A 52,856-nucleotide genomic window follows, 5' to 3' on the forward strand; every position below is an offset into this window, starting at 1 on the left:
TGGTCGATCAGCTCTTGGGGAATGGATGGAAGGTCTCGCGGGGCCTCACGGCCCGGTTTCTTTTTGGTCGGCATACATGCACCTCTATCAACATGTTATGCCCGAACACAAAATTTATGACAGTCCCGCGCTGGCGGCATCGGACCAGCCCGCTCTCAATCACACGCTACCCTCGCGCTCAATGACAAGTACTCGAGCCTCACCAAGAGGGTGGGCAACGTGCTCACAACCGATACCCGCAAAAAACACATCCCCCGCCGACAGCACAGCAACGTGTTCAATACCTAGCTCGCGATAGTGCATTTCGACGACGCCGTCCAGAACCGCAAACACTTCCTCGCCATCGTTCACATGCCACTTGTAGGGCTGATCCGTCCAATGAAGACGCACTGTCGTGCCGTGCATGTTTGCAATATCCAGTGCACCCCATGCGCGAGTAGCGGTGAACTCTTTACTCCGGATTACCTTCAATTGTTTTCTCCCTGGTGGCTGAGTTGAAGTTGCCTATCACGCATTCTTTGGCTTGAAGAGACCGTAGCATTTCCGGCCTCAAAATCTCTTAAGGAATAACGTTGTTAAAATGCATCGTCGGTGCTGAAAACTAACGCTTCAGAGGATCGCATTGAGCACGTAGATCCCTGTCGGAGATCGAGTTTCAGCTACCATTGCCTTGCTTGGCTGTGCAGTGAGCGCGCTGGTCCGAGTCTCCAATGCTGTCGCAGCCGGCAAAGGCATGGGCGCTAATCATCATCAGCAGTACAAAAATCACCCTCATCGCTTTCTTCCTTGTTTATCCAGGAAGCTGCCCGGTATTTTCGGCACTCTGGGCGCGCTGTGCAGATGGCTGTGAATTCCCTCGCGATCAGGCTGACCTGCCTCGAAGCGCCTTAAACATCAGGCTTGGCGCTTTACCAGGCACATCATCCAGTTGCCCAAAGGGTTGCATGCCGATCTTCTCCAACACACGTATAGAGGCTTTATGATCTGGCCTGACTAGACCGTAAACTTCTGGCAAACAAAGCTTTTCAAATGCGTACGTCAACGCATCTCTTCCTAGCTGGGTTGCATAGCCCTGACCCCAAGCCTCGACAGCGAAGCGATAACCTAGGTTGACACGCTGTTCAGCCAAGTAATCGTGGGCGGAAATGCCACCAAACCCTATAACGTATTCCGGAGCATCACTTCTTGCGATAGCCCACGCACCGTATAAATGCTTTTCCCAATGCTCGATCCAGCGACTCAATAAGCCCTGCGCTTCGACAAGGTCATTCATGGGCCCTGCCGGGTTGAAAAGATTGGTGTTGGGATCGCTATAAATAGCGAAAAGCCGCTGTGCGTCACAGGCTTGGGGCATTCTATAGATCAGGCGGTCCATTATGCTGAAACTCTCCCATACCGAACAAAATCTGCGCAGTATTTATACACGAGAGCGGCTTCAGGGAGAGAAATCACTCTGGCAGCACACCGCCATCAACCTACGCATGTGGCTCCCTCTTCTGTTTGGAGGGAATATAAGATTGAGGCTTTAGTGCTAACTGTCCGCACCATCATTCGGCTTTAAAAAGGGTCACAGGGAATGAGATCAGCAGAAAAGAATATTTCACAGCCCACTCGGATACCTATGGCAGCAATAGGTATCGCGCTGAGCCCAGCCGTTGCAGTCTTAATATCTCCAAAAAATGAGTATTTCTTAGCCAATTTTGCGGGCTACTGGTTACCACAAGCGATAATTCTTTGCGTAGCTCTTCTTTGCAAAGCACCACAAGGGATGCTGAGCGGAATCGCCGCAGCAATGGCGCTGTACTTGTACCTTTTTGACATATGGGTCACAGAGTCTATGGGTTGGCTGATTTACTTCTTCAGCTTCCCAGGCGTTCTAATCGGAGCGTTGCTCGCCATTTTCTTTACTCCTTCACGAAAGCCGTTCGAGGCACCGAAAGCTTTTGGCTTCGTTGCTCTAGGCATAGCGTTGAATCTGGCGCCCTTCTGGTTCAAGATTTTTTTCTGAGGTCTACGAACACAAGATGCAAGAAGCGCCGCGCTGGGCTGTCAGATCTGACATCGACTTTCTCAGAAGCCCGCTACTTCAAAGTCTCATAAAAAACCCGTAATGGCGCCATGTTGAAAAGCGGCCCTGGCTGGAAAGCGTGCCTATGATATCGATGCTTGAGGAAAAGAAGTCGAGCCGCAAGCCCTGCCCGACATTCTGGGAAGAGCAGGCTCTGTTGTTCCCGAAGTTACCCAATCACGTGCAACAAGCGTGACGGGGAAAGGTGGGAAAACGTTGTTGGGGCATAAGAACGGCAGTATTACGAGCCACTATTCTGCCTCGAATTTTTCAGCACTTGATTGAGACTGCCAACAAAGTGTCGGCAACTCTAGCGGACCAGCGCTGACCATCTTGAGAAGGAAAGCGGATGACGGGTTATTCGTCACTTACTACGGCTTCGGCTGACTTCTGCATGCTCATCCCGTCACCTCGCGGCGCTCGGTAGCACAGTGGCAAACGTGCAGATCTCCCAGGGTAATTCGCGCGACCTTCCTGCTTATGCCTGTCGGATCTACGTCACAGCGTTCCGTGCAAGTATTGGGCTTTAGTGATCATGGCCACCTTACCCCGCTGCGCCGCCTCTATCCGCTTGCTGTTCGTCAGGCCAGCATTTTGCCTCTGGCTTCCTTCAGATTCGCAGTCACCCGCGACACCCTTGCCTCCGGCTAACACTTCCCCTTGCCGGGTGTGTAGAGGACTTTCACCTCCAAGTCACCAGCGTGGCCACCACAGCAAAGCTGATTGCGCTTGCGCGCAACGCGCCATGAAAAAGCCCGCTCAGGGCTGGCTTGGGTTTTTGGCTAATCTAGAATTGCGCTGCGTTACAGTTTTTCACATAATGTGATTGGATCTAGGCATGCGACGTCGCTTGAACAAATTTCAGGGAATAATAAAGTTAGACCAGAGAGGGAATTGCAATGTATACGGCCGGAATTATCCTATCATTTAAGATTGCCCTGTTTATAACTACAATTAGCATATTTCTAGAGCTGAGAAAAACCGCTAAATCATTCAGAAAACTGGGGCTTAGCGAATACGCAATTAAACGTTTTTACAGGGAAAACATTGCATCATCCTGTACATCCACCGCCCAGATAACCTTGGTGCTAGGCAGTGTATTTTCTGTTCTCACGGCTGCGCTAATTTGGATCGCGGAATAAGTTGAATCTGCGCCCGCCTTCAATCGCATTCAATCCGCCAGACTGCTTCAGCGTGAGGCATCACAACGCCTTCCTCCACCGGAACTTGCCCGACCAGGGCAATGAACGCCGCTGCACGCTCGGCGCCCAAGATGACATAGTGATTTGCCGCCAAGCTGGCCGTCGCCCGCATCACGCTATGGGCAGAGATCGTCTCAGAGCCTCAAGATTTTGTGTAGGCATCTTGAAGCTTTGCAAAAACAACATGTTACCGTTTGAAAGCTGCCATTCGTAAAAATCTGAAAAATCCCCTTTGGCCAATGCTCTGGCTACTTTCGCAACAAAGCCGTGGGCTACAAGCAAAACAGTTTTAGAGGGGTATTTGGATTTCAGCTCAGCTAAACCGTCTTGCACGCGTTTCACAACGTCAGAAATAGATTCACCACCGGTGGGCCCGGCATCCCAAAGTCGGGTGATATTCTGCGACCAGAGTTGCGGATAGCGCTTCTTGGCATCGTCTTGAGTCAACCCCTCGAAAACGCCGACATCCCGCTCTCTGAAGCAGTCCATTATTTCAGGAAAGAGCTTCAAGCGTTCATTCAGGATACTCGCGGTTTGTACTGCCCTGAGGCGTGGAGAAACCACTAGTACATCAAGGCTTGCGGGCAATTGCTCGCAAAGCGTTTGAGCTTGCTGACGGCCCAGCGCTGTAAGTTCTGGATCAAAAGACCCAAGGTATCGATGTTCGGCGTTAGCCCAGGTTTCACCATGCCTCACGATATATAAATGCATGAAAACCATCTCAGCGAAATAATGAGGGATAGATTGTACCTCTCCGTCGCCGGTGAACGTACCAAGACCGAGTTCTGCATAGATGTCTTATCCAAACGCTTACGCGACCAAGGCGATAGCGTCCGCTCAAAATATGCCGATGTCGCCAGTAGCGAGACCTGGGTTTCACCGATAGGCCTTGGCGTATTTTCCGATGACAGCCTGGCCGCCTGCATCCACGAGGCGAACAGGCTCAATACTGAGCATGGATACACCAGCGGCATTCGCGTCGTTGAATGCGAAGACGGTCATCGAATAACGGCGGCGGATTGTAAGACTGCTGCACGTCCCTCTTTGTGAGAACCCACCGGCGCGTAATCCAAACCGCCAGAAAACTTTAACGTTTTGCAAATGCTGTTCAGATATTCCCGTCTAGAGAGTAGATAAGAGGAGCAGTGATCGTAATCGGGCCATCTTTCATTAAATCGCCGGGTGGTTTTGGCAATGGCTGGGCGCGACGGATTAATCCTAGAGTGGCCGCGTCCAAGTCCGCATTGCCTGAACTTTGTACCAGCTCATAAGAAACGACATTTCCGTCGCCATCTATTGTAAAACGCAGTTGATTTGTGCCTTCAATCCCGGCCAATTGTGAGGCGATCGGGTAACTCTTGAATTTATTCAAATGCGTTACGAGCTCGGCGCTCAATGTTCTTTCTTGTTCGGCAGTGGAAGAGCAACCGGAGATGGCGCCGAGAAATACAAAGGCAAAAACAGTGGCCGGGAAAAATCTGAACATTCGAATGTCTCGCTATTTGGCGGTGCGATTCTCGCACATGGCTATTTTTAGCCTATCAGTACACTCAACTGCCCAGCAATAAAAGCACAGTTTCAACGAAATTTGATGACCTGCCCGTCCTTGCCCGCCTCTACCCGTGAAGAAGCATTCAACGCCTACGCCGAACTTATGAATCAGCCTGTCGCCGCCTGACCGGGTGAATCAACGGGTGGAGACAGTCATGGAAACGAAGCATACGCCTGGGCCCTGGGTCGTTGATCCGGATAACCGAGGAAAATCTCAAGGCCCTAGTTGGGCACAAGAACGGGAGCATCACCAGTCACTACTCGGGCGCGGAGCTCGGGCATCTGATTGAAGCTGCGAACATGGTTCAGCAACCGATTCTCGCGAACCGGTCCTGACAATTTGAAGAGGAAGCAGGCGTGAAAAAACGACAAGTCACGCAAATGTCACGCACATGAAAAAGGCCAATGCTGTGAACATTGGCCTAAGTCATTGAATAATATGGTCGGGACGGAGTGATTCGAACACTCGACCCCTAGCACCCCATGCAAGCGGACACCTCTACAGCCCGCTAAACACAAGGCTTCGCGCCTGGCGCTCGCTGCAACGATGCCTGACAGTGCGTAACCGTAATTTACGAAGTCACTCGTAAAGTCACTGAGCCTTTTTAGGCCGCCCTCCTCGGCGTCCTGCCGACGAGCACCACTTCCAAATCTGACGTATCTCGACTACTGTACGCGTATACAGTATTTTGCTGGCAACCTCAGACGCTTGTAAGCATTCTCTTACGCGCCCGATGGCGAAAAGCGTTCAGCATTCATTCATGCGAAGCTAAGGATCTTGGATTAGACTCAACGCAATTGCAGCAGAACTACCTAAAAGTCACATTGGACGTGACTTTTCCGAGGAAGCTAAGTCTAACGGTATGGCTATACGATGGCGTCGCTGATACTCTCGCGCCCCTATCAAAGCCAAGGTAAAGGATTACTGCATGACCACAAACGTCATCTGTCGTACAGCGAAGCTCTTGACGAGCGATTCTCGCTGGTCCATCGAAAGCTTTGATGGGCAGGCCAATCTCGTCGCTTACGTTGACGACACGGGCTTTGACAAGCTGGCAGTGAGCTCAAAGTTCGCTATGGTTTTTGCTGGAAATGCCCACCTCATCGAATTGTGGAAGGGTTGGTTTTTGAAGCCGACTCTCGACTTCAACAGTCCACCGCCCGTGGTGACCACTCTCAAAGGGGCGACGACTCCTGTTTCTGTAACGATTGGAATCGTGGAAAAGGCTTCAGCGAATGTCTTTTTTTCCGCCGGAATGTTCATGGCGCATGGTGAGCTGGCTAGATTCTCCGGAAGCGGGGCTCAGTTCGCTAAAGACTGCTATGCAGTCAATCTGTGTGGACGTACGGCGGTCGGAAGCGCCGCCAGGCAAGACCACTTCACTGGTGGCGAAACAAAGTTTGTGGAACTTGAAACAGGCAAAATGAATCTCAGCATCATGCCAGGCACAGGGCAAGACATGATCAACGCATTGCATCAACGAGGGTTCGTAATGGATACGAAGGCGAAAACGGTAACTGCGATCAGCGATTGGAAGTCCCCTGACACGGATGCCCAGCGAGCTATTTCTGCGGGCATCGATACCTTGTCTGCTCCGACCGGACTTCCGCCGCACCAATGGTCCCAGCAAGAGCAAAACGATCTTTTTGCGGCGTTGCGACATGTTGCAGAGCAGGAAGGCCGTCTAGGCTGAGTACGCTCGCGCGAATTAAGCCCCTTCATCAAGTATGGCAGGGGCTTTTTTATGCCTTTAATTCCCCCCCTTATCTCAGTACGGCTCTGACATACGCCTGGCATGCCCGCAGCGCGATCAGTCCTTGGTCGCCGGCGTCGGTGATGGCGATAATTCGTTGAGCATGCGCTGGGTCAAGTTGGGCTCGACGGGCTGCATGAACCACGCCGACGGCGCCGGCGGCGGAAGGCACGTTGCAGCCACTGGCTGAATCCTCGGCAAGGAGGACTGACAGCCGCAGATCAGAAGTGGCAAGGCGATCGCGCAAAGCAGCCTGGTTACGTTGGGCATCGGATAATTCCTTGATGTGTTGTTGGTCCTGGGTGGCGATTTGTTTCTCGATGGCCAGCCGCTTGTCCTGCTCAGCTCGAACCTGGGCAGCGGCGGCATTGCTGATCGCGGCCAGGTCATCCTTGTGCAGGCCGGCCTGCTCGGAGAGCTTATTGCCCAAGCGCCAGTCCTGAACCTGCCAGGTTACGCCGGCGGCGGTCGCCATCAGCGCCAGGGCCAGCACGATCAGGCCGGCCAGCTTCTGCACCGGCGTCATGCCAGCACCTTCAGCGCCTTTTCGTACAGCGCCTGGCGGTCGGCCAACCCGTTCACGCCCTCGTTGATGCGCCGAGTGATCTTCACGAACTCCCCTTGATCCGCAAGCGTGTTCAGTCCGCGCGTCGACCAGAACCAGGCAGCCGACATGGCCGCGTGCTGCGGCAACTCCAGCAGCTCCGGCTTGTTGATCAGGTCCAGGCCAAGGGCCTCGCCGCACGCGTTGTAGTTCGCCCGGCCAGTGACCTGGATCAGACCCCGCCCACGGTACTTGGAGCCATCACCCTTCTCGGTATTGCCCAGGTCGGCACGGCCTTCGTACGTGAGCTGCTGCGCGGTGGGGCCCCAGATCTCGCGCACCCAGCGCAACTGCCCGGACTCATGACCGATCTGCGCAATGAACGCCGCGCCGCGGGAGGCGCCCACGATGCCATAGTGGTTCATGGCCGTATTCAGGGCAGGAACAAAAACGCCAGCATTGCGGCCGGCGTTCGGGAGGATCTGCAGCAGTTGCTGCTCAGTGATGGGCATGGCTTTCTCCGGGCACAAAAAAACCCACTCAGTGGCGGGCTTGGGTCTTTAGCTAATCTTGAATTGCGCTGCGTTACAGTTTTTTACATAATGTGCTGGCTAGGCATGCTACGCCGCTCGAGCGAATTCCAGGGAATAATAAAGCTAGAATAGAGAGGGAATTGCAATGTATACGGCCGGAATTATCCTATCATTTAAGATTGCCCTGTTCATAACTGCAATTAGCATAGTTCTAGAACTGAGAAAAACCGCTAAATCATTCAGAAAACTTGGGCTTAGCGAATACCAAATTAAACGCTTTTACAGGGAAAACCTTGCATCATCTTGTACATCTACCGCCCAGATAACCTTGGTGCTAGGTAGTGTATTTTCTGTTCTCACGGCTGCGCTAATTTGGATCGCGGAATAAATTAAATCTGCGCCCGGCGTCAATCGCACTCAACCCGCCAGACTGCTTCTGCGTGAGGCATCACAATTCCTGCCTCCACCGGACGCCCGACCAGGGCAATGAACGACGCGACCCGCGCGGTACCCACGACACCGCAGTGGTTCATGGCCGTATGCACAGGACAGGAACAAAAACGCCGACATTGCACCCGCCTTTCGGGAAGATCAGCAACTGCTACTCAGTGGTGGCGTCCTTCTCTCTATGCGAAAAAATCCAACAGAACCGCTGGTCATTTGGTTAAACAGTCTTTAACTGAAACATTCAACACTCCCTTTTAGAATCGCCGCGATATTAATTTGCCCACTGCGCAGCCAAACAAATTAATTTAATGCACAGCAAAATATAACCAGCCGACCTGATACTTACGGACTGGAAGCGCTTATCTAATATACTCAGATATGGCACATATTTTTTGCTTCACGAGACTCAGCAAGAAATATACACCACTCTAAAAAACCCATTAACAGTAAGTAAAAATAATGGCGCCTAGATGGCGCCATCTATCTTACACAGCCATGTAAGTAATGCTTATTTTTATCGTATCCCCAGCCGCCCATGCGAACGGAAAGCTATCCCTTACACCGGAACCGTTTTTGGATAGCGTCAATGTATTAGAGCCTGCGCCAATCTGACCGTTAACAAGAAATTCAGTACCCGCGGAAATGTCAAAACATTGACCGGCAATGAAATCTTGAGGGCTGTTCTGCGTACCCGATATGGGCAAGGAAAACGACCAAGCACTTGTCGAGTTGCCAAACGTCGTCGTAGATCCAACTGTAAGCGTCATCTCAAATTTCACGAGGTACCCCTGGCGGCAGTATTTACCTGTCAATGATCCGTTGCCTATCGATGGTTGAGGGCTCGTTGATTGACTCCAAGTAGGGGCAAATGTTTTGACTTGGTCGCTATAGGAGTTAAAACGAGAGGTTGAGGTTTCAGTAATACCGGCGCCAAACGTACATGCCTCAGCTTTGAATGCTTGCATGTTATCTAAAATAACCGCACCACTAAAGGCGACACTTGCCATAGTGATATCCGAACCGGACAAAACAGTGGTGTCGTTGATGGACGCTACCCGCCCGTTTGCAAAGTGACAAAGAGCCGTACCGCCCACAGCAGGCCCGATAGTTTTTATGTTCCTGATGTAGAAATTACTGAAACTACACCCATTACCAGCCCCTGGTCCCGACAGGTCCAAAATGCCGCCAGACAGCCAGATGCCGTTAAATAGCCTCGGATGTGGACCGGTATCGCCAGCGATCCTTATACCGCCAACGGTAAGTTGATCAATCGTATCACCTTCGAAGGCAACTACGTTGCAGCCCCCTCCCGCATCCTGGGCGAACTCTAAACTGGGCCCCTTAGACCGAACAGAGCGAACGCGAGTTAGGTTTTGGGAAAAGCCCGAAGGTATGTAAATGCCGCGCCCTGTGAAGTTATCCCCATTGTTATTAAGAGTGAGGTCTGAGATTGACGATAGGTTCCCCATTCGCACAAGGTCTCCGTTAGACCCCTTTTTAAGTCGCGCTGAGCGTTGACCTCCTTCGCCTATCCACTGTTGCCCGGTAAGCTGGACAACAACGCCGCCTGAAACAAGAAACTCAGAGTTACGATCAAACACGACTACTCCGTTTTCACCGGCGTCCGCAATCGCTGCAAGAACCGCCGCTGTGTCATCGGTAGTGCCATCTCCCACAGCGCCGAAGCTTTTCACAGTTTTGCGTGCGGCGGATTTCAGAGCCAGCCCCACGGTACCGGGCGGGTAGGCTTCAGCCTCGCTAAACCCGCTCATTCCAGCGCCTGAAGGCTGCGACAACTCTTGCCGGAGAATATCGTCGGAGTTCATCAGGCTGAACTTGGTTTGCTCAAGCGCCCAATTGCCCGTGGTGGTATATGGCAGCGTGGTGGAGTCAGCCAATCGGTACGCGTAACCGTTTCGCACCGTGTATTGGCTGCGACTGGTAAATGTGATTCCGGCACCGTAGTCGCCAAGCCAAACAAAAGCCGAACCTGCCAAGAACTGATCGAATTGAGTGGCGCGACCCTCCTGCGCGTTTTTGAAGTCTTCCTCCATTCCCATCCAGGTTCGGCGTTGCTTGCCAAGTCGATCAGCTACAAAAGGCTGATCTCCATTCACGTACTTGTCCGTGATGGCGGCGGTGTCATACAGGTCTCGAGGATCGGTAGACGGGACTGGGTTCAGGGTGTCGTATGGCATTCTTTTCTCCGGGCACAAAAAAGCCCGCTCAATGGCGGGCCTGTGTGGGCTTAGTTATTTAGTCTGGCGCTGATGCGTTGTCGTACAGGTAAACCCTGTCGTCGTAGTTGAATCCTTGAACAGAAACGCTTTCGCTTCCTTTGGGGGTTACCTTGCTGATCAGAACGCGGTGGCATTCTCGGGTTACAGGGCCGAACAGCAGGTGCGGCGGCTCCCGGCCCCAGCTTGTATCGGGTGTGAAGTCGAGAGTCGGGATGCTCAGGTGGTACTCATCTATCCTTGTGGCCTTCCATGGGCCGCTGAGCGTGCCGTCCTGACGCCTGATGCCAACCGTGTGGTCTACGCCTGTTTCCCATATAAAAGGCTCTGAGCTTTCGAGGATGTAGCTGCCCGCACCGAGCGAACTGCCAAGCAGAAGAGCGCTCTGCCCTCTTCCTGGCGTGTCATCCGATACGCCAGCAAGCCCCATGTAATCGCTGTTGTTGCCGTCCAGTTCCGTTTCGAACGAATAGCTCCAGCGTCGATACCTGGTCTCGCTTGCGCGGCGCATCCCTAAACGGTAGGCGCGTTCACGGTCGCCTATGCCCAGGGCCTGGACCTTCTCGGCTTTCAGGCCAAGCTGGCCAGGAAGGCGGCATTTAACCGTCTCGGTTTGGCGCGTACGACGATCCTTGTACTCAACATCCACGCCGTCATGCTCCGACCCAGGGTCTGGCGACTTGAAGCTGATGCGCAGCGGCCCCTTCATGTTCTGGGCAGAGTAACCTTGCGTGCCGGGCGGGAAATACTCCGTATCGAAGCCCTCCCGCTTCTGGTCGCGCACAGGACGCAATCGTCCCCGGCTGATGGTGAACTCCGCAAAGCCCGGCGCAAGCGCGGTGTTCAGTGCCTCCTTGACCGTCATGAGCGAATCAATCGACAAGTTGAAGGTGTCGCCCCTGGCCTTGCACACCGCGTCAAACGCTGCCAGCTCATCCGTATCAATGTCGGCGTCCTGGTAGCCTGGCGCCTTCGCGATGTAGTTGAACGCTGGAGCAATATCACGCGTTACTCGGCTGTCAGGTGTCCATGACCCATTTACCAAGATCGGCAGCTTTCGGGTGGCCACCACCGATACTTTGTTTTCGCTTTGGCTTGAAAGCTTGCCACCGCCGGCAGCGGATAGCGCCATGATCGTCCAGCCCGGATAGCTTTTTGGGCTTGGAAGGAGTGCGCGAACGTCATACCACTGAATGCTGTCCTGAACGTTTGTCAGGGTGGACTTTGCACCTATGCGGCGCATGCGGCCCTCTGGCTCTATTGCGGAAGCCGTTGTGAGCTCACGGGTGAAGCCGATCTGGTCCAGGGTTCGATCGCTTATCGTTTCGCTGAATGAAACCCAAGCCCCTGCCGTTGTTCTGTCGCGATACTGAAACTCGTAGGTGACACTCCACGGTTCGAGGTCTCCCTTGCTATTCACCCCAGCCAAGCCGCTTGGAAACAAAACGGTGAAGGAAAGTTTGGTAGCCTTCATTCCTGCCGGGCATAGCGCAAAAGGACCGGCCCAGTCGCCCTCAAGGTTTGAGTTGTCCAGCCTGAGGATGGCTGAGTTGCTTTCGATGAAGTCAAACCCTGGCCAGTCGTTATCTGTAACGCCAGAGTCAGTCAGGCGGTCTACGGCAATCTGAGACGTGCTTGTCGCCGTGAGACGATACCTCAGGCCTGCATAGCCAATGCACGCCCAGCCAATCCCGGCCAGAAGTCCGGAGACTGGTGCGCCATTGGTGGTGTTGAGCGTCAGGTGGGCCGGGTCACCACCGGCAGCCGGCGTGAAATCGTTGACGATGTAGCGACCGGCGTTCGCCCCAACTACCTCGATCTGCATTCCTGGAAAAGCGCCAAGCTGCTCCAGCGGGCCGGAAATCACATCACGACCACCAGCACCGCCGCCAGCCGTGACCATGTACTGATACATGACCTCGATGCGCAGGATCATGCCGACAGCCCAGCCAGCAGGGAAAGACCCGGCTCCAGCTGGGACGGCGACCAAATCACCGTTGAACTGATATGCCTGGGCGCCGGGCACCGCTGGAACCGTGACGGTAGTCTTGAGCTCGATACCTGACGTGCCAGTTGCGGTCACCCCGACCTCTGGCGCCTGATACCACCACTGGGCGGCCGGCTCATTGCTGAGGTCCGCTCCTGGCTCGTACACCCTGGCTGTCGCGTTTGCGCCCAGCGATATGACTGCCGTGTTCCCGATCTTGATATCGCTCGGGTTTACCTGGCACTCGCCGCGGGTAATGCATAACAGCATGTGCTGCCATTCATCCCGCGGGCCTTTGAAATATCGGCGCGGCTCAACAATGTAATCGGGGAATATCTCGTCTTCACCGAACAGCTCGCGCACAGGGTCGCCGTAGCGGACCTGGTTGGCCTTGGCGTTGGCGCTCGCCAGCGTGCTGCCTTGTTGCGGCGATCCTGTCTTTGGCAGCTTTACGCGCGGCGTGATGAGTTTCATCACCGCTTGCACGCCTTTGATGGCCGCGATGGTGATGGAGATCGGGTCTGTGCCTTTTGGCTCGATCCATATTTGAACTCGATCACCACTGTCAAAGCGTGCTACCGCCCAGGCTGACGGACTTGTCATGCATCCATTGATTGCAATGCTCATGGGCGGAACGTCGCGGCGCTCATACCCCTTCACATTGTCGATCAGCCACTGCTCAACGGTGGTTTCTGCGCTCACGCGGTACTCGCGCAATACATCCTGATCAAGCTTGTTTGCATAGATCTCGATCACGATAGAACACCACCGTCATGTAGTTATCTTTGAATTCCTGAAGCCGGATGATCCTGGCCCCGCTGCCGGGGTTGATCTCCAGCACCTGCAGGCGGTCGTCTTTGAGCACTACGAGAGCAACGTGCGCGCAGATGTCGCCCTTCATTGCTGCGGCGATTGCCCCAGGGAAAGGCTCGCAACGCTCGAGGGCCCTGCCAACCTCAGCCCTGTAGGAGCGCTGGAAGGCGTGAATGCCCAGGCGCGTCACCTCTCCAAACTTGGATAGACCAGGCAGGCCGTACAGCTCCGACCTGGCTATCGTCGTCAGGCCCCAGCAATCTACGGACGGCAGTTCGCGACCGCCGTCTTGGTAGATGGCAGTTAGGTATCGTGATGGCATGGTTATAGGTACTTAATGCAGGGGGCGTTGAGGGCGTTGAAGGTTTCGCGGTTGAAGTTCGTGTCGATGAGGTTGAAGTAACCGCCATCGACACGGATTGTTGCACCTTCGAAGCTCCCGCCGCTCACGACCAGGTAATAGGGCCTTTGGGATGGCTGGCTGAGGTCCGTGCTCAGATAAAGGCGAAGAGTGGCGCGGATGATTGCATCGGCGTCCATTGCCTGACGAATCAGCCTTTGCGCCTGACCTGTGACGCCATCAATCGCAAACGTAACTGTCTGGCTGCCGGTGTTGTCCTTGGTCGGGTACGAAACGTCCAACCCTCCGGCGAGGAACGTCACGGCGCGCCCGTCCTCGGTACCGCACGCCTGATTTTCGAAGCCCGCGCAAATCAGGACCGATTCGCTCCAGCCTGAGCTGGATATTTCAAATGTCGGTATCAATACCTCGGTACCTGGCGATGCGTAGCAAACGTCGAGTGGGTTCATACCTCGGGCCACTCCTCGTTTACGCCAGAGTCAAATGCCCCCATGTGCGTCTGATATGGGCTGAGCGGCCACTCTCTGTTAATGGCCAGGTCAATAATTTCCTTGTTGAACCAGTATTCAGGGAATCCTTCCCAACCTGGCGCTATCAGTGGTCGGTCGCGCAGAAGTAGCGTGGCCGATATCTCGTATCTACTCACCTGGACCAGCTCCGGGCCGTCATACATGCCTTTGATTTTGCAGATGTAATCCTTGAAGCCCGCTGGGGTTTTAAGCGTTGCCTCAAACCATAGAGTGCCGTCCACAAGTGTCCTGGCAAACCATGATTCGAAGAACGCCATCTGCGCCTCATCCATGTTCCAGCGAGCGCGTATGGTCGTCGGAACATAGGTGAACTTGCGGCGCTCCCTGTATCGCCCTGACTCTAACTGAGTCTCCATCTTTGGGTTTTCAGTGCTGAGCTTGTATCCGTCCTGGAGTGGCAACGGCAGTTCTTTCGGGTACTTAATCATGAGCCCACCGTAGATAATCCGTATTTTTCAACAAGCAGCTGGTGTGCAGAGCCGTCATTGCTGACGTTGGCCACCCACACATCGACATCAACCTGATTACCTTCACGGCGGCTCTCGGACCGACCAGCCTTTGAGGCGTCCTCATGGATATGCACGGCGACACTAATCTGAGAGCTATTAGCCCCCGATGAGGATGAAGACGACCTTGCGGGCATGTTGTCGCCCGCATTGATAGACTCAAGTAACCCACGATTCCTGGCGGTAGCCGAAGCGTTTACGATGAACTCGCCGTCGCTTATGCGTGCCAGGTTGCTATCGGACTTCGCTGTACCTGCGCCAGTAAAGTAGCCACCGGTGGCGAACCCTGGAATCACTGCCAAGGTCGATGCAAGCGCAGTGGTTGAGGTCAGTGCTGCGGCCGCCGGAATGGAGTTACCACCGAAGCTCGCCAGGGAAGCCAATGCCGCCGCCGGAGCCCAAGCGGCAGCGGTAGTGCCAGCCAGCGCAGCTGTTGCTGCTGTGCTCGCCGCCCCAAGAGTTGCGCTCAGCGCGGCGTTAACCACCATCTGGACGCCCATCTTGACGAAGCCGGCGATGATCTCGCGCAGTACGTTCTTACCGATATCGCCGAGCGCGCTGAACGACAAGGTGCCGCTCATGATCGCTGAGGTGATATCCGTGGAGATCGTGTTAAAGGCTGCGGAAAAGATCGATTGCGTCTGACCTGCGATGTCCGTTGCTTGGGTGCCGAAGTTCTGCACCGCAGCCGTCCAACCGTTTATAGGGTTGAGCATGGCCTGGTCCATCTGAGACCAGCCGGCTTGCATATCTGCTATGCGTAGAGGAAGGAACTCGCGCTGCAGGTCAATTTGCCCTTGCAGGTCCTGACGCTGCTTCTCTGTGGTGGCATTCGACAACTCCGTTTGCAGGGCAATGATCGTGTCATTTGTCTGCTTCTCCAGTTCGATGCGTTTTCGCATCCGCTCGGATTGCTGATCGCCCATTCCTACAGAGGCCGCGTCGAGCGCATACCCTTCACTCTCGGTACTGCGCTTTTTCTCCAGCGCCGCCCGGTATTGCTCGGCCTGGGTCAGGCCCTGGGCACCCTTGATGGCCGCGGCGTAGTTGACGGATACCTGGGCCAGGGCCTGGTTGTATTCGTCTTGAGTGATTTTCCCTTTCGACAGCAGAAGAGCCAACTGCCCCTGCTTCTCTACGTACTCCTGAAGCGCAAACTTGGCTGGCTGTGCTGCCTTATACAGCCCATCAAACGCCGTTTGAGCGGCGCTTAGTTTGCTGGCAAGGCCACTTTCAGCCTTTGGCTTTTTGGTCTTTGTGTCTGTGTTGCCGTCGATCTGGTCCAGAACATCCTGGACCATCTGCGCGACAGTTTTGGTCTGCGCTTTTGCTTCCTGCTTCGGTGGCTGAGCCTGGCCGAAGGTAAGCAGCGAAGAGCCCTGAAGGTTTTGCTTGGGCTGATAGGTCTCTACGAGCGATAGACCCTTGGCATAGCGAACCGTCTGGTCAATAACCGTCTGGATTGCGTCAACCTGGCGCTTCGCGCTCGACTCTGCCTGCTCTGCCATCTTCTTCATGGACTGTGCTTGGCTTTCGGTCTGAGCCTTTATCGCCTCCGAAGCAGTTATAGAAGCTGTCAGCTGGACCTTGAGGCGCGACTGCTCCTCGGCTTTGCCGTCCTTGACTGCCTGCTCATACTTCTTCAGAAGGTCAGTCTGCTGTCCAATCAGGCGTGCATATTCGATCTGCTGAGTATTGAAGCCGGCCTTCGTAGCACTGTACGCGGCCTCCTGGGCGGCGTTCGCCCCGATCAGATCTCTGGTCTGGGTAAGTTGCGAAATGTACTTATCCCAAGCCTGCGCCCCGCCCGATACCGCAGCAGAGGATGCAGACTGAGAATCAGCTAGAGCTCGCGCACCCGCCGCCGCCTTATCAAGAGGCTCCTTGCTCTTCCCAAGCAAGGCCTGGAAATCGGCTGCCTTCTGGCTGCTGCTTGAGTACGAAGCAGCAAGCCTGACCAACTCTTCACGGTAAACGGCGGATACCTGCGTGTTGCTGCTAATCCACCCTGTAAGCGAGTCAAGAGAGCGTTGTCCAGATTTAACCTCATCGAACATCCGCTGAAATTCGCCGACAGACTCGACGCCGGATGCCCCAACTGAAGACAGGCCAGCCTGTGCGCGATTGAAATAGTCGTTAAGTGCACTGGTGGCCGACTCCAGAGCCTTACGCTCCGACTCCATCCAAGCTGCGGACTGGTAACGCTGCTGCTCGGCTGTCAGCTTGCGATACTTATCAATCGAATCGTCAAGCGTGAGGTTTTGGTCGATTAGCGATTGTGTCGCGCTATCACTGCTAGTGGCGAAGTACAGTGCAGCGCCGGCGGCGACGGTGATGGCCGTGGTCAGCAAGCCAATAGGCCCGCCTGCCAGACCGAGCAATGCGGAAGAGGCGCGGGCACCCGTGCTTTGTGCTGCATTAAGGCGTAATTGTGCTGCACTTTGTGCCGCGACTGCAGCAGTGTCAGCTTCTCGCGAGGCGACCAATGCCACGTTTGCGGCAGTCACTCGAGATTGAGCGATGGTCTCGGCGCTCAAGGATTGGTTATGTGCAGACTGAGCTGCTGTTTGCTGAGTGGTTACTGCCGCCTCCGCCAAACGGATTTCAGCCAGGCGAGCCAAGGATTGCTGACGACCAACATCGGTAATCTGCGCACGCAGGCGATGCTGCTCAAGAGTTCGATCAGCGACAAGCTGGGCCTGAACCGCCTGGATCTGCGCCAGCGCATTTGCCTGGAATGCTCTTGCCGCCGCTGTTTCCCCCAGTGTCCGCTGCGCAGTCGCCAGCGCCGCGGCCTGATCGGCGACAGCGCTTCGGCTTGCCTGTGCGGCTGCATCTGCTGCCGAGAGTGTTGCTTGACGCTCCGCAACGATCTGCGCTTGCGTGGCAACTATCGAGTCATAGCGGGCCTTTGCTGATGCTGCCAAAGATATGACCAGCCCCGTACCAACCCGGGCGGCGTAGGCGCCGGTAACTGCAATCAGGGCGTCAATGTTCGACACCAGGCCCTGAAACCCTTGAACCCCAATGCTTGCGATGCTCGACAGGGAGGTAGAAAGGGTCTTGATGTTGCTGATGATCTCCGGAGAGGCAAACGCCTCTCCAAGTGATTTCACGGAATCAATGGCCGGCTGGGTATCAACCTGACCAATTGCGGCGAGAAAGTTGTTTTTCAGCACCTGCGACGCGCGCTCGAACAAGGGCGGCATGGTGGCCACTTCCTTGTTCAGGGATGAAAGCGAGCGCAGCAGGGAGTTCATCACGATTTCGGATGTGATCTTGCCCTCGGCAGCCATAGCGCGGATCTGTCCATTGGACGCGCCCAGGTACTCGGACAGAGCGCGAGTGATACGCGGCGCCTGTTCCATTACGCTGTTCAGCTCTTCTCCGCGAAGTACGCCGGATGCCATTGCCTGGGAAAGCTGGATACTTGCCGCTGTTGCTTCCTGCTGCGTTGCGCTCGATACCAGAAACGCCTTGTTGACCGCGTCCGTCGCCTTGAGCAGCTGCTCTTGGGAGAAGCCTGCACCACGGGTGGCGTTCGACATCCGGGTGAACAGCGTTACGGTGCTTTCCAAGCTTGAGCCTGTGGAGTTCGCCATCGCCTTCAGTGTTTCGAAAGTGCGGGCTGCCTCGGCGGTCGAGGTGCTGACCAGGTTGATTTGGCCGGACATGGTCTTGAATCGATCAGTCATCTCCAGCAGGCTGCTGGATAGGCGACCAACACCGATCCCAGCCAATGCGCCTGCCGCAGCCTTTGCAGCCGACCCAAGCCCGCGAACACTGACCGTAGCCTGGGAACCAGAGTTTTGCAGGCTGTTCAGGCTGCCTCTGAGCGCGTCGACCTGCTGTTGAGCGCTTCGCGAGTCGATGACTATCGATAGCCGGGATTCCTGCGCCATAACTTTCTCCAGGCGTTAAAAAACCCGCTGAGCGGGTTACGGTTTTTTCGGTGTCTTTGGCTTGTCCCTTTCCTGCTGCTCTTCCCAGCTCTTCCGGAAGTCATCGTCAAGGGCGAAAATAGCGGAGTCGAACTCCTCACGACTTATCGCGGAGGGATACCTACTCAAGTAATCGCCGATGGCAGCTGGACCGATTGGAGCGGGCGCCCCCATCATTCCCACGTACTGCCGAGAGCGGCCTATGATTGCGTAGGCCTGAAGTATTTCGGCGGTCACGCCATCAATTACAGGCGCTTCTGGAACACCACCCCCTAAGCGCTCTTCTTTCCAGCGCTTTTTCTCGTTGGATTGGCCTGCCCAGTCGCGCCCCCACTGGTACGCCGCGAGGGCTTTCCCACGGTTCCGGCTACCTTCTCTTCGGCACGCGTGGCGATGTCGCTGGCAACCTTGAGGGCGATGAAATACACGTCAGGGCGCACAGCGATGAGAAGCTTGCCGCGCTCCTGAGTGTATGGAGTGTCGACACCTGGCGCTTCGGCCTCCTCCACTCCCTCCCAATCAAGAATCAGGTGCTTGCAAACTAGATCGACCAGCATGTCATCCATGCTCTCAATCTCGGAAATTTCAGTGTTCGCTGGATCAAAACCATCCGTGCCGACACCGTAGCGAGAATCCACCACAGCCTGGTGCCGCTGGATCAGCGCGTGGTGAGATTTAAACTTTGGGTTGCCGGCTGACCCGATCTTGATCTTCACACCCTTGTCGATATCGACCCAGCGCGTGCCTTCAAGGTCCAGCTTTGGAGCCTGAGTAATGACGAGAGCCATAAATTCCTCTGCGGTAAAAGGCCCGGCGCGCACCGCAGGGCGCACCAGGCAAAGGGGTTAGGCGGTGATGGTGATTGTTGCAGTGTCTGTTTTGGTGACATCCGCTTTACTGGTGGCGGTGATGGTTGCGGTACCAACGGCCACACCTTTGACTAGGCCGGTAGCGCTGACGCTTGCCTTGGTTGCGTCGGAAGTAGTCCAGGTAACCAGCTGGCTTGCGCCCACAGGAGTTACGGCAGCCTCCAGGTCCACTGTGGCGCCCACGGCAACGCTGGCGGTGCCAGGGCTGATATCTACGGCGGCGATGACGATTGGCGCTGGCAGACGGGTGATGGTCGGCGGCACGCGGCGACCGGTGTAGCTCAGTTCAACCTGGATGATGTCGGTCGAGCCACCGTCCGGCCAATCACCGCTCACTTCCATTTCCGGCAGGAGGAAGGTGTAGCCGCCGTCGGCATTGTTCAGCGTGAACTCGAAGCTCAGTGCGTCGCCGGTCTGCTGCGACTTCCAGTAGTTGTAGGCGGCTTTCGACCAGCTCATGGTGATAGAGCCAGACGGAGTGAAGGTGGTCGGGATGATGTTGCCCGGGAACGGGTTGCCGTTACCGATGCAGCGCTGAGTCTGGACGCTGTTGTCGAACTGCAGGTTGAAGCTGTCGACGCAGGCATTGTCCTCGCCCAGCTGCACGCCGTTGATCTTCAGACCAGTCACGTCCTTGAAACCGTAGCGCCGCTAGCTGACTTCCGACAGTGGGTTGACAATGAAAGACGTGTTATCAGCCTTGTCGTCCCAGGCGATCGCTGCAAAGGTGGTGGTGACGTTGATCTCGTTGTCGTTCGGGATCTCGAAGTTCATCGTCGCCACTTGAGCGCCGCGGGCGATTGCAGCAATACCTACATCGCTTGCATACGAGCCAATAGAGAACGAAATACGGTCATTGCCCATGGTCAGGACGTTGCCGACCCAATCCTTGCCGAAGCAGGAGGCCATGAAGTCGTCCAGCGCGCCGAAACGCAGCTTGGTCTCAACGTCGCCACCCACGTCCACGGTGGTCTGGGCTGTGCCCTGGGCCATCCGGTCAGCGCCGATTTCGTTATTCTCTTCCGAGTTGTAAGTCGGCAACAGGCCGAAGCTGACCCGGGTCAGGACATTCCAGTCGCCGGGTGGGGTGATTCCTGGGGTGATCTCGCGCTTCCACGCGGTTGAGACCTTGGCACCACTGGACATGGGGTGTTTCTCCTATCAATAGGCGTAAAAAAACCGCCATGTGGCGGTGAGTGTGGCGGGCTCAATAAGCCCTGTATGGGATTTGCAAGTTGACCTGGTACCAGCCAAGGCCGTCGTCGCCTACAACCTGTGCAGAGGCGGCGAAACAATCAAAAGGACCAGATGGATCACTGTAATACTCAAAGTGCTGAACAAGCGTGTCAGCGGCTCGCGTGATGGCAAGCGTGCCCTTGTACGTCGGAACAAATAGCTGAATGACGATTATCCCGGTTCGACGAACGCTAGGGCCTAACCCTACCTCTGGGGAACTGGATAGGCCCGGTACATCTGCGAGTCTTGCCCAGATCGTTTTACCCGCCGGGTCAAAAGGCTGAGGGGCGTTCGGATAATCGACGGAACTTGCTGGAATTCCTGCCCACGCTGTCATTCGGCCTATGACAATGCCGCGAATCTGTTCAAAGGTCATCAGCTGTACGCCTGCGAAACGCCATGGAAAGCCACCCTGTAGATACCAGCGGGCGCTTGTTTGGAATGACCATCCTCGAGCTTTTGGGCATAAGGCAGATTGGTCTGGATGAATACCTGGGTGAATGGCTCAAGCCCAGTTAAGGCAGATAACCCAGCACTGGTGGTGCTCCCGCCGCTGCGGTCCAGTCGCCCGGAATCTGAATAAACCGGACTGCCGATGCTGATTGTGTGGCTACCGCGGAAGCGTCCGGTGTCCACTGGTGACCGCAGAACCACTTCGCCCAGCATGTCCATGGCGATGATCCGCACTCGCTTGACGATACTCTGCTCGACCACATCAGCGAATAATGCAGGTGACGTACTCCATCCGCCAGCCATGTCTATTTCCTCAGCTGAATTTCGTAGTGCGCTTTTGCTGGATCGATGCCAGGGCTAACCACCTGGTAAGCGACCTGCGCGCCGGTGAGCAAGTCGGGAGCCGTTATCTTGTGGCCGACAGCAGGAATATCAGTCGTTTCGTTTGCCAGGCAGATCAGCAGCACATCGCCGACCTTGATGTTGATGTTGTCGATGCGCCGGCTGTCGTAGCTGTCAAGAACCCCGCGCCCTGTGTAGGTAACAGGCTGGGAGGTCGTCTCCTCGGTCAATGGGTCGTAAACGCCTTGGCCCAGGTATTCACCGGTGAATGGCTGAACAGCATCTGCGAGGTCAGTATCGAAAGCCTCAGCTAGGTCCGCCTGGATCTCTTCACGTAGGCCCATGGGTCACCTGTACACGTTGAAGCTGAAGGCACTGGTACGCCAGGGGCCGAGAAGGCCCAGGGCGAACTGCACGCCGTCGGGCAGCGAACTGGACTTGGTTGTGTCGATAGACGCGAAGGTCTTGCTGGTGGTTACCGATCCGGCCTTGACCGTCTTGGCCTCCAGCGACCCCTCGGTATGCTGCTGGTACAGCTTGCCCTGGGAGGCGACCACCGCCAGTTCGGCGCCGGCCTGCTTCACCTCTTCAGGAATAGCCGACATATCGACGCCGGCCAGATTGAGCGAGGTCAGATAGGCATTCGCCTGCAGCACTGCGCGGGCCTTCTTGTCATCTGGTGCCCATGCCGAGCCTAGGATGGCGTCAACGTCCGCCACAGTGATGTAGGTAGCCATCTGGCCTCCGCTTGAATGAGTGGGGCCTAGGCCCCGGGTGTTACTTGCCTTTGGTGGCCTTCGCTGCTTCGGTATTTTCACCGCCGCCGTTGTTGCGCGCCGCCTTTTCATCCGACTCGGTACGCGCCGAGTCAACCCCACCGGTCTGGCCCACGGTTTGTGGGCCTACGGTTACGGCGCCTTCAGTTCCACCGAAACCCCAGCGGGCTTTGATGTTCGGGTCGATGTGATTGTCTTTTTGAACGGTCATGATTTTCTCCTGGATCAGTGCTGTGCGGCGGGCAACTCACCCGCCGCACGCCCGTTTACGCTGCTGGAGCGGTAACGAGGGAGGTGATGAACGCCATAGGCACCTGCTTGCGAGCGAACTTGCGGCTCCAGTTGGTAGCCAGGGCCAGGTCAGCCCAGTTCGCCGAGATTGGGCGAGTGGTGGTCGGCGTGCCAGTGATGGTCACGCTGTCGAACGAGAAGCCCAGCGGATGCACAACGAAGTTGCGACGAGTCCACAGGGTTTCAGTACCACCACCGTTGCCACGATCTGGCGCGCGGTCGTATTCCAGGCCGTCTTCACCGGGCGGGGTTTCTTCGGCAAAGCCGATTGCACCAGGGCCAAAGATGATGGACAGGTACTTGGCGCTGGCACCGGTGCCGATTACTGGCAGGCCGTCATCCAGCACAACACGCATGCCCTGGAAACGCCCGAACTCAGGGATCTGGTCGGCGATCGGAGTGAAGTCGATCTGGTTCTGGATCGAGAGCTCGGTGTGCACCGCCGAGTGCATGGCGATCACGCTCAGGCCGCCCAGTTGGCCGCTGTAGTCGCCCATGGTGCCCTTGGCGCGAATCACCGCAGCCGGGCCGATGATGCCGCCGGCGTCCACGACCATGTCGCCGCCGTTGGAGGCGATGTTGTCGTTGTAGATGCCCACCGCCGTGGCGATGGTGCGGCGCTGGGCCACCCGCTGCCAGTAGGAGATCAGTCGACCGGCGACGAACTCCAGCGGATCCTGGTTGGTGATGTTCTTCACCAGGTTCATGCAGTTCCAGCCTTCGTTGAGGTACGCGGCGCGCGCCTGCATGGAAGCGCTGGTGACCGACAGCGGCACCGCGATGTCGGTGTACACGTCGTTCGAGTAGTTCGACTCGATGGACGCATCCAGGTCAACCCACCACGGAATGGTGAAAGTGTTGGATGGGCTGGCCAGCAGCGTGGTCATGTCGCTGTTGCTGGTCAGGATGCCCGACTGGAAGAACGCAGTGCGTTCAACGCTGTTGACGGTGATGTAGTCGCGCAGTTCGTCGCGGAAGATCACGTCCGAGAGAATGGTTGGCATTGCTGAATTTCCTTTTACTTGGCCTCAGCAGCGGCTTTCATGCGCGCATGCTCGGCGGGGTTGGTTCGGCGGAGCTCAACACGCTCCATACCGCTCATTTGGTCCCACGTTTTGGTGGCCCCGCCACCCTTACCCCCGGCAGCCCCGCCGCCGTTCGCTTGCGTGCCGCGCACCAATGCTGCGTAGCGCGGCGCTTGCTGGAATTCTTTTGCCAGGTCATCGAGTGTTGCGATGGTCAGGTTGCCTGCGGCGTCCGTGACCTTGACCTGGCCTTCTACGATCTTCAGGCGGCGCTGAACGAACTCGGCAAGGATCTCAGCGTTCTCGCCGTCAGCAATGCCGGTGGCGATCTTGCTGGCTGCCGATGTCAGGTCGCGCCGCTCAATGCTGGTGGTCAGCTCGGCAAGGCGTGTACGTTCGGCCGCAAGGGCCTGCTCGCTGCTGGCGTACAGCTGTTCGAAGTCGCCACGCGCCTTGGCTGCGTCCCGCTCCTGCTGCGTGCGGGCCTCTTCAGCCTCACGGCGCAGGCGCTTTGCCTCCTTGGCCTCATCCAGCAGCGTCTGATTCTGGCGCTTCAGGCCTTCCAGATCCTCACCACCGGTGGGCAAGCCCTCAACGACGAGAACGAAGTCATCGCCCATCGCCTTGTAGAGCGCCTGCATGGCTGCATCGAGTGCTTCGTATTCGGCCTTGCTGATCTTGTACTTCATGTCATCCCCCGGATGATTTGCCGTTGGCTCAGCCGCGGGCGTAAAAAACCGGCTCATGGCCGGCTGTTCATAGTCCCGCTCGCTCGAAGGCCAGCGGTTCAAGGTCTTTCAGTTGCTTCAGAGTCAGGGTTTTGCCGTTGTCGTCGACGAACTTGTCGAGGGTCAGCTCACCCTTGCTGAATAGCGCGTAGCGGTTCGGTCCAAGGATGTCCCGCTGGAAGGCGGCAGGTTGGCGCGACAGCCAGTCCTGATAGCTCGTCTTGCTGGATACCAGCGTCACGCCGTCAGGGCCGATTGAGGGCCTGGTAGACCCGGGAATTTCGCGAGCAAACTCATCTTTCAGCACGGGCAGCGCGCTTGACCTGCAATTCCAGTGGCCTGGCGGCTTGGGGTCATCCCAGCCGTACAGGTGCTGGTCTCTGGCCTGGCACATGTGTGACGTCTTGCTGTCCAGGGTGGATATCCAACGCCATCCCTGCAGGATGTCGTCGTTGGCCTTGAGCGTCTCCATGCGCGCCGTGCTGGCGACATGGTTGGTCATGGTACGAACGAGAGATGAGGCTTGGTCCTGATGCAACTGGTGAATGCTGGTGAGTCGCCGGCCGATCTGCTGGCTGGTCTCGCCAAGGCTTGAACCAATCTGGATCTCGCCGATGATCTCGGCCGCCTTCTTGGTGCCGAACTGGTCGAGCGCTCCGCCGATGCTGATCCGCTGGGCACCCTTTCGCGCCTCGAGGATCAACGGGTCAGCCAATGCCGCAGCGCTCACCATCTCGGCCGAAGGTACGTTGAGCTGAACAACCAGCTTTACGACCTTGCCCAGCATCGTGGCATTGAATTCAGCCTCATATGCGGCGAACTCTCCCAGGTCTAGCTGAGCCCGGCCCTTCAAATCGTCGTAGATACCCCGCAAATCGCCCTGGAGCGCTTCTATCTGCGAGGTGTAGCGTCTGGTGCCGTAATCGCTCAGCCCTGCTGACACGCGGTCCTTTGCCGTCTTGATGGCCTTGCTGATGAAGGCCGTCACCCGCTTCAGGTTGCCGCCGGCATAACGCTGGACGTAGACCTGGTGCCGGGTGGTGGCGTCCGTCAGGTAGCCTTCACTACTCATCGTTCACCCCTGGAGGCTGATTGGCTGGCGGCTCATCGGTCGCAGGCTCGCCGCCCACCACCGGAGCCTCTTCCTCTCGGTCAGCGTCGATATCTTCGTCCGTGCGGTCCGAATCCAGCACGCCGGACTGGCGCAGGTTGGTGCGCAAGTCCTTCTTGGCGATGATGCCCTGTTGCCAGAGCTGCATCTGGGCCAGGATCGCCTGGGCGTCCATGACCTCGTCGAAGAACTCCTGGTTGAGCCAGAAGACGGTGCCTTCCTCGTCCACATCCCCAACCATGAAGCGCTGGGCGTCGAACAGGGATAGGCGAACGGCCTCGCTCACGTTGCCGGCGATGGTGCCCAGCACTGAGTTGTCGGAGCTATAACGAATGCGCACGGCCTCTGCCGTCTCTGCGCCGCTGCCCTGCTGGACAATGCGGGCGCCGATCATGAGCATCTGCTGTTCTTTGTCCTTCATCAGCTCGCGGGCCAACTGGCTTTCATCGGCCTGAAGAAACGTGGCACTGCCAGTTTTACCCAGGTTGTGACCCCTGCGCGAGCCGATCTGCATGCCGTTCGGGTTGAGCTTGATGAAGCTGTCCGGATCAATGTCAGTGGTGATGAACAGAGTGGGCTGCGATGCGATGAAGCCCGACTCTTCCACAGTGGCGCTGTTGCCATAGTGGAGAATGTTCACCTCGGCCAGGTCTTCCAGCGGCGCCTTGTCGATGCTTGCGTCGTTGTTCTCGGCACCGAAGAAATGGAACGGGATGTGATAGAACGGCAGGCCGGCCTTGTCCTTTGGCTCTGTCTCTTCGCCTTCTGGATCATCAGCGCTGTGCACGCTCTGCACGTACTTGCCGTCACGCAGCATCAGTGCCCGGTATTGGTCCTTGGCGGTGAACTCGAAGCCATCGGGCGTTGGCTCATTGATCTTTTCGTGCAGCACCACCAGCGTCAGCCGGCGCACGCCGTCGATCACGTCTTCACGCCAGTTGATGATGCTCTCGGCGCAGTAGAAGTGGATGAAGGCGCGTGAGTTTGCAGCCTGAGCCACGGTCAGCGCGACCTGGCCTTCTGGCAGATGAACCTTCGGAAAGTCCACCAGCAAGCCGCCGCGCCCAGTATCAAGGCATTCGCCGGTCGACTCCTTGCTCAGCTGCTCCAGGCTCGCACCGTCGCCGCTGGCGTTCTCTTTCAGGTACTCAATGGCTGTGGGCAGGCTGATCTCGGCAGTCTTGCGGAACACGGCGCCCAGCAGGCCGGTGCGAGTGCGGCCCACCACGTTCAGGAACATGGCGCGCTTCTTCAGCTGCTCGTACCGCGCCCGATTCTCGTCCGACAGGTTGAGCGGGTCAGGCATCGGCAGATATTCGTCGTACTTGCGGACCTCTCTCGGCCCCTTTACGCAACGCTTGACCAGCTGCCAACCGGGCAAGGCATCGCTGTACTCTTGCCTGATGGCGCTGTAGTTGGGCATATCGGCCTCAGAAGGTGAAGGTGACAGGGATGTGGGTCATGACGGCGCGCTTGGTCTTGGCCACTGCGAAGTAGCGGAAGGCGTCAGCCGGGTGGGATGCCCAGTCATGAAGCGGCCGGTCTTTCCAGCAGCCCTTCTTGTCGTCCCACTCTTTGCGGTAGTTCTCAAGGGCGGTGATGCCCTCTTCGCACTTGGATTCGTCGAATGCGCAGTGGCCCAGGATCTCTCGCGTCTGGTCGATGCCGTCGTCTACGCCGATCTTGGGCACGACCTGAAACGTCATGCGGTAGTGCTGGCCGTCGATCTCGTAGCCCTCGCGCGCCATTTCTCGCCGGGTCTTGGCATCACTGCTGAACTCGCGGTTGTCGATGTCGTGCGGCCCCCAGTGCTCGGAGTACACGTAGCCGCGATCCTTCAGCATCTTCATGTAGTGCCGCAGGCCTTCCCCGCTGTTCTGGTAGAAGTCGATGACGTGGAACTCGGTGCCGACCTGACGCACGAACCAGATGGCCGTGGAGTCGCCGACGCCGATATCCCAGAAGGTCATCACGGGCTGGTGACTGTTGTCCGGCAGCACGCCGATACGCTGGGCTGCGTAAAGCTTGGTGAACTGCCTGGCGTAGTAGGCGCCTTCGATTGACTGCTGGAAGGCTTCGGCGGGGATCGACGGATACTCCCGCTTCATGTCGTCGCCGAGGGTCTTCTCCTTGGCGGCGTACCAGGCGCGCTGGCCAGGGCTTGTCGCGATACCGCGCTTTGCTTCCAGCTCATCGAAGTACGCGGTCAGGCGGTCAGGGATGATGGCTGTAGCCGGTTCGAGCCAGTAGGCCTTGTTGTTCCACCAGCTGAAGAAAAAGAACTTCCAGTCCAGCAGGCCCAGGGCCACTCCGGATAGTTGCTGCTTCTCAGCGCTCTGCGAGTAATCGAAGAAGTAACCGGCCCGACCCTCTGCCGTTGATTCGATGGTGACGAAACAATCGGTGGCCACGGCCTCGAAGGCGCCAGTGACGATTTCGCGGGCCTTGTGAGGGAACTTGGCGCAGATCTTCCCGAACTCGGATACGTGCAGGTAGCGCAGCGTGCCACCCCGAAACGAGGTACTGACGTAGATCGAGCCGCCCTTGCTGAACACCAACTCGCCGGCGGCATCGTTGCTCGCAGGGTTGGCGGCGCGGATCTCTTTCGGCAGGTTGTCGTAGGCGTACTTCACTTTCTCCCGGAACAAGCGCTTGGCGTCGTTCAGGGTGTGAGCGATCAACGCGCACTTGGCCGACTCGAACAGAGCGGCGTCCAGCTGGATGATGCAGCACTCAGTCGTGAAGCCAAGCTGCCGAGCCTTCAAAATCAGGTTCCGCGTGTGCATCCCCTGGAAGTACTTGACCTGCTCGTCCGTCATCCGGAAGCGGACCTTCTTGCCCTGCTTGTCCGTGATGAAGTACAGATTGTTCAGGCGCCAGAACTTTTCCCGCAGCAGCTTCATGTGCTCGGGCTTCATGGTCAGGCGTCCTTCGATAGATCGTCCATCAGTTTCGAGAGCTCGTCGGCGTCGTTGCCGCCAGATTTGGTGTCGAGGTCGTAGGCCTGACGCTCCAGGGAAACCAGAGTCTTCAGTGTCTCGGCCAGCTCCTTCATGGTCTTGGTGCGAGATGGAAGCGCGCCCATCTTGTGGGCAAGGGACAGAACGTCCGACATTGCATCGCCGTCGTCGTCCGCCTCCTTGAGCTGAGCAATCAACTCCTTGATGGTGCCCTGCTCATCGGTGAGCGCTTCCAGCTCATCCAGCAACTTGTTGGCGAGTCTGCGTGACCGGCCAATGTCTGTGCGGTGCGCCATCCTGATGTCAGCAATGACCTCCGCATTGGCCTCTACGATTCCACGCTCGGTTGCCAGTGTTTCCGTGGAAACCTTTGTGGAAACCTCTCGTTTGGAAACCAGTGAATCGGCTTTGGCCTTGATCTTGGCATTCAGGTCACGATCCCAGCCTTCAGCCTTCGACCTCTTGTTGATCGCTGTATGGGAGACACCGCAGGCAGCGGCTATCTCACGCACTGAGAGCAAGCCAGCCCGGAAGAGCTGTTCAATGCGCTCCCAGTCGGGTTGCTTGGTTGTCATGGGGAATCCTTAGTCTTGGCTGTCCAGCAGCACATCAATCAGCTTCTGCTCACCCAAGCGCATGGCACCGAGGCACTGCAGGTCATCGCACTTGGGACCGATACCGAACACGGTCACCTCTCCCTTGGCACCGATCAGCGTCAAAGCGCCTACGGTGCACTCGGGATGCTCACCAGCATCGAGGTCATCGGCGATCTTGCGCAGGGTCTTGGCGGCATCGCGCCAGTCTTCCCGCTTGAACTCCAGTACCTTGACGGTCATTCGGTCACCATTTGGTGTGTCTGTGCGTGAGCGTGCCCATGGAGCAAGCCAACGATCAGGCCCTGAGGCAGCCCGGCTTCCTTGGCGGCGTCCACGGCATCGGCAATGGCCTTGTCGAGAGCACCTACCGCAGCATTGATGTCTGGATTCATTGGCAGGACGTGCCGCAGACGGGTGACGTTGCTCATTGGATCGGACCCTCTCCCATGCGGAATGTCTTATTGGAGTCGGTGTAGCCACCACAGTAGATGACCCTGATCTCACCCCATATAGGGTGGAAGTCGACATGCTCGCCGTCGGAGGACTTGAGCGGAGCATCCAGCACAACGGCAATGCCCGCCTTGGTGTCGCAGTAGGTCACACCGTCTACGCGCTGGCCGTCGATGATTACTTCCCGTCGGCCGCGACCATCGTCCCAGTAGTGGACGTGTTCACCTGATTGGTCGCTCATGCCCTACTCCCGTCTCGCGCCACGATTTGGCGCATTCGAAATCGTGGCGCGGATTACGGCGCCTGCCGCTCTACCGCTTCACTGACCTTCTCGGCCGCCTTGCTCGCCGTGTCAGCCGCCTGGACTGCCGAGTGCGATGCCTCTTGCACCTTCACTGCGGCGTCCTGGGTCTTCTCGGCCAGGTTGGTCAGGCGCAGGTCACGCTTGCCCAGAGCGGCGTCATAGGCGGCGCGCACCTCGGCAAGCTGCTTAGTCTGCTCGCTACTGGCAGACCAGACGCCGGCTTGGTAGCCAAGGATCGATCCGCCGGCTACCAGCAGGAGAGCGATGACCCATACCTCGGCGCGCCTCCACCAGTGGCGGGCGATGAAGTTGATTGCGCATCTGTCCATCAGTTGATGCCTCCCAGCTTGGTTCGCAGGCGGGCGATCTCGTCACTCTGCGAGGTAACCGTTGCAGTGAGCTGCGCGACCTGGCTTGAAAGGGCTTCGATCTTCCCCTCCATACGGCCAACCGCTGCAGCAAGCTCGTTGCGCTCCTTGGCAAACTGGTCAGCGCGCGCCTCGGCGGCGTTGGCACGGGCACGCTCAGTGTCGAGCAATTCATTGAGCCGGCGGACGGTGCCGATGTCGGCGTTGTCCATGGCCCGGTCGGTCGCGTCCTTAGAGAGGAATTTCCTCAGCCACAACAGACCGCCGAGCAGCACGGTGCCGGTGCCGCCAAGCCACGCAAACGTGCCAGGGCCCAGGTCGTTAGGATCCATCGCCACTCCATAGAGAAAGGTGGCCGAGGTACGACCTGTACAAATAAGTCAGCTCCAGCAGCACTCCCAGCTCGGAGCAATGGGCGTGGTGGAGCCGAAAACGAAATCCCCGCGAGATGGCGAGTATTTGAATTGGTGCCGCCCGATGGAATCGAACCACTTAGCACTCGGCGCAGGATTTACAGTCCCGTGTGCGTCCCAGCGCACATTCAGTCGGCGTTTTGGCAGCAGGTGAAGGAATCGAACCCTTACCGTTTCCAGTAGCACGGTTTTCAAGACCGTTTGCCGTCCGTACGGCGCTACCTGCTTTGAAATTGGAGCGGATACAGGGAATCGAACCCTGATCGAAAGCCTGGAAGGCTGTCTAGCGACCTGCGCTACCCGCAAATGCGTGTCTCTTCCCACGCTGCCCGCCAAAGACGATCCCATCGTCGACACCCTAATGCATCGATCGCGCCAATCTGGTCTCGCGCCACCCAGGAAGCACAGTGAGGTCAGGGTGCGCGGGCTGCCAGTGTTTTTCCGCACGTCGCACTACCGGCTATCGACGTCCAGGCCGCCCCGAAGGCTGCCCTGGCTACAAGTGAACTCGAGAGATAAAAAATCCCGCGCTTGGCGAGATCTGAACTAAATTACAATTTCTCCTCATTGGTCAGGCGTCAAACAAGGAATGTGTCATGCCAGAGTTGCGCACTTTTGAAATCAGCTACACCAAAGACGGGGAAAGAAAAACGTTCGTTGAGAAAGTCGACCACTTCTACGAAAATGATGAGTGGCGATTGGTAGCTATGCGATTCCACATCACCGTCAAAGACCAGTACAGAGACGATAAAACACCACAAACCTTTAAATCGATGTGCATCGCTGAAGGCTTTACCGACGTCACTTTCATCGAAAAACCATAACGAAAAAACCCGGCAAAATGGCCGGGTTTTTCATGTGAGGTCTTGCCTCATATCAAACGGGGATCTTTCCGTTGGCCATGCATCCACACCAAATGGCGACAATCATTGTGGCTACTGGCTGTACATATTGCATCATGGTTTCTTTCATCATCAGACTACCCTCATTCGCAAATTGGACTGTTGCGATCAGCAATTCAGGCGTGGTGTAAAGAACGGCCATCAAGACCGTAAGTACGAACAGAATTGCCATTTGAGCAGCCGACATGGCCGGATTTGAACCTTTCGATCCCCAGAAACTGGGCGCCAGTAGCCTAAGCCCTGGCTGTGTGGTGATTTTACACAGTTAAGGCGCGTAACTAAACATTGAAATGAAAATACCCGGCGTTTGGCCGGGCTTTCGATGTAGTGTCGCGCTTGAAAAGCTGAACACAGTGCCATGAAAACAAGGCTATTCCGCGTGTGCAAGTATTTTTACGCGGCTTCGATGAATCTCTCCAATGAGCAGTCTATCCATCCGACGCCGGTCTTGATGATTTCCCTGGCCTTGGCTTCGCTCATGTCGTACTTGTTGCCAACCCGCTTGGCTGGCCACTTGGCCGCATAGTACAACCAAACGAAGTCGCCCATTTCAGGCGCCCGCTTGCAAAGCCTGGCAACGGCGCCATCAACGACAATAGCCAGTTCATCCGTTATGACATAGGACCTACTTGTCGATGGAATCATATCTCTCATGATCGCCCAGGACGGCGACACATAGCTCGGCACGCCCATACCATCCATGCGCCAGAAGCCCCACTGTTCAAGCATGTATTCGGTATCGCCCAAAGGGAGACGTGCAGGTTTTCTGGTATTCATGCGGCTTTCCTCGGATCTGGATCACTCAAGCCAAACAGGTCACGCAGCAACCGGTCAGCGGGTTTGTTCTTTGCATTGCCCTCGATCAGCCAGCGCTGCCCGAAGTCATGGAACCCGATCTGAGCCCGGCTGCCATGCCAACTGGCGACCATATCCAGCAGGTAAGCCAGCGCACTCGGCCCGCCGACTTTGACCTTGGCAAGCTCCTCACCGGCGATTTTCAGAAAGCGCCGCTCAAGGTCGCTCATGCTTTTGCGCGGCAATGCCGCTGTGACGTTACTCATGGTCTTTTCTCTCCTTTGCGCGGCCGGTGAATTTCAATACGCGTCCCATCTCCACCTCTTCGGTGCTTGGTGCTTTACCTCCGAAGTCAACAAACCTGACGTACTTACCCTGCTGCTGCACAAGGCACGAGCCAACCTTGGCGTGCCTGACCTTGCCAACGATGAGTTCGGTTACTCCGTTCTGCCCCTCTTCGCTTTCCATGTCGCGATGCACCAGGATCACCACGTCGGCGTCCTGTTCGATCTGTCCGGAGTCACGGATGTCGCTCGGGCGAGGACGTTTGTCTGGTCGGTTGGTTGAGCCACGGTTAAGCTGGGCCAGCACGATTACGGGGATCTTCAGTTCCTTGGCTAAGTTCTTGAGGGCCGTGGAAATCTTGCCGACCTCGATAGAGCGGTTGGCGCTACCCTCGGCGCTGATCAGTTGGACGTAATCGACCAGCAGCACGTTGAGCCCTTCCCTGCGCTGGCACTGCCGGGCGATTGAGCGGATGCGGGGCATCGTCATGCCGGCCTGATCGTTGACGAACAGCTTGGCTTCGTTGAGTACGCTGACCGCGCTGGTTAGCTTTGGCCAGTCATGGTCTTCAAGATCGCCACTGTCCAACTTGCTCAGATTGACGCTACCGATCGATGCAAGGCCGCGAGTGATCAATTCCTCCTTGGTCATTTCCATGGAGAAAGCCAAGCCGACGCCATCAAGGTTGCAGGTGACGTGCTGAGCTATCTGCAGGCCGAGGATGGTCTTGCCCGACCCTGTGAGCCCTCCAACAACGATCATGTTGCCAGGGCGTAACCCTCGCACCAGTTCATCAAGATCCTTCAGCCCGGTCGAAAGCCCTGTAGGCATCGTCTTGTTGAACTTCGAGTCGATGGTGTCGATCACCGCGGGCAGAATTTCGCTGGCCTTGTAGTAATCCTGCTGCCCATCGTCGTCCAGGTCGCGCAGATCCGCCGTGGCTTGCTGGGCCATGGCGATAACCTCGGAAAGTGGGCGCTCTTCATTGGCCGTGTCGTTGATCACATACGCGGCATTCACAATCTGACGCAACACTGCCCGCTCCCGAACAATGCGAGCATAGGCCTTCCAGTTGGCGGCGCTGGGCACACTCATGGCGACCTCGCCCGCATGGGCCAGGGTCGACTTGCCACTGGGCAGGCGGTGGCGGCAATCGCTCAAGGTGACAACGTCGATGGGAACACCGGCGGTGTGGCAATCAATCATCACCTGGTAAAGCGCGGCGCTCTCCAAATCATGGAAATCGGAAACGTCCACCTTACTGCTGATCTCGTCGAACAACTCGGGCTTGAGCAGTACCGCCCCAAGAATGCCGAACTCGGCCTCATCACTGAATAGTTCGCGGCTCATACGTCACCCCGGGCTGAAGGCCAGTTGAACAGCACTGCAGGACCACCGGCATCGCTAAGACGATCAACTGCTCGATCTCCCAGACATTTACGCAAACCGAGAATGCCCAGGTTGGAAATTACGATGGTGGGTTGCAATCGCTCGTAGCGGTTGTTGATCACCTCGAACAACACTTGCCGCTCGAAGTCGCTCCCGTGCTGAACGCCGATTTCATCGATCACCAGCAGATCGGGAAACTGCAGTGTGCTGAACACTTGGTGCTCGGTTGATTCTGCGGTTTTGCTGAACGTTGCCTTCACATCACGAATGATCGCCAGGGCGGACGTATACCGGGCATGGGCGCCGTGGTGACGGATGACGTGCTGCGCCACCGCACAACCCAGGTGTGTCTTGCCGGTACCGACCTCTCCCAGAAGCATCATCGAGAGCCCGGCCTGCCAGTGCACGTCGAACCGTTCCGCGTATTCCCTGCATTGGCGAAGAGCAACGGCCTGTGGTTCTGGCTTGCTGTCCGTCCGGTAGTTCTCCAGCGTCGCCGCCCGGAAACGTGGAGGGATACCTGATGAGATCAGATCCGCATTGAGCTGACGAGCGAACTGCACATCCCGTGCAGCGGTGGCGACGGATTCGTCAGTGGAATGCCGTGCATCGAAGTGACAGCGTGGGCAGCCGAGCCACTGTGCGTCACCGATGAATGACTCCAAGAGACTGTTTTCAAACGTGCCGTGCTCGTCGCAACGGCTGATAGCGGTGTTGATGATTGCTGGTTTGATCATGGTCGGGCTACTCGATACGTACCATTGGGCTGAAGTTCAAGCCCGAGGGTGTGGTCAATTTTGTCGAGGTCCACGTGATTGGACTGCTCGATGTTCGCCAGGATTTCGTCTTCCCAGCATCGGCCGTTGAGCCAGGTCGCTGGCAGCGGGATGTACTGCCCGCCGTCCTTGATCCAGTCAGGCCTGAGGCAGTGATTTGCCAGCGCAACAAGCAGGGTTTCGCGCAATGCGGCATCAGGCTTGAGTTTCTTCCAGGCCGACTCAGCGTTAAGCCGTTTTTGGCGTCGCGGGTACAACCGGTAGAACTGGTCGAAGCCGTCCAGCAGATCCGTAGCGGCGGGTTTGATATTCCGCTTCGGCTTTGGATCTGCCAGAGCGGGTTGAGCAGGTGCGTGCTGCTCCTGCCCATTTGCTCCAGCTTGAGGTTCCAGCGTCGCGTCGTCCGGCGGAGCATCGCGACGATGGACATGCTCTTGATCTTGATCTTGTTCTTCTCCTTTCCTATTACCCTTCCTTTCCCTTCCGGGGTCGAGGCCTAGCAGAGGATTCGACGAGTCCTCGTCGAGTGGTGGTCGAATGTTCGGAGAGGACTCACCGACAGAATCACCTACAGGCCCCGGTTTCTGGTTGTCATCAGTTCCAGCCCCCAGCAGTGGCGGACTGGACACCACCAGGGACTGAACAAACTCCGGGTACTTGAAGGTCGGCTTATCAATCCTTTGGTGCTCCCACCCGCAGACGTGCAAATATCGCTTGCCAGAGTGCTCGTAGAAGGACAAAAGACCGTTCGACGACAGCTCGTCGAGCATTCGACGAATACTCGACGAGCTGATTTCGTCACCGGGAAAAACCCGGGCCTTGATGGTTTTCTCCGAGTCAGGATGATTGCCGCCATCGTCACAAAAATTCCAAATACCAATGAACAGCAGGCGTGTCAGAGGCTGACACTCCATCACCTGTTCACTGCTCCAGAACTCTGGCTTGATCGTCCTAATGCGCGCCATCAGATATCCAGCTCCTCTGTCACGCGACGGATGAAGGCATCGTAGGTTTCAGCCATCTCAAAACCCTGGCGCTCCAGCGACTCACGGTAGGCCTTGGCGCTGCCGTAAAGCACCCAGCGCTCGCGCTCTGGAAGCGTTCGGAAGTTGCCGTAGGTTGGCCAGGGGCCGGCGATGGTGCAGGCCGCTGCAGGTTTAATTACGGGGATTCTCGTAGTTGATTCGACAGAGCCGATCATTGCAGCGTCTCCCCATGCTTGCGGCACATCCCGGCACCCATGGTTTCCATTGAGCCGCCAGACAGGCGCAATACCAGCAGGCGCAATGCTGTGGTGGCGTCAATGGAGAGCGTACGAGCCTCGTCCAACGCCAAAGCCCGCGGTGAGTGGTCCATGATCAGAACTCGAACGCGATCGCTGTAGTTGAACGCCGCGCAAGCCAGTTGTTGGTCCGTCAGGCCGGCGAATGCCTCATCCGGTAGGCACTCCCCAGGGAACACGACGACGGGAATTCTGTTTTCTGGTCGCGGCTTCCCCTCCAACAAGTGGCGGCTCATGGCCTCAAAGTGATCCTGGGCAACTTGCCTCGCGTCGTGCCCAGTCCTACGCCTGAACAACACCTTGAGTGCGTAGTAGGCTCGGTACAGGTCAATGTGAGTGTCATCCTCTTTCTCAATGGAGTACTCCGGCTCGTCGATGACGTCTAGCGCGTCCTTAACGACCTCGAAACACTTCAGCAACAGCGCTGCATCGGGATATTTCTCGAAGTGTTCTTCGTCGATGACGGTGACAGGTACCTCTTGGGATATTTCGCTCATGGGTATGCCCTCCCGATTGCAGATTGGTGAAGTGGGATATAGGCAAACTCATCAAAGTCGGGCTCGTACTTGGCATGCTCAAGCATTGAAGCCATATGACTGAGGGGCATTGCAGCGCGATGCTGTTGCACAAAGGCAACCAAGAAGGTGCGGCCAGGCGAAGGCTCGTTCGCGCACATATCAATCAACGCCTTTATGCGCTGAGTCTGCTCGGTAAACTGCCTATGCTTTTGGTACCCGCGGGCCTCTTCTGGTGGGTTGGCGAGTGTGTGGAGTTTTGTTATTCGGCCAAGCAGGTCACGACCGAGAGTCTCGAGCAGGTCACGAGCAACTCGCTCGTCTGTGAGCCCAAGGCCGAAGCCGTACACACCACGCCCGTCGAAAACCTCAACCAGGTAGAAAGGTTTTTTGTTGAAGCTTGGACTCTTAGAGTCAATGACCTGGTTCATGGCCGAACCTCCGAGAGATTCGGCGCCACGCTTTCTGCCTGGCTGTTTTGTGGCGCGTAACCTTCATACGGACCGAACTGACCAAGACGAGCTAGGAACTCGTGCCCAGAACGCTCAGCCGATCGAACTGACTGGATCATGTCTGTTACGCGGTCGTTCATCCGGAGGAAGCTTTCGAATCCTTTTGCCCAGCCTGCTACCCACGAAATGCGAACAGGGTACGGGGCAACTTCCGGCTCGAGCATGGCCTTCAGTTCTAATGCCAGACACTCATCCAGCACACCGGGATAGGTTTGTTTGAGTCCCGCGTCCTCATAAACAACTTGAACCTCGTAGTAGGTAAAGCCTGCCCGCTCATCAAAAGGCGGCAGCGTAGGCGTGATTGACACGCTCTTGGGCACACTGACCAGCCGGGGTTTAGATTGAATGCGTTCAGTAACAGGCGACCGAACTTGTTTACTACGAATTGCATGTGCCATGATTCACACCTCTGCAGTTGTGTAGTCCTGATCACACAGGACGATTAGATGAGCCCCGGTTCCCGCCGGGTTTGTTGCTTTCTGCACCGGGCAAAATTGATTCTCCGCCCGTTTTATTCCTCTGTTACCTAGCCGTTCGGATAGGTAATCACGCTGCTTTGACTGACTCCTCCAGTACCAACAAGCTTTGCCGGACATGGCCAATTTCCTTCTGGATGTTTGCTTTCTCGAAAGGTGAAACGCGACCATCTGCAAGGGCGTCATGCACGAGGCGAGAAACGTCTCCGTACTCAGCCGCGAGATGCACCAGAGCCTCGATGAGGTTCTTGCTCGCCGGTCGCGCCTGCGGCACCAGGGCATAGCCCAATGTGTTGGCCAGGTGTTCCAGCGGTTCAACGTTCTTGCTGTGCACCAGGATCTGGAGAAATTGCTCCAGGTTCAGGCGGTGCGAGTCATCATTTGGGTTGCTGCGATTGAGCAATGCGGTGTGGCTCATACCCATCAGGTGAGCCAGTTGCTTTGGCCCCGCCTCTAGAACTGCCTCATGTATTGCGCGGTGTACCTGTTCCATTTCGGGAAACCTCTTCGTGGTTGTCGTGGCGGAACGTTCAGCTCAGGGCGAAGATATGCGCCCTCAATCAGGGCTTCTTTTAATCGGGATTAAAGATTTGGCTCTTGGCCTGAATTGCGCAGATAGGCCCAGTCGACATCGGGCCGGAGCTCTTCACAGGTAACCGCCCTGCTCGACTCCCGCTCAAGGTTGATGGCGAGGCCTGGACCTGCCCGGCGAAAGCCATGTGCGATCTGTTTAAGGTTCCCGGCACTGGTGCCGCTGCGCTTGGCCAACGATTCCACCGAGGGTGTGTCGAGGGAGCGGATGAGTTCAAGTAGCGTCATGTTTGTCTCCGAAAGAAGTCTAGATTACACATTGCTAATGTGTATCGCAATAGCAATTATCAATTTACCAAATGCTAACGCAGGGACACTATTCGCCTATGGATATCAAAACTCTTCGGGTCGACGCACTGCGGCGCGTCATCGGCCCACTCAGTCAGAAAGACTTCGCTGACCAGCACGATCTGGACGCTTCGTATTTGTCACAGATCCTCAATGGGCACCGCTCATTGGGTGAGAAAGCGGCGCTCAACCTCGAGAAGAAAATCGGGCTCACGCCTGGTGTGCTGGTCAATCCGAATGGACACGGGCCGGCATTGATCGAGGGTGAGTACACTCGCCAGGATGTGGTGAGAGAGGCGGCGTCTGCCTACCAGGCCCTTCAGGACAAGGCTACGCCGCGAGCAGTTGCGGTTATCGAGAAGCTCGCCAGGGCGGCGGCAAAAGGAAGACTCAAGGAGTCGGACTTGGTTCTGCTTGAGGGCATAGCCGCCCTGCTTGAGAAGGCCAACGCTGAAAAGCCTTGAGCCGGATGCAGAAAGCCCGGCACTTGGCCGGGCTTCAAGGTAATCATCGATTCAAACGGCGTTGAGTCGCTCAACCATGTCAGGGAAGCGCTGAACCAATTTAATCAGTAGCGCTGCCTAGGCATTTGGCTTGGACTTCGATTGCTCCCAGTTCTTCAGCGTGTCCAGATTCATCCTGACCTGCCTGGCAAACACTCGTTTTGCTCATTTCGTACTGACGAAGAGTAATATTTCCCTTCCGGTGCTCGCTCATTTCCTCCACACCCTGCATCAGCTCGGCAAACAGACTGCGTTTCACTTCCCACCTCATTCTTCAGCTTTATGTCACGGATGGGCAAAACGAAAAAGCCCAGCAGGCAGGCCGGGCTTTTAGTGCTTACTCAAGACTAGGCGTCAGAAGTTTTATTCCTGACAGAATCACCAGCGGAGAGTGAGCATTTGATTTTTGCCGCGTGCGCAACCACCTCACGCTGGGAAGCGCTTGCCTTGTGAAGCACCTCCCGGAAAACCTCACGTTTGGTCTCAGGGGAGGAGTTACTGAAGAAATCCGCCAGTAGGCTGGAGTCTTCGGTGTTGGGTTTACGCATGACGATCTGCCTCAGTCAGTAGCTCGATGAGCTGCTGGTAATCATAGGTCTCTGGAATTAGGGCGTCAATCTGCTCCACCGTTACCCCATCTTCATAGAACTCTTCAGAGCAATCTGTGTTCTTTACAAGTAAATCTATGTGCAAACCCCGCCCATAGGACTTCCTCAACTCAACAATATTCCGACGCACTGCCAAGTATTGCTGAGCAAATTTCTCCATGGGAATGTTTCTTCCCTCGGTTATCTCTCGTGCTTTCACGAACTCCCAAGCGAGCTCAGGGCGCTGATAGACGTACATTATCTGAGCAGCCCTATTCCCTTTCAGAACCCTATCAATATTCCGCTTTGCAACATCTAGATTCGACATCGTTCCGTCAAGGATGAACGAAACGCGCTTCTCAAAAGCTCGGTCCAAGACCTTTTCAAGAATCTTTGTCACAGCCCGCTGGAAAAGGTAAGAGTTTCCACCCGAGTAACCTGGGATTAGCTCTCGAAAATCATCCGGATCAATTCGGAGAACTCGCCGCCCCTCGCCCTCCGGGTGCCCCTCCTCCAGAGCCTCCACCATTGCCTTGGAAATCTCTGTTTTTCCAGCACCAGGGGAGCCCGCCATAAAAACGGTGAGCGGAGCTCGCTCTGGAATAAAAATCTCGGTGTCCACAATCTTCTTTGCCAGAGATCGGCGGTGCGCGATGGCAAACTGAAAAGCAGCTTCTTCTAGCTCTATTTCTTCAGGGGTCATTAGTGGCTCGAAATTCGTTTTCCAAAAACTAACACTTTGCTCGGCCTTAAACCACGCAACCTTGAGGCAAAACAAATAGCCCGGCGCTGGGCCGGGCTCTCTTTATTGCTACGCCAACAAGTCAGCGTCTCGCTCCCGCCACAGAGCTTCCAGCTTCGTCAGGCCCTTCCCAGTGATCAGCGTGGAGCACGTTGGGATCGTGCCGTCGATTGGGTGCTCGAAGGTGCCCAGCTTCACATCAAGCAGGCCGGCCTCGATTTTCGCCTGGTACGGCTCGTTCGACCGGGTCACCCATCCCTTCTGCCGCATGAACTGCAGCAGCCTGGTGCGGCCAGTGCCAATGATCTTCGCGGCTTGGGCGGCGTTGTACTTCTTGTGCGACACCACGACCATGTCGTGAAAGGCCACCTTGGGAGCGTCCTGTTCCACTTTCACTTCCAGCTCATGGTTCTCTTTCGAGAGCTCTGAGTTGTCAGCTTCCAAGGCAACGACCTTGCGGACGTTGTCAGTCAACAATGCGAGCAGCACCTTGGGATCATTCAGGCTGGCAATGTCGAAGGCTGGCTTGGCCTGGGTATCCTCCAGTTCGTGTAAACGGCGGATGACCCTGTGACGAAGCGGGATGCTGTAGCCGGTCACCAGCGTTTCGGTCAGTTCCCGATCCAGATGGAAGCAAGGCATCGATCGCCCGGAGCCGTCCAGATAGGTGCCCCCAAATTTGGGGTCAGCGATTTGCAGCTCGGAGAGCATATTGCGGATGTCGCGCATGACGTGGTCATGCCGCTTACCAGTCAACTCTGCGATCTCGCGAGATGACATGGTAGGTCGCGCCACATTTTGCGATTGCAGAAAACGTGGCGCACCATCAGAAGACTGCTCGGATTGAATGGAGATAGTGTTCATCGTGCTTTCTCCAGACCTTCAGCGACGGAGTCGATAGCGGCTTTAGCAGACTCGATCGCCATATGCAGTAACCACGCTTGGCTTGGGGTAACGACGAGCTCAGACATCCCCGCGTCTTCTAAAGACTTTTTCACACTATAAAGAGTGCAAGATGCCTGATTCAAAGCATCGACAGCAGGAACGCCTGGACGGACGCCATACAAATCTTGCCCCTCAATGTTGCAGCGCGCGAATGAGAGCGCCACGGTCACCGGTCCCTTGAAGGCGCCAGCATTGAGTTTTTCGTTTACTTCGGTATGCTTCGTCATGTGAATGTCCTCAGAAATGTTCACTGCTTCATAGGCCTCAAGCGTTGGCGCGCTTGGGGCTTTTTCATGCCTGTTGTTTTTCATGAACAAGCTCCTGCTCCATCATTTTCCTTAAGCGGAAAACTACCTCCCCGTTCGCTGTCCTTCCGTTCTCCTCTGACTTCGTGCTCAGCCAATCCCTCAGTTGAAGTGGCAAACGAATCACCAGCGGAACTTTTTCTTGCCTCATCCTTAACCTCCATCGCCATGCGTGTGATCATTTGTGATCATTTGATACCACTTGCTATCACATGTCAATACTGATCATTGGGGATCATTTGTTGTCTGATATAGTGATATGAAACCCAGTAATTAAAAGGCTTCGAGGGCTCATGACCGATACCAGATCTTTTGCTGAACGCCTCCTATGGGCACGCTCCGAAGCAGGTCTGACGCAAAAAGATCTTTCCGAACAAAGCGGCATCAGCCAACCTCAAATCGTACGATATGAAGCTGGTCGCTCCAAACCCCGTCTGGGTGGCGCCCTCAAACTGGCCCGGGTTCTGAAAATGGACGCCTACGATCTGATGCCGGAACTGAAAAAGACCACTAAGGAAATCGAGATTCAGCTCAGCGCCGAAGAAGCCGAGCAGTTCGATACGGAGGCGGCAAAACTTGGCATTTCGACTGAAGAACTGATGCGAAAACTGACGATCATCGGACTCCGGATGAAACTTAAGGATCCTGAGACACGGCGTATGATGGAAGAGGAATTTCCAGGCATGGTAGATCGGTTTGATGCGCTGCCAGGCCCGGATGATGATGGCGATCTTGAGCTCGGTAATTAACCTCCTGTGGCGACGTGCGGTATTTTTCCGCCTAGGAAATTTTCTACTCAGACCGCTATACATACCATCGGACTCCTAACGAAACGTCTGCAATTACGATGGTTTCCAATTATTCATACAAAACCAGCAATTGGAAGGCTCTGAAAAGGGCCATCTTTTTTCCGGACCCTATAATCGCCTTTCCCTATCCGGAAGAAAATTGGTGCAAATCGTTTCCGGCTGTCCAGGCTACCCGTCTGCATCGGCAAAATCATTTGTACCGGCCTGCGCCGTGAGAGCGCCCCCAATACTTGCGCTCATTAGAAGATGAGCGTTTTTCCTAACCGTCTTTCTTATAAACTCAGAAGTATCCACATCTAGTTTTTCTGGAAAAATTAGATCGGCAATTTGGTGAATGGGGGGCTTTGCCCCGACAGCCTCAAACCACAAAGTTAGATCTATGTATGCCAAGAGACGCTGATCAATCCATTTACTAATATCCTTAACAGTAACTTTTTGTTTTTGATTGGAAATTCCCAACTTTTCTCTAACAGACTTAGCATACTCCACCGCAGTTTCGGCTATCAGCTCATCAGGCGCAGCCAGATCAAGATAAACAGGAACTAGAGATCCCATCTGAGAAAATAACTTCCCTCTAATATCGGCCGGCATACCCCAAACTGGAAGATTAGTAACTTGCGCATACTGTTTTAGAAGCTCCTGACTCGCATCACTCGGAGGGATAATGGAGAGCCCATTCTCATAATCAAGAATCTCATCCAACGGCAAATCTGGAGCCAACTGCAAGTACGCCGAGAGGTGTTTCGCATAGCTAAAAGCATCCATGTCTACCAGCGCCGCCTCTCTCCCACCCGCTGCAAGATCCTCCTCATTCAATTCAAATAATGTTTTTTGAGCTAGATAAAAAGACGACATAAAGTACATAGCCCAGCTAGCATCATCCGCCCCCTCATCAGCAAGTGTCGACTTTACAAAATTTCGAGCAGAGACGGCTTCGCTCCAAGCAGCAACTGATTTATTGACAATACTTGTATAATTCTCAAGTTTAAACCATCGAGGCGGAAAATCTGCCGAGTAATAATAAGGTTCTAATCTTTCGTAAATTTCCAGCTCCGGCCACCGCTTGAATCTCCTCATAAACCTTCTCACATCAACTATCCGATTGACTTCCAGCAGTCTATATAGCCCGTTAGCAAAATGTAATAGCCCTACGGCGCATCTTGAGAACACAACCAAAATGACCGGGCACGCAGGCGTTGAGGCAGGCACTTGGGGTTGGTACAGTCAGCGCTCAACCACCTGGAATCATGGAAAGATGATGACCGCACTGCGCTGGATGTTGCCGCTGATCATTGCTGGGCTGAGCCAAGCGGCATGGGGATACGGGGAGATTGATCGCCTTACAGGATCGACAATTGTGGCGTCAGGCGAGCTGGAGCAAGTCCACTGCCCCGTCGGCGGCAAATACGATTGCCTAACCTGGCCACACGACCTGTACAAATTCAGCATGCAGAACATCTGCTTCACTGCGAACGTGACGTGCGGCTTCTCGTGCGAGGGTTTCATTGCGCAGAAGAACCAGATCCAGACGCTATATGTGCTTGGATCCCGCCTAGATAGCTCAGCGATCAACCTCTACAAATGTCCGAGCATGTTCTGAGCATTGGCTAGCTGTGCCATGGCAGAATGCTTGGCATTAATTTAAGGGAGTCAGGGATGAAAGCTATCGCCATCGCAGCACTGTTATTCCTCACAGGGTGCGCGTCCAAAGTCGTCGATTACCAGCCAGCACCTATCACAGCGGAACAGGCCAGGTCAGTGATTGAGCAGGTGCTGATGGAACAGCCCGAGAAGACCAGGCCCGAGCAGGTTTTCTTCACGAATGAATACATCGCCTACGGAAGCGGTGTCGTGTCCTCCAGCAGCGGCTTCGCAAGCGCGGTACCCATCGGGAATGGTGCGATTGCCGCCGGCAACTCGGTAACCTCATCCAAATCCGTTCAGACCAGGATCTTTTTCAACTCTATCGGTAGCGCGACCCTATACACCAAGCGCAACCGCTGGGTCGTGATTACGACGAATAAGGCCGGCGGCACGCTGAACTTTTCACGGGTTGACTCTCAGCAGAAGGCTCAACGTTTCATCGATGCAATGATGTTCTTGAAGACTAAATAACAGCTCAATATATTACATCTCTCAACCTGACTACCGGGCATCAAAATCGCAACAAAAATTCGGAGATTGAAGAGTAATGGACAACCCAGAAAACCTAGGCTTGGTAACCACACTAGGCATTGTAACTATACTAGTAGCAATTTCGCTTATGCTCATACGCCGATACAACAATCGAAAAAAAATAGAGAGTCATCAAAAAATATCAACTCCTACAATAGTCCCGCCCCAAAAATCACAGGGCAGCACCACTCCAGCGACAGCCTTAACCAAACTTACCAACCAGTACGAAAACGACATCAAGGAGGAAATATACCGTATAAGAAATTTATCACCCAATCAGCTAGAAAGCCATTGCGCAAAACTAACCGTACACATAGATTTCCACATAAATAAAGGCTCTCTTCCCATGAAAACCTGCGAAGATCTAAAGAGAATCTTAGAGAGAGAGCGGCAAGCAGCCCTTGCCAAGTTCAAAACCAACAACAACAACAACAACAACAACAACAACACACCAAAGCCGAAGCCGAAGCCGAAGCCGAAGCCGAAGGGCTAGACCTGATCTCACTTTTTGCCTTGGTGGACGTCGTCGAGGTCGGTGACCATCAGCTCGCAATTACACATGCCGGCGCTGCCCACTTTGAGCAAGATAAAGCGACGATGAGCGAGATAGTCGCTGCCCTCCCCCTGGCGATCAATCCGGCCCTTGGGCCTTCAACCTAGCCAGCCCCTGTTTGATGTGCCCAGCGTTCTCACCAATGGTGTGCAGAGCACCACGCACGTTACCACCGGCCTCGGCGCTGCCCTGGCTCTCGACGAGCAGGGTCAGCTCCATCAATGCTGCTTCGAGGGCGAGCTGGTTCTCGTAGATTCGTTCTAGGGTGTCAGGGAGCGAATATTCAAGCGAGGGTATTGCTGTGTCTCCATTCGATGAATCGATGAGCTTAGATGAGGCAAGGACGGCAGACTAGGGGCAAATTCCGGACAAAGAAAAGCCCGAGCAGTGGAGCGCGGGCCGAAGGAAGTTTGGGCAAAAATTATGGAGCTACAGTAGTGTTATCTATCCAGCCTTCCCTCCCCGGGACATATCAATCTCAAACACAAGCTCCTCAGCAAGCTCATGTACGCTCTCGCTGTTTGCAAGCTTCGCTAGGTCTATGCCCGTCGTGCAGAACATTGATCCGAGCTCTGGCTGCCTTACGAAGATAGTGGCCGTCCATCCATTGATCAAAACGCAATCTACCTGGTGACCTGGGAGGCTCCTTTCTAGATCTTCAGTCAGCGAAATCTTCTTCCAGCAGTGCATGATGGCGTACTAGCGCGGCATTGATACACGATTGACATGCGACTGTTGAGAAAGTGCCGATGCCTGAGCAAGAAGCTCGGCGCTGGGCCGGGCTCGATGATGGCTGCTTATGCTGCTACCGCCAAGGTATCAGCCCTGACAAGCACCAGGATCTTTGTAAGCTTCGCACCATGCGGCCTTCAGAAGGACTTTGCATTCGGCGTCGTATTTTTCACGTAGCTTGGCAGTACCAGTTGGTGTCATCGGCCCAGGTATCTCGTTGCGCAAGTCCACCAATTTTTGCGCAACTTCGTCCTGAGCCTGCGGGGTATCGCCAGCATGAACCAGAAGCGCGTAGAAAGCTTTTGAGGAAAGCTTGCGGCTTATGTCGGGCTGGTCACCCGCTACTGAAAGCAATTCGTAGTAGGCCGCGCAGTGGAGGTCTTTCTCTTTTTGGGTTTCGGCTTGGGCGGCGAATGAAATGCAGGTGAAGATGGCGCAGAAGGCCAGTGGCATCGAGGATAGGTGCATGAAAACGAGTCCGTTCGATAGGGGCGAAAATTTTATCAGCTCAGATGTCAGATGCAAGAAGCCCGGCGCTGGGCCGGGCTGTGTTCCTGCGGTTGCTCTGGCTGTAATTCGATTTCAGCGATCGTCAGGCTTTCGTCGAGGTCTAACCACCTCTGGCGGGTTGCGACGCTCAACGCCAATTACCACGGCGCTTTTAATGCTTTCGTCTAGAATTTTGGCGTTTATGTTTAGGTAGACTATTGTCCTTTCCCACTCAGCGTACTGCAGGATTTCTTTCTGTTCGGCATCGAGAGTAATGTCCTCAACAAGCGCCTCAAACTCCGTACCTGCTCTATGCCTGCGAATTTTTACCTTGAACGCTTCCGGGTCAGAGGAGTCCACTCGCAATACTCGATAGAACCCGTCCAGACGCTGTTCTACGGCCCTACGTCGGGCATTTACTACGAGTTCCTGCGCCTCTTCACCTGTAGTTGTGATCCCTGACATAGTTGCTTCATCTGCCCTTACAAACCCCTTTAACATTTCTGTCTTGGTGTCATAGGCTTGCCGCGAGATCTCTTCGAGCTTGGGCTCGCGCACCATTAGCTTCGTCATCAGCTCCATACGCTTCGTTTCCTCTCTTGACGATTCCTTCATCGTTTCGAGAATATTTCGTTGTTCTTCCGTTTTTGCCTCGCCAAGGCGCACCTCTTTACGGTAATCGAGGTATGCGCCATAGGAGGCTTTGCCGACCCACAGGACTCCCAATCCAATGACGGTAATTGCTATCAGCTCTGGTGACATGGTTTCTGCGGCCTTTTGAGCGAATTTCTCCAAAACACCCTGGAAATCGATTTCAAAAATCGATGACCCCTCCTCTACCTTGATGAGGATCTCAAGCTCTTCGCGCTCGGCGCTCGAAAGCTTGCGGGTGTCATCTGTATCGTATTGGGCAATTGCATACGATTTATAGACGAGATTTTGAAGTTCGAGAAAGGATTTCATGACCGGAGGCGTAATGGTTGCGTCGAATTTTGCCCCAACCAACCTAACCTCAAGCTTTGGCCATCCGGAAAGTTTTACGTTTCCCTTGAACCCCCCATCTTTGAGGTAGGTTTGAATTGCTTCAAAAGCATCAGCTTCATTCCTGATCGTTATATTCTGCGCCACAGCATTTCCCTATGTGTATTTGCGACGGTATTGCCGCATTGTTGGCATTGGTCTCTACGGACCTTCCGCTACTGACTCGGACTTAGTTTGAGCCACCTCCACGCAACCCGCCTCCGTTCACCTCTTCCATGCCCCGCCATGGAAGCAGTTCAGCGCTATCAGCTCAATCAAAGCCACGAAAACGCAGAGCACAATGAAACCATGACTGAATACCCCCTTGCGGCCTGACGAGCCCCAGCTAAGGCCAGCTGCGTAGGAATACCCGGGTAGCATCATAAATAAAGCCATGCAAGCAATGACCCGACCTTGCTCCAGAAGCTCTGCTCTCGCCAAGCAGTCATTTTTCCTGTTCCGCAGCGCGAGTTATTTGGCCGTTCTTCACCTCATCCGCATGACCCGCCAGCTTGTACTCGACGTCTTGGTAGCTCGCGGCAATCTTCAGCAACTCTCTCCCTCATCTATCTGTCCGGCCTCGGACAGCTTCACCTCAGCCCGAATCAGATCGACGTCCGACCATTTGATCAGGGCCGGAGCCTCTGTCAGGTCGCGGCGCAATTGTTGGTTAGGTTTAGCGAGGCGAATACCTAAAACACCTACTGCGCCATTATTTCCTGATAGCGCTTCTGGTATTCGTCATAAGGCAGGTTCTGCTCAGTGAGTTTCTGGAGTTGGACCTGCTTGTATTGACTCTTGGTCATAGGGCCAGGTGCCGCCTGAACGGGCGCAGCGGAATATTTTGATGGCGCCCCTCCTCCGACCTTCGAGCCGCTACGGGCATAGCTGCTCACAGTCCCGTCAGGAGCAATGGTCACCGTAGTGCTCTCTACCTCCGTGCCGATACCTGCGAAACCGACGTAGGCATAGCCCCACCCCAAAACCTGCGATCCGTCAGAATTCTGGGTGACTGCTGTGGGTGGGCCGAGAAGGGCAATCACTTCATTGCTGGTGGTTTTGCCTTTAATCAGGCTATCGATCTGGGCTTGTTCGATTTTCGTGCCACTGCTAGCGCAGCCCGAGAGAAGCGCTGCCATTGAGAGGCAAAGAAGCATCTTTTTCATAAAGTCCCTTTCTGTCTTGAGGCTGGCAAATTCAAGCCCTAGCTGGTGCTGCCAACCAGTCGTAATGAGGCGAATCTAACACCATTACATCGCCACTACGAGTCAGCTCCCTTCTCCTCCTGCAAAATTAGCAAACTCAAATTCCAAAAAAACAGTTTGCTAATTTATTTAGCTATTGCTAATTTAAAGCCACTCCTTCGCCACCTCATGGCGAAACAGGAGCATCTCAATTTTTTGCGAAAGCCAACAACGCGGCGGGCACTTGCTCGTCCTGGAGAAAGTGCATGTCCCGTAAGCCCCTCACACCGCTTCAGCTATTCAAGGTGATGATTTCAATCCTGCTTTACATAACCGCCTCGGGCGTCTGGCTGCTTTTTGCAGCCCGAGACTTGATCAGCAGTTCCTCGGATTTCGACGTGACGGCGGCTTTCTTCGGCACCGCAGTCTGGCTCATTGCGAGTGCCTGCTTATTTCTCCTAATCACCACGCCGAAATCAGGCGATTAACACACTCAGCCAGCTCTCCATATTTTGGAGCTAGCCAGGAGATCATCATGACCACCAACCAATACGATTCCCGCACCGCCGACAAGTTTGTGGTGCGCCTGCCTGCCGGCCTGCGCGCTGACATTGAGGCGGCTGCAAACGCCGCAGACCGCAGTATGAACAGCGTGTTCGTCCAAGCCATACGCCAGTATCTGGACGGACAGAATCGTCAAACCTTGCTACTGGACGCACTGGCAAGTGCCGCCGCTCCGCTCGCGCCTGTGAGTTCCAGCCGATGAGCCGCCGCAACGGAAAGTTGGGTGAGCGCCTGATGGCGCTGTACAACGCCCTGCAGCGTAGGGAAACCACCTTTGGCCAGATCTACGCTATGTCCGCATCGTGCGGCATCGACGCACGCAGGGTGCTGGCAGACCACTTCCAAGGTGGTGAACTCAATGGCTAAGACAGTGCTGCGGGTGCGCCTTGATGGCATCGCGTTCTACATGAACACCGAGACCTCTTCACCCGGTACCGGACACCGAAACAGATTTCGCTTGTTCAAGACAGAAAACTACGGGCGCGACAAATCCGGCTGGATTCAGGTGGGCTCGACGGCTGGCCAGGAGTTATTGGCAATTGAAAATGAAAGCATCTTGCTGAAGGCGTGTGAAAAGCTATTCGCCAGCAAAAAGCCCCACCGCTACGACCTGCATGGCGCGATACGCGGCAAACCCGGGAAGTGGGAGGGCGAGGCCTTTCCCGTCAGGAAGTCAGTGCAAACAATGTCCTCTATTGAACAGTGATGACTCCATGGCCAAGTCAACTGCATTCCCCATCAAAGAGACCGCGCCTCGCTTCCTCAGAGCGTCAACTGCCCCTGCGTACCTGGGTATGTGCCGGGAAGAATTCAATAAAACGGTTCGGCCTTACGTCCGTGAATTTCCCATTGGAAAACAGGGCGTTGGCTTCGACCGGTTCGAACTGGATCAGTGGGCGGACTCCTGGGCCGAGTCAATGGCAATTGAAAAGGATGTGGATCAGGACAACAATCGCCCCCGCAGTGAGCGCCAGGGCAAGCAAAAAGGAGAATTGCCGTGGCCCAAAAAGCTATCACCGGCCTCCAGCAAATGCCGAACGGCATCTGGAAGATCGACAAAAAGTACAGAGGAGAACGAATTCAAGAGAGTACTGGCACTTGTAACCGCGCCGAAGCAGAGCAGTACCTAATCCATAAGCTGGAGCAGTTGCGCCAGCAGAAGGTGTATGGCGTTCGGCGGGTCAGGACGTGGCGGGAGGCGGCGACACGCTTCCTGCTGGAGGTAAAGGATCAGGCGTCCATCCACATTTCGGCGACCTATATGGAGCAGCTAGACCCGTTCATTGGCGACATGCCGCTGACTCACATTGATGACGACGCGCTTGCGCCCTATGTTCGATCGAAGCTGAGCCCGACGACGGGCAAGCCGGTCACGAATAGGACGGTGAACATCGCGCTACAGCGGGTTATCCGAGTTTTGAACCTCTGCGCACGCAAGTGGCGAGATGAAGAACGCCGACCATTGCTCGACATGGTACCGATGATTTCTCTGCTGGATGAGAAGACGAACAGCCGCAAGCCCTACCCGCTTTCGTGGGAAGAACAGTCGATCCTGTTCGCCGAACTCCCAGCGCACCTTCAGACCATGGCCATGTTCAAGGTCAATACCGGGTGCCGGGAGCAGGAGGTTTGCAAGCTTCAGTGGAACTGGGAGATTGCGGTACCGGAGCTGGGAACGAGCGTGTTCCTGATACCGGCTGGCTTTGGAGGAAGGAGCGCGAGGGCTGGCGTGAAGAACCGGGATGAGCGCTTAGTCGTGATGAATGACGTTGCCAAGTCTGTGATCGAGAAGCAGCGCGGCAAGCATCCGCTCTACGTGTTCCCGTTTGGCAAGCCAGATGGTGAGGGGAATGAAACGACGGTTCACCGCATGAACGACTCGGCCTGGAAGAAGGCGAGGATTCGGGCGGCAAAGAAGTGGCAGGAGAAGTTCTTGCGGCCGGCACATGACGGCTTTGCCAGGATCCGCATACACGACTTGAAGCACACCTTTGGGAGAAGGCTGCGTGCTGCTGGCGTGACTGAGGAAGATCGGAAAGCGCTGCTCGGCCACAAGAACGGAAGCATCACCAGTCACTACTCGGCGGCAGAGTTGGATCAGCTGATTGCGGCGGCAAACAAGGTATCAGCAACCGACTCACGCGCACCAGCGCTGACGATTTTGAGAAGGAGAGAAGCTTGATGAAAAACGCCAAGGTCACTCGGAAAGTCACTATGGCAGAAACAACAAAGCCGCTCGGAAGCGGCTAAGTCATTGAATAATATGGTCGGGACGGAGTGATTCGAACACTCGACCCCTAGCACCCCATGCTAGTGCGCTACCGGACTGCGCTACGCCCCGACTAGGCGTGTTACTGGGTTTGCTTCGCAACGAAGCGATCAGGAATATACCGCAAGCTTTTGAAATGTGGAAGTATTTTAAAAGCTCAATTCACTTCTTCAACACCACCAGCACATCTTCGAGCTCGGAGATCATCTGGCGGATCAGTTGTTTGTATTGGGTGGTGTCGTCTTTGGCTTCATCACCGGACATGCGCTGACGCGCGCCGCTGATGGTGAACCCCTGATCGTACAGCAACGCGCGGATCTGTCGGATCATCAGCACGTCCTGGCGCTGATAATACCGACGGTTCCCGGTGCGTTTGACGGGGTTGAGCTGAGGAAACTCCTGCTCCCAATAGCGCAGCACGTGCGGTTTGACCGCACACAGCTCGCTGACTTCACCAATGGTGAAGTAGCGTTTGCCTGGGATGACGGGTAGCTCGTCGTTATGACTTGGTTCCAGCATAAGCCTCAACTCGGGCCTTTAACTTCTGCCCTGGACGAAAGGTGACCACACGGCGAGCCGTGATCGGGATTTCTTCTCCCGTTTTTGGATTGCGGCCAGGACGCTGGCGTTTGTCCCGCAGGTCAAAATTGCCGAAACCGGACAATTTGACCTGTTCGTTGTCTTCCAGAGCGTGCCTGATTTCTTCAAAAAACAGCTCGACCAATTCCTTGGCTTCGCGCTTGTTCAGACCCAGCTCTTCGTACAGACGTTCCGCCATCTCAGCTTTCGTCAAAGCCCCCATACGTCACTTCCTTAACGTGGCGTTTAACCTTTGTTCAAGCGAGGTGAGGATATTTTGTGTCGTGGTATTCACCTCATCGTCGTTAAGAGTGCGCGATGGATGCTGCCAGGTCAAGCCGACGGCGAGGCTTTTTCTATGCGGATCAATACCTTTACCCTGATAGACGTCAAATAGCCTGAGGTCTGTCAGCCATTCCCCTGCATTTTCACGGATTACGTCCAGAACTGCAGTGGCGGCAACCCCACGATCGGCAATCAGGGCCAGGTCGCGGCGCACTTCAGGAAAGCGCGACAACTCGCTGAATTTCGGCATTTTACCCAAAGCGACTTCCGCCAGAACCAGTTCGAAAACGAACACCGCACGGTCCAGCCCCAGGTTTTTTGACAGCTCGGGGTGAATCGCGCCAACAAAGCCTACCAGGCGACCGTCGCGCTCAATGCGTGCTGTCTGGCCCGGGTGCAGCGCAGGATGGCTGCCCGGCACAAACGTGAAGGCATCCAGTGCACCGGCAAAGCCCAGCACCGCTTCCACGTCGGCCTTGACGTCGAAGAAGTCCACGGGATCGCGGCCCTGAGCCCAGCCTTCCGGCAAACGACTGCCGCAGACCACGCCAGCCAGCATGGGCTCTTGCTTCAGGTCGCCCAACTGACCGACAAATCGCAGGCCGCTTTCGAACATGCGCACGCGGTCTTGCTGGCGATTGAGGTTGTGGGAAAGCGCTTTGACCAAGCCTGGCCACAGCGATGAACGCATGGCCGCCATGTCATTGGAGATCGGGTTAGCCAGCAACAGCGGCTCGACGCCTGGGTTGAACAGCTCGAACTGCCTGGGATCGATGAAACTGTAGGTCACCGCTTCCTGATAACCACGGGCTACCAGCAGACGACGCAGCTCAGGCAGGTGCGCGCGCGCTTCGGCCTTGGGTTGCGGTGCCAGGCGAGCCTGTGGGTAACGAACCGGCAGGCGGTTG

At 55.7% G+C, this 52,856-nt stretch carries 67 protein-coding genes, 4 tRNA genes and 7 pseudogenes (1 of these 78 running past the window's edge); 16 read left to right on the plus strand and 62 right to left on the minus strand.

Translation table 11 applies throughout. The features are described 5' to 3' along the window. Positions 1-159 precede the first annotated feature (159 nt). Entirely contained in the window at positions 160-471 is a 312-nt protein-coding gene (locus TU79_RS10590; RefSeq protein WP_057007945.1) for a cupin domain-containing protein, read from the minus strand. 391 nt (positions 472-862) lie between these two features. Continuing rightward, entirely contained in the window at positions 863-1,375 is a 513-nt protein-coding gene (locus tag TU79_RS10595) for a GNAT family N-acetyltransferase (RefSeq protein WP_057007946.1), read from the minus strand. 201 nt (positions 1,376-1,576) lie between these two features. On the opposite strand from TU79_RS10595, the gene TU79_RS10600 reads away from it, so the two are divergent. Beyond that, positions 1,577-2,008, plus strand: coding sequence for a hypothetical protein (locus TU79_RS10600; protein WP_057007947.1), 432 nt, complete (start codon positions 1,577-1,579; stop codon positions 2,006-2,008). Between the two features lie 240 nt (positions 2,009-2,248). Beyond that, positions 2,249-2,455: pseudogene (locus tag TU79_RS26880) on the plus strand (hypothetical protein); the annotation flags it as partial. Positions 2,456-3,381: 926 nt separating this feature from the next. Here TU79_RS26880 and TU79_RS10610 read toward each other — a convergent pair. Beyond that, on the minus strand, positions 3,382-3,981 hold the full coding sequence (locus tag TU79_RS10610; RefSeq protein WP_057008191.1) for a histidine phosphatase family protein: 600 nt from the start codon (positions 3,979-3,981) through the stop codon (positions 3,382-3,384). On the opposite strand from TU79_RS10610, the gene TU79_RS25210 reads away from it, so the two are divergent. After that, positions 3,976-4,320 (plus strand): hypothetical protein, encoded by a 345-nt coding sequence (locus TU79_RS25210; RefSeq protein ID WP_156418193.1) that lies wholly within the window; start codon positions 3,976-3,978, stop codon positions 4,318-4,320. The two genes, TU79_RS10610 and TU79_RS25210, sit on opposite strands and share 6 nt — an antisense overlap. Before the next feature lie 58 nt (positions 4,321-4,378). Here TU79_RS25210 and TU79_RS25215 read toward each other — a convergent pair. After that, positions 4,379-4,654: pseudogene (locus tag TU79_RS25215) on the minus strand (energy transducer TonB family protein); the annotation flags it as partial. 365 nt (positions 4,655-5,019) lie between these two features. On the opposite strand from TU79_RS25215, the pseudogene TU79_RS26795 reads away from it, so the two are divergent. Next, a pseudogene (locus TU79_RS26795) lies at positions 5,020-5,165 on the plus strand (tyrosine-type recombinase/integrase); the annotation flags it as partial. A 96-nt stretch (positions 5,166-5,261) separates the two neighbouring features. On the opposite strand, the gene TU79_RS26005 reads toward TU79_RS26795, so the two are convergent. After that, positions 5,262-5,330: transfer RNA gene (locus TU79_RS26005), tRNA-Pro, on the minus strand. A 420-nt stretch (positions 5,331-5,750) separates the two neighbouring features. Here TU79_RS26005 and TU79_RS10620 point away from each other — a divergent pair. Then, the gene (locus tag TU79_RS10620; RefSeq protein ID WP_057007950.1) at positions 5,751-6,515 is read left to right on the plus strand and encodes a hypothetical protein; all 765 of its coding nucleotides are present in this window, start codon (positions 5,751-5,753) and stop codon (positions 6,513-6,515) included. Positions 6,516-6,585: 70 nt separating this feature from the next. Here TU79_RS10620 and TU79_RS10625 read toward each other — a convergent pair whose 3' ends face one another. From TU79_RS10625 to TU79_RS26015, 30 genes and pseudogenes are all read right to left on the minus strand, one after another. Then, a complete protein-coding gene (locus tag TU79_RS10625) occupies positions 6,586-7,101 on the minus strand; it encodes a lysis system i-spanin subunit Rz (protein WP_057007951.1) in 516 nt (171 codons plus the stop codon). Next, on the minus strand, positions 7,098-7,631 hold the full coding sequence (locus tag TU79_RS10630) for a glycoside hydrolase family 19 protein (protein WP_057007952.1): 534 nt from the start codon (positions 7,629-7,631) through the stop codon (positions 7,098-7,100). Before TU79_RS10630 ends, TU79_RS10625 begins: the two co-directional genes overlap by 4 nt. 953 nt (positions 7,632-8,584) lie before the next feature. Next, on the minus strand, positions 8,585-10,297 hold the full coding sequence (locus TU79_RS10635; RefSeq protein ID WP_057007953.1) for a glycosyl hydrolase family 28-related protein: 1,713 nt from the start codon (positions 10,295-10,297) through the stop codon (positions 8,585-8,587). A 58-nt stretch (positions 10,298-10,355) separates the two neighbouring features. Next, entirely contained in the window at positions 10,356-13,079 is a 2,724-nt protein-coding gene (locus tag TU79_RS10640; RefSeq protein ID WP_057007954.1) for a host specificity factor TipJ family phage tail protein, read from the minus strand. Continuing rightward, a complete protein-coding gene (locus TU79_RS10645) occupies positions 13,051-13,458 on the minus strand; it encodes a hypothetical protein (RefSeq protein ID WP_057007955.1) in 408 nt (135 codons plus the stop codon). The genes TU79_RS10640 and TU79_RS10645 overlap by 29 nt, the downstream gene beginning before the upstream one ends. Positions 13,459-13,460: 2 nt before the next feature. After that, positions 13,461-13,946 (minus strand): DUF1833 family protein, encoded by a 486-nt coding sequence (locus TU79_RS10650; RefSeq protein ID WP_057007956.1) that lies wholly within the window; start codon positions 13,944-13,946, stop codon positions 13,461-13,463. Beyond that, a complete protein-coding gene (locus TU79_RS10655; protein WP_069665367.1) occupies positions 13,943-14,455 on the minus strand; it encodes a transposase in 513 nt (170 codons plus the stop codon). The genes TU79_RS10650 and TU79_RS10655 overlap by 4 nt, the downstream gene beginning before the upstream one ends. Then, a complete protein-coding gene (locus TU79_RS26885; RefSeq protein WP_414896203.1) occupies positions 14,452-16,716 on the minus strand; it encodes a phage tail tape measure C-terminal domain-containing protein in 2,265 nt (754 codons plus the stop codon). The genes TU79_RS10655 and TU79_RS26885 overlap by 4 nt, the downstream gene beginning before the upstream one ends. A 966-nt stretch (positions 16,717-17,682) precedes the next feature. Continuing rightward, positions 17,683-18,435: pseudogene (locus TU79_RS26890) on the minus strand (tape measure protein); the annotation flags it as partial. Positions 18,436-18,746: 311 nt separating this feature from the next. Next, the gene (locus tag TU79_RS10670) at positions 18,747-19,262 is read right to left on the minus strand and encodes a hypothetical protein (protein WP_057007959.1); all 516 of its coding nucleotides are present in this window, start codon (positions 19,260-19,262) and stop codon (positions 18,747-18,749) included. A 57-nt stretch (positions 19,263-19,319) separates the two neighbouring features. Next, the gene (locus tag TU79_RS26535) at positions 19,320-19,607 is read right to left on the minus strand and encodes an Ig-like domain-containing protein (protein WP_269457983.1); all 288 of its coding nucleotides are present in this window, start codon (positions 19,605-19,607) and stop codon (positions 19,320-19,322) included. 21 nt (positions 19,608-19,628) lie between these two features. Further along, positions 19,629-20,489: pseudogene (locus tag TU79_RS10675) on the minus strand (phage tail tube protein); the annotation flags it as partial. Between the two features lie 61 nt (positions 20,490-20,550). Then, positions 20,551-20,955: a phage tail terminator-like protein gene (locus TU79_RS10680; protein ID WP_057007960.1), complete on the minus strand. Its 405-nt coding sequence runs from the start codon at positions 20,953-20,955 to the stop codon at positions 20,551-20,553. Next, a complete protein-coding gene (locus TU79_RS10685; protein WP_057007961.1) occupies positions 20,955-21,335 on the minus strand; it encodes a hypothetical protein in 381 nt (126 codons plus the stop codon). The genes TU79_RS10680 and TU79_RS10685 overlap by 1 nt, the downstream gene beginning before the upstream one ends. 2 nt (positions 21,336-21,337) lie before the next feature. Then, positions 21,338-21,718 carry a hypothetical protein gene (locus tag TU79_RS10690; RefSeq protein ID WP_057007962.1) on the minus strand — a complete coding sequence of 127 codons (381 nt, stop codon included), beginning with the start codon at positions 21,716-21,718 and terminating at the stop codon, positions 21,338-21,340. 3 nt (positions 21,719-21,721) lie between these two features. Beyond that, positions 21,722-22,111, minus strand: coding sequence for a hypothetical protein (locus TU79_RS10695; RefSeq protein ID WP_057007963.1), 390 nt, complete (start codon positions 22,109-22,111; stop codon positions 21,722-21,724). 40 nt (positions 22,112-22,151) lie between these two features. Further along, a complete protein-coding gene (locus TU79_RS10700; RefSeq protein WP_057007964.1) occupies positions 22,152-22,361 on the minus strand; it encodes a hypothetical protein in 210 nt (69 codons plus the stop codon). Between the two features lie 55 nt (positions 22,362-22,416). Beyond that, a complete protein-coding gene (locus TU79_RS10705) occupies positions 22,417-23,445 on the minus strand; it encodes a hypothetical protein (RefSeq protein ID WP_057007965.1) in 1,029 nt (342 codons plus the stop codon). 14 nt (positions 23,446-23,459) lie between these two features. Next, positions 23,460-24,155, minus strand: a complete 696-nt coding sequence (locus TU79_RS10710; protein WP_057007966.1) for a hypothetical protein — start codon at positions 24,153-24,155, stop codon at positions 23,460-23,462. Between the two features lie 67 nt (positions 24,156-24,222). Next, positions 24,223-25,266, minus strand: coding sequence for a minor capsid protein (locus TU79_RS10715; protein ID WP_057007967.1), 1,044 nt, complete (start codon positions 25,264-25,266; stop codon positions 24,223-24,225). Then, positions 25,259-26,728, minus strand: coding sequence for a DUF4055 domain-containing protein (locus TU79_RS10720; RefSeq protein ID WP_057007968.1), 1,470 nt, complete (start codon positions 26,726-26,728; stop codon positions 25,259-25,261). Before TU79_RS10720 ends, TU79_RS10715 begins: the two co-directional genes overlap by 8 nt. A gap of 7 nt (positions 26,729-26,735) precedes the next feature. Beyond that, positions 26,736-28,223, minus strand: a complete 1,488-nt coding sequence (locus TU79_RS10725; protein ID WP_057007969.1) for a terminase large subunit — start codon at positions 28,221-28,223, stop codon at positions 26,736-26,738. Positions 28,224-28,225: 2 nt separating this feature from the next. After that, the gene (locus TU79_RS10730; RefSeq protein WP_057007970.1) at positions 28,226-28,840 is read right to left on the minus strand and encodes a hypothetical protein; all 615 of its coding nucleotides are present in this window, start codon (positions 28,838-28,840) and stop codon (positions 28,226-28,228) included. A gap of 9 nt (positions 28,841-28,849) precedes the next feature. Then, positions 28,850-29,101 carry a hypothetical protein gene (locus tag TU79_RS10735; RefSeq protein WP_057007971.1) on the minus strand — a complete coding sequence of 84 codons (252 nt, stop codon included), beginning with the start codon at positions 29,099-29,101 and terminating at the stop codon, positions 28,850-28,852. Further along, on the minus strand, positions 29,098-29,289 hold the full coding sequence (locus TU79_RS10740) for a hypothetical protein (RefSeq protein WP_057007972.1): 192 nt from the start codon (positions 29,287-29,289) through the stop codon (positions 29,098-29,100). The genes TU79_RS10735 and TU79_RS10740 overlap by 4 nt, the downstream gene beginning before the upstream one ends. After that, positions 29,286-29,552 carry a hypothetical protein gene (locus TU79_RS10745; protein WP_057007973.1) on the minus strand — a complete coding sequence of 89 codons (267 nt, stop codon included), beginning with the start codon at positions 29,550-29,552 and terminating at the stop codon, positions 29,286-29,288. Before TU79_RS10745 ends, TU79_RS10740 begins: the two co-directional genes overlap by 4 nt. Before the next feature lie 53 nt (positions 29,553-29,605). Continuing rightward, positions 29,606-29,944, minus strand: coding sequence for a hypothetical protein (locus TU79_RS10750; protein ID WP_017736500.1), 339 nt, complete (start codon positions 29,942-29,944; stop codon positions 29,606-29,608). Then, positions 29,944-30,315, minus strand: a complete 372-nt coding sequence (locus TU79_RS10755; RefSeq protein WP_017736499.1) for a DUF3450 domain-containing protein — start codon at positions 30,313-30,315, stop codon at positions 29,944-29,946. The genes TU79_RS10750 and TU79_RS10755 overlap by 1 nt, the downstream gene beginning before the upstream one ends. A gap of 222 nt (positions 30,316-30,537) precedes the next feature. Next, positions 30,538-30,623: transfer RNA gene (locus tag TU79_RS26010), tRNA-OTHER, on the minus strand. A gap of 7 nt (positions 30,624-30,630) precedes the next feature. Continuing rightward, a tRNA-OTHER gene (locus TU79_RS26015) sits at positions 30,631-30,700 on the minus strand. Positions 30,701-30,992: 292 nt separating this feature from the next. Between TU79_RS26015 and TU79_RS10760 the strand changes: the two genes are divergently transcribed. Beyond that, complete coding sequence (locus TU79_RS10760) at positions 30,993-31,220, plus strand: DUF6555 family protein (protein ID WP_057007974.1); 228 nt, start codon at positions 30,993-30,995, stop codon at positions 31,218-31,220. Positions 31,221-31,272: 52 nt separating this feature from the next. On the opposite strand, the gene TU79_RS10765 is transcribed toward TU79_RS10760, so the two are convergent. The 12 genes from TU79_RS10765 to TU79_RS10820 form a co-directional block, all read right to left on the minus strand. Then, on the minus strand, positions 31,273-31,485 hold the full coding sequence (locus TU79_RS10765; protein WP_057007975.1) for a hypothetical protein: 213 nt from the start codon (positions 31,483-31,485) through the stop codon (positions 31,273-31,275). A 206-nt stretch (positions 31,486-31,691) separates the two neighbouring features. Continuing rightward, a complete protein-coding gene (locus tag TU79_RS10770; RefSeq protein ID WP_057007976.1) occupies positions 31,692-32,075 on the minus strand; it encodes an antiterminator Q family protein in 384 nt (127 codons plus the stop codon). Beyond that, positions 32,072-32,359: a hypothetical protein gene (locus TU79_RS10775; RefSeq protein WP_057007977.1), complete on the minus strand. Its 288-nt coding sequence runs from the start codon at positions 32,357-32,359 to the stop codon at positions 32,072-32,074. Before TU79_RS10775 ends, TU79_RS10770 begins: the two co-directional genes overlap by 4 nt. Further along, entirely contained in the window at positions 32,352-33,728 is a 1,377-nt protein-coding gene (locus TU79_RS10780) for a replicative DNA helicase (RefSeq protein ID WP_057007978.1), read from the minus strand. Before TU79_RS10780 ends, TU79_RS10775 begins: the two co-directional genes overlap by 8 nt. Beyond that, complete coding sequence (locus TU79_RS10785; RefSeq protein ID WP_057007979.1) at positions 33,725-34,504, minus strand: ATP-binding protein; 780 nt, start codon at positions 34,502-34,504, stop codon at positions 33,725-33,727. Before TU79_RS10785 ends, TU79_RS10780 begins: the two co-directional genes overlap by 4 nt. Beyond that, entirely contained in the window at positions 34,501-35,508 is a 1,008-nt protein-coding gene (locus tag TU79_RS10790; RefSeq protein ID WP_057007980.1) for a hypothetical protein, read from the minus strand. Before TU79_RS10790 ends, TU79_RS10785 begins: the two co-directional genes overlap by 4 nt. Then, positions 35,508-35,744 carry a hypothetical protein gene (locus tag TU79_RS10795; protein WP_057007981.1) on the minus strand — a complete coding sequence of 79 codons (237 nt, stop codon included), beginning with the start codon at positions 35,742-35,744 and terminating at the stop codon, positions 35,508-35,510. The genes TU79_RS10790 and TU79_RS10795 overlap by 1 nt, the downstream gene beginning before the upstream one ends. Then, positions 35,741-36,322, minus strand: a complete 582-nt coding sequence (locus TU79_RS10800) for a hypothetical protein (RefSeq protein ID WP_057007982.1) — start codon at positions 36,320-36,322, stop codon at positions 35,741-35,743. Before TU79_RS10800 ends, TU79_RS10795 begins: the two co-directional genes overlap by 4 nt. Further along, positions 36,319-36,771 carry a hypothetical protein gene (locus TU79_RS10805; RefSeq protein ID WP_057007983.1) on the minus strand — a complete coding sequence of 151 codons (453 nt, stop codon included), beginning with the start codon at positions 36,769-36,771 and terminating at the stop codon, positions 36,319-36,321. The genes TU79_RS10800 and TU79_RS10805 overlap by 4 nt, the downstream gene beginning before the upstream one ends. Next, positions 36,768-37,250 (minus strand): hypothetical protein, encoded by a 483-nt coding sequence (locus TU79_RS10810; protein WP_139136781.1) that lies wholly within the window; start codon positions 37,248-37,250, stop codon positions 36,768-36,770. The genes TU79_RS10805 and TU79_RS10810 overlap by 4 nt, the downstream gene beginning before the upstream one ends. 148 nt (positions 37,251-37,398) lie before the next feature. After that, positions 37,399-37,821 carry a phage regulatory CII family protein gene (locus TU79_RS10815; protein ID WP_008431877.1) on the minus strand — a complete coding sequence of 141 codons (423 nt, stop codon included), beginning with the start codon at positions 37,819-37,821 and terminating at the stop codon, positions 37,399-37,401. A gap of 89 nt (positions 37,822-37,910) precedes the next feature. Then, entirely contained in the window at positions 37,911-38,147 is a 237-nt protein-coding gene (locus TU79_RS10820; protein ID WP_008431880.1) for a transcriptional regulator, read from the minus strand. A 98-nt stretch (positions 38,148-38,245) separates the two neighbouring features. Here TU79_RS10820 and TU79_RS10825 point away from each other — a divergent pair, with 98 nt between their 5' ends. Next, positions 38,246-38,671 carry a helix-turn-helix domain-containing protein gene (locus TU79_RS10825; protein ID WP_005789662.1) on the plus strand — a complete coding sequence of 142 codons (426 nt, stop codon included), beginning with the start codon at positions 38,246-38,248 and terminating at the stop codon, positions 38,669-38,671. A gap of 51 nt (positions 38,672-38,722) precedes the next feature. On the opposite strand, the pseudogene TU79_RS10830 reads toward TU79_RS10825, so the two are convergent. The 5 genes and pseudogenes from TU79_RS10830 to TU79_RS25220 form a co-directional block, all read right to left on the minus strand. Then, positions 38,723-38,981 (minus strand): annotated as a pseudogene (locus tag TU79_RS10830) (helix-turn-helix domain-containing protein). A gap of 269 nt (positions 38,982-39,250) precedes the next feature. Then, a complete protein-coding gene (locus TU79_RS10835) occupies positions 39,251-40,000 on the minus strand; it encodes a zeta toxin family protein (protein ID WP_057008192.1) in 750 nt (249 codons plus the stop codon). 108 nt (positions 40,001-40,108) lie between these two features. Next, on the minus strand, positions 40,109-40,903 hold the full coding sequence (locus TU79_RS10840; protein ID WP_057007985.1) for a phage antirepressor KilAC domain-containing protein: 795 nt from the start codon (positions 40,901-40,903) through the stop codon (positions 40,109-40,111). Further along, the gene (locus TU79_RS10845; protein ID WP_057007986.1) at positions 40,900-41,295 is read right to left on the minus strand and encodes a DUF3077 domain-containing protein; all 396 of its coding nucleotides are present in this window, start codon (positions 41,293-41,295) and stop codon (positions 40,900-40,902) included. Before TU79_RS10845 ends, TU79_RS10840 begins: the two co-directional genes overlap by 4 nt. Then, positions 41,276-41,440 (minus strand): Arc family DNA-binding protein, encoded by a 165-nt coding sequence (locus TU79_RS25220; RefSeq protein ID WP_082340910.1) that lies wholly within the window; start codon positions 41,438-41,440, stop codon positions 41,276-41,278. Before TU79_RS25220 ends, TU79_RS10845 begins: the two co-directional genes overlap by 20 nt. A 142-nt stretch (positions 41,441-41,582) precedes the next feature. On the opposite strand from TU79_RS25220, the gene TU79_RS10850 reads away from it, so the two are divergent. Then, a complete protein-coding gene (locus tag TU79_RS10850; protein WP_057007987.1) occupies positions 41,583-42,038 on the plus strand; it encodes a helix-turn-helix domain-containing protein in 456 nt (151 codons plus the stop codon). Between the two features lie 228 nt (positions 42,039-42,266). On the opposite strand, the gene TU79_RS10855 is transcribed toward TU79_RS10850, so the two are convergent. Further along, entirely contained in the window at positions 42,267-43,175 is a 909-nt protein-coding gene (locus tag TU79_RS10855; protein WP_139136779.1) for a DUF6387 family protein, read from the minus strand. A 178-nt stretch (positions 43,176-43,353) separates the two neighbouring features. Between TU79_RS10855 and TU79_RS10860 the strand changes: the two genes are divergently transcribed. The 3 genes from TU79_RS10860 (at position 43,354) to TU79_RS26020 (ending at position 44,766) form a co-directional block, all read left to right on the plus strand. Next, the gene (locus tag TU79_RS10860) at positions 43,354-43,698 is read left to right on the plus strand and encodes a hypothetical protein (RefSeq protein WP_231986849.1); all 345 of its coding nucleotides are present in this window, start codon (positions 43,354-43,356) and stop codon (positions 43,696-43,698) included. A gap of 56 nt (positions 43,699-43,754) precedes the next feature. Further along, positions 43,755-44,213 (plus strand): hypothetical protein, encoded by a 459-nt coding sequence (locus tag TU79_RS10865; RefSeq protein ID WP_057007989.1) that lies wholly within the window; start codon positions 43,755-43,757, stop codon positions 44,211-44,213. A 76-nt stretch (positions 44,214-44,289) separates the two neighbouring features. Then, positions 44,290-44,766, plus strand: a complete 477-nt coding sequence (locus TU79_RS26020; RefSeq protein ID WP_139136778.1) for a hypothetical protein — start codon at positions 44,290-44,292, stop codon at positions 44,764-44,766. Positions 44,767-44,904: 138 nt separating this feature from the next. Here TU79_RS26020 and TU79_RS10870 read toward each other — a convergent pair whose 3' ends face one another. From TU79_RS10870 to TU79_RS26025, 5 genes and pseudogenes are all read right to left on the minus strand, one after another. Then, the gene (locus TU79_RS10870) at positions 44,905-45,123 is read right to left on the minus strand and encodes a hypothetical protein (protein WP_057007990.1); all 219 of its coding nucleotides are present in this window, start codon (positions 45,121-45,123) and stop codon (positions 44,905-44,907) included. 522 nt (positions 45,124-45,645) lie between these two features. Beyond that, positions 45,646-46,026 (minus strand): hypothetical protein, encoded by a 381-nt coding sequence (locus TU79_RS10880; protein ID WP_057007992.1) that lies wholly within the window; start codon positions 46,024-46,026, stop codon positions 45,646-45,648. A 114-nt stretch (positions 46,027-46,140) separates the two neighbouring features. After that, positions 46,141-47,175: a hypothetical protein gene (locus tag TU79_RS10885; RefSeq protein WP_057007993.1), complete on the minus strand. Its 1,035-nt coding sequence runs from the start codon at positions 47,173-47,175 to the stop codon at positions 46,141-46,143. A 117-nt stretch (positions 47,176-47,292) separates the two neighbouring features. Then, positions 47,293-47,516, minus strand: a pseudogene (locus tag TU79_RS26895) (hypothetical protein). Positions 47,517-47,768: 252 nt separating this feature from the next. Next, positions 47,769-48,233 carry a hypothetical protein gene (locus TU79_RS26025; protein WP_057007994.1) on the minus strand — a complete coding sequence of 155 codons (465 nt, stop codon included), beginning with the start codon at positions 48,231-48,233 and terminating at the stop codon, positions 47,769-47,771. Between the two features lie 284 nt (positions 48,234-48,517). Here TU79_RS26025 and TU79_RS10900 point away from each other — a divergent pair, with 284 nt between their 5' ends. The 5 genes from TU79_RS10900 (at position 48,518) to TU79_RS10915 (ending at position 50,997) form a co-directional block, all read left to right on the plus strand. Beyond that, positions 48,518-48,739 (plus strand): hypothetical protein, encoded by a 222-nt coding sequence (locus TU79_RS10900; protein ID WP_057007995.1) that lies wholly within the window; start codon positions 48,518-48,520, stop codon positions 48,737-48,739. A 47-nt stretch (positions 48,740-48,786) separates the two neighbouring features. Further along, the gene (locus TU79_RS10905) at positions 48,787-49,017 is read left to right on the plus strand and encodes an Arc family DNA-binding protein (RefSeq protein WP_057007996.1); all 231 of its coding nucleotides are present in this window, start codon (positions 48,787-48,789) and stop codon (positions 49,015-49,017) included. Beyond that, entirely contained in the window at positions 49,014-49,181 is a 168-nt protein-coding gene (locus tag TU79_RS26295) for a hypothetical protein (RefSeq protein ID WP_169793793.1), read from the plus strand. The genes TU79_RS10905 and TU79_RS26295 overlap by 4 nt, the downstream gene beginning before the upstream one ends. Continuing rightward, complete coding sequence (locus TU79_RS10910) at positions 49,174-49,521, plus strand: hypothetical protein (RefSeq protein ID WP_057007997.1); 348 nt, start codon at positions 49,174-49,176, stop codon at positions 49,519-49,521. Before TU79_RS26295 ends, TU79_RS10910 begins: the two co-directional genes overlap by 8 nt. A 291-nt stretch (positions 49,522-49,812) precedes the next feature. Next, entirely contained in the window at positions 49,813-50,997 is a 1,185-nt protein-coding gene (locus tag TU79_RS10915; protein WP_057007998.1) for a tyrosine-type recombinase/integrase, read from the plus strand. Positions 50,998-51,079: 82 nt separating this feature from the next. Here the strand turns inward: TU79_RS10915 and TU79_RS10920 are convergent. The 4 genes from TU79_RS10920 to pheT all read right to left on the minus strand — a co-directional run. Next, positions 51,080-51,156: transfer RNA gene (locus tag TU79_RS10920), tRNA-Pro, on the minus strand. Positions 51,157-51,246: 90 nt separating this feature from the next. Then, the gene (locus TU79_RS10925) at positions 51,247-51,603 is read right to left on the minus strand and encodes a MerR family transcriptional regulator (RefSeq protein ID WP_003174972.1); all 357 of its coding nucleotides are present in this window, start codon (positions 51,601-51,603) and stop codon (positions 51,247-51,249) included. After that, positions 51,584-51,886 carry an integration host factor subunit alpha gene (gene ihfA / locus TU79_RS10930; RefSeq protein WP_002553164.1) on the minus strand — a complete coding sequence of 101 codons (303 nt, stop codon included), beginning with the start codon at positions 51,884-51,886 and terminating at the stop codon, positions 51,584-51,586. The genes TU79_RS10925 and ihfA overlap by 20 nt, the downstream gene beginning before the upstream one ends. 3 nt (positions 51,887-51,889) lie before the next feature. Beyond that, on the minus strand, positions 51,890-52,856 hold the final stretch of the coding sequence (pheT, locus tag TU79_RS10935) for a phenylalanine--tRNA ligase subunit beta (RefSeq protein WP_057007999.1). 1,412 nt of this gene lie beyond the right edge of the window; the window shows 967 of its 2,379 coding nt (coding positions 1,413-2,379); its start codon lies beyond the right edge, outside the window; the stop codon is at positions 51,890-51,892.

It is taken from the genome of Pseudomonas trivialis (assembly GCF_001439805.1).
GTDB classification, from domain to species: domain Bacteria; phylum Pseudomonadota; class Gammaproteobacteria; order Pseudomonadales; family Pseudomonadaceae; genus Aquipseudomonas; species Aquipseudomonas trivialis.

Excerpts from the sequence above, each read along its gene's own strand:
- TU79_RS10595 (WP_057007946.1), bottom strand. The coding sequence starts at position 1,375 with ATGGACCGCCTGATCTATAGAATGCCCCAAGCCTGTGACGCACAGCGG.
- TU79_RS10600 (WP_057007947.1), top strand. The coding sequence starts at position 1,577 with ATGAGATCAGCAGAAAAGAATATTTCACAGCCCACTCGGATACCTATG.
- TU79_RS25210 (WP_156418193.1), top strand. The coding sequence starts at position 3,976 with ATGCATGAAAACCATCTCAGCGAAATAATGAGGGATAGATTGTACCTC.
- TU79_RS10610 (WP_057008191.1), bottom strand. The coding sequence starts at position 3,981 with ATGCATTTATATATCGTGAGGCATGGTGAAACCTGGGCTAACGCCGAA.
- TU79_RS10620 (WP_057007950.1), top strand. The coding sequence starts at position 5,751 with ATGACCACAAACGTCATCTGTCGTACAGCGAAGCTCTTGACGAGCGAT.
- TU79_RS10625 (WP_057007951.1), bottom strand. The coding sequence starts at position 7,101 with ATGACGCCGGTGCAGAAGCTGGCCGGCCTGATCGTGCTGGCCCTGGCG.
- TU79_RS10630 (WP_057007952.1), bottom strand. The coding sequence starts at position 7,631 with ATGCCCATCACTGAGCAGCAACTGCTGCAGATCCTCCCGAACGCCGGC.
- TU79_RS10635 (WP_057007953.1), bottom strand. The coding sequence starts at position 10,297 with ATGCCATACGACACCCTGAACCCAGTCCCGTCTACCGATCCTCGAGAC.
- TU79_RS10645 (WP_057007955.1), bottom strand. The coding sequence starts at position 13,458 with ATGCCATCACGATACCTAACTGCCATCTACCAAGACGGCGGTCGCGAA.
- TU79_RS10650 (WP_057007956.1), bottom strand. The coding sequence starts at position 13,946 with ATGAACCCACTCGACGTTTGCTACGCATCGCCAGGTACCGAGGTATTG.
- TU79_RS10655 (WP_069665367.1), bottom strand. The coding sequence starts at position 14,455 with ATGATTAAGTACCCGAAAGAACTGCCGTTGCCACTCCAGGACGGATAC.
- TU79_RS26885 (WP_414896203.1), bottom strand. The coding sequence starts at position 16,716 with ATGGAGTCGGAGCGTAAGGCTCTGGAGTCGGCCACCAGTGCACTTAAC.
- TU79_RS10670 (WP_057007959.1), bottom strand. The coding sequence starts at position 19,262 with ATGGCTCTCGTCATTACTCAGGCTCCAAAGCTGGACCTTGAAGGCACG.
- TU79_RS10680 (WP_057007960.1), bottom strand. The coding sequence starts at position 20,955 with ATGACCTTTGAACAGATTCGCGGCATTGTCATAGGCCGAATGACAGCG.
- TU79_RS10685 (WP_057007961.1), bottom strand. The coding sequence starts at position 21,335 with ATGGCTGGCGGATGGAGTACGTCACCTGCATTATTCGCTGATGTGGTC.
- TU79_RS10690 (WP_057007962.1), bottom strand. The coding sequence starts at position 21,718 with ATGGGCCTACGTGAAGAGATCCAGGCGGACCTAGCTGAGGCTTTCGAT.
- TU79_RS10695 (WP_057007963.1), bottom strand. The coding sequence starts at position 22,111 with ATGGCTACCTACATCACTGTGGCGGACGTTGACGCCATCCTAGGCTCG.
- TU79_RS10700 (WP_057007964.1), bottom strand. The coding sequence starts at position 22,361 with ATGACCGTTCAAAAAGACAATCACATCGACCCGAACATCAAAGCCCGC.
- TU79_RS10705 (WP_057007965.1), bottom strand. The coding sequence starts at position 23,445 with ATGCCAACCATTCTCTCGGACGTGATCTTCCGCGACGAACTGCGCGAC.
- TU79_RS10710 (WP_057007966.1), bottom strand. The coding sequence starts at position 24,155 with ATGAAGTACAAGATCAGCAAGGCCGAATACGAAGCACTCGATGCAGCC.
- TU79_RS10715 (WP_057007967.1), bottom strand. The coding sequence starts at position 25,266 with ATGAGTAGTGAAGGCTACCTGACGGACGCCACCACCCGGCACCAGGTC.
- TU79_RS10720 (WP_057007968.1), bottom strand. The coding sequence starts at position 26,728 with ATGCCCAACTACAGCGCCATCAGGCAAGAGTACAGCGATGCCTTGCCC.
- TU79_RS10725 (WP_057007969.1), bottom strand. The coding sequence starts at position 28,223 with ATGAAGCCCGAGCACATGAAGCTGCTGCGGGAAAAGTTCTGGCGCCTG.
- TU79_RS10730 (WP_057007970.1), bottom strand. The coding sequence starts at position 28,840 with ATGACAACCAAGCAACCCGACTGGGAGCGCATTGAACAGCTCTTCCGG.
- TU79_RS10735 (WP_057007971.1), bottom strand. The coding sequence starts at position 29,101 with ATGACCGTCAAGGTACTGGAGTTCAAGCGGGAAGACTGGCGCGATGCC.
- TU79_RS10740 (WP_057007972.1), bottom strand. The coding sequence starts at position 29,289 with ATGAGCAACGTCACCCGTCTGCGGCACGTCCTGCCAATGAATCCAGAC.
- TU79_RS10745 (WP_057007973.1), bottom strand. The coding sequence starts at position 29,552 with ATGAGCGACCAATCAGGTGAACACGTCCACTACTGGGACGATGGTCGC.
- TU79_RS10750 (WP_017736500.1), bottom strand. The coding sequence starts at position 29,944 with ATGGACAGATGCGCAATCAACTTCATCGCCCGCCACTGGTGGAGGCGC.
- TU79_RS10755 (WP_017736499.1), bottom strand. The coding sequence starts at position 30,315 with ATGGATCCTAACGACCTGGGCCCTGGCACGTTTGCGTGGCTTGGCGGC.
- TU79_RS10760 (WP_057007974.1), top strand. The coding sequence starts at position 30,993 with ATGCCAGAGTTGCGCACTTTTGAAATCAGCTACACCAAAGACGGGGAA.
- TU79_RS10765 (WP_057007975.1), bottom strand. The coding sequence starts at position 31,485 with ATGTCGGCTGCTCAAATGGCAATTCTGTTCGTACTTACGGTCTTGATG.
- TU79_RS10770 (WP_057007976.1), bottom strand. The coding sequence starts at position 32,075 with ATGAATACCAGAAAACCTGCACGTCTCCCTTTGGGCGATACCGAATAC.
- TU79_RS10775 (WP_057007977.1), bottom strand. The coding sequence starts at position 32,359 with ATGAGTAACGTCACAGCGGCATTGCCGCGCAAAAGCATGAGCGACCTT.
- TU79_RS10780 (WP_057007978.1), bottom strand. The coding sequence starts at position 33,728 with ATGAGCCGCGAACTATTCAGTGATGAGGCCGAGTTCGGCATTCTTGGG.
- TU79_RS10785 (WP_057007979.1), bottom strand. The coding sequence starts at position 34,504 with ATGATCAAACCAGCAATCATCAACACCGCTATCAGCCGTTGCGACGAG.
- TU79_RS10790 (WP_057007980.1), bottom strand. The coding sequence starts at position 35,508 with ATGGCGCGCATTAGGACGATCAAGCCAGAGTTCTGGAGCAGTGAACAG.
- TU79_RS10795 (WP_057007981.1), bottom strand. The coding sequence starts at position 35,744 with ATGATCGGCTCTGTCGAATCAACTACGAGAATCCCCGTAATTAAACCT.
- TU79_RS10800 (WP_057007982.1), bottom strand. The coding sequence starts at position 36,322 with ATGAGCGAAATATCCCAAGAGGTACCTGTCACCGTCATCGACGAAGAA.
- TU79_RS10805 (WP_057007983.1), bottom strand. The coding sequence starts at position 36,771 with ATGAACCAGGTCATTGACTCTAAGAGTCCAAGCTTCAACAAAAAACCT.
- TU79_RS10810 (WP_139136781.1), bottom strand. The coding sequence starts at position 37,250 with ATGGCACATGCAATTCGTAGTAAACAAGTTCGGTCGCCTGTTACTGAA.
- TU79_RS10815 (WP_008431877.1), bottom strand. The coding sequence starts at position 37,821 with ATGGAACAGGTACACCGCGCAATACATGAGGCAGTTCTAGAGGCGGGG.
- TU79_RS10820 (WP_008431880.1), bottom strand. The coding sequence starts at position 38,147 with ATGACGCTACTTGAACTCATCCGCTCCCTCGACACACCCTCGGTGGAA.
- TU79_RS10825 (WP_005789662.1), top strand. The coding sequence starts at position 38,246 with ATGGATATCAAAACTCTTCGGGTCGACGCACTGCGGCGCGTCATCGGC.
- TU79_RS10835 (WP_057008192.1), bottom strand. The coding sequence starts at position 40,000 with ATGACCCCTGAAGAAATAGAGCTAGAAGAAGCTGCTTTTCAGTTTGCC.
- TU79_RS10840 (WP_057007985.1), bottom strand. The coding sequence starts at position 40,903 with ATGAACACTATCTCCATTCAATCCGAGCAGTCTTCTGATGGTGCGCCA.
- TU79_RS10845 (WP_057007986.1), bottom strand. The coding sequence starts at position 41,295 with ATGAAAAACAACAGGCATGAAAAAGCCCCAAGCGCGCCAACGCTTGAG.
- TU79_RS25220 (WP_082340910.1), bottom strand. The coding sequence starts at position 41,440 with ATGAGGCAAGAAAAAGTTCCGCTGGTGATTCGTTTGCCACTTCAACTG.
- TU79_RS10850 (WP_057007987.1), top strand. The coding sequence starts at position 41,583 with ATGACCGATACCAGATCTTTTGCTGAACGCCTCCTATGGGCACGCTCC.
- TU79_RS10855 (WP_139136779.1), bottom strand. The coding sequence starts at position 43,175 with ATGAGGAGATTCAAGCGGTGGCCGGAGCTGGAAATTTACGAAAGATTA.
- TU79_RS10860 (WP_231986849.1), top strand. The coding sequence starts at position 43,354 with ATGATGACCGCACTGCGCTGGATGTTGCCGCTGATCATTGCTGGGCTG.
- TU79_RS10865 (WP_057007989.1), top strand. The coding sequence starts at position 43,755 with ATGAAAGCTATCGCCATCGCAGCACTGTTATTCCTCACAGGGTGCGCG.
- TU79_RS26020 (WP_139136778.1), top strand. The coding sequence starts at position 44,290 with ATGGACAACCCAGAAAACCTAGGCTTGGTAACCACACTAGGCATTGTA.
- TU79_RS10880 (WP_057007992.1), bottom strand. The coding sequence starts at position 46,026 with ATGCACCTATCCTCGATGCCACTGGCCTTCTGCGCCATCTTCACCTGC.
- TU79_RS26025 (WP_057007994.1), bottom strand. The coding sequence starts at position 48,233 with ATGAAAAAGATGCTTCTTTGCCTCTCAATGGCAGCGCTTCTCTCGGGC.
- TU79_RS10900 (WP_057007995.1), top strand. The coding sequence starts at position 48,518 with ATGTCCCGTAAGCCCCTCACACCGCTTCAGCTATTCAAGGTGATGATT.
- TU79_RS10905 (WP_057007996.1), top strand. The coding sequence starts at position 48,787 with ATGACCACCAACCAATACGATTCCCGCACCGCCGACAAGTTTGTGGTG.
- TU79_RS26295 (WP_169793793.1), top strand. The coding sequence starts at position 49,014 with ATGAGCCGCCGCAACGGAAAGTTGGGTGAGCGCCTGATGGCGCTGTAC.
- TU79_RS10910 (WP_057007997.1), top strand. The coding sequence starts at position 49,174 with ATGGCTAAGACAGTGCTGCGGGTGCGCCTTGATGGCATCGCGTTCTAC.
- TU79_RS10925 (WP_003174972.1), bottom strand. The coding sequence starts at position 51,603 with ATGCTGGAACCAAGTCATAACGACGAGCTACCCGTCATCCCAGGCAAA.
- ihfA (WP_002553164.1), bottom strand. The coding sequence starts at position 51,886 with ATGGGGGCTTTGACGAAAGCTGAGATGGCGGAACGTCTGTACGAAGAG.